Genomic DNA, 57,671 nt, shown 5'->3' on the forward strand with positions numbered 1-57,671 from the left:
CTCATCAGAGAAGGCATCACCGTTAATGCTTTTTGCATATAAGCCTTCTTCTTTGGCAGCCTTGTCAAAACCAGCTGAGTTATACCAACCGGCTGAACCTGTTTTGCTCTCACTACCTGGCTTTTCAAAAAATACGCCGATAGTTGCCGCACCGCTGCCAAAAGCAGCATTGATACGAGAAGCTAGACCGTAACCGGTGGATGCACCAATAACCAGAACCTTTTTAGGTCCATTTTTTAATTCGCCACGAGATTTAACATAGGCGATTTGCTCACGAACATTGGCTTCACAACCAGCTGGATGAGCTGTAGTGCAGATAAAACCACGAATTTTAGGTTTGATAATCATAGTCATTCTTTCTTGGTAGCTAACAATCAGCGTCTAATATACCTGATATTCTCCATTTACTTAAGACTGGTGGAAAATAAACATAGTGAACAGACCAGTTTTGTCTATTTTAAGTCCTTTAATGCTTCAATGACACGCCTTAAAGATTCTAATTCCCTTTCTAATTCACTCGTTTTTCCACGTGGATAGTTATCATAAATACGTGTTGCACCTGAACGGCTGTCATAACATTTATCTTCAATTTCATGAATTTTTTGCTTTATTTTGGCAATTTTGTGCCTATTTTCATAATGAGATATATGGCGCAGCTGTTTTTCCAACTTTATGATTTTCTTTTCACAACGAGAATAATGAGACCCTGCTTGTGAAGATAATGGAATGATCATTAACAATAGTGCCAATGCCAGCGTCTTTTTCATGTTTTTTCTCAATATTCATAAAATAATGATATCGAGTTCATCATCATTCCCTTATTCCATCTACGGGAATTTTCTTAGTTAAGATTTAGTTATAACCAGATGAAAGAATTACGCATTTTTAATCAAATTAAGTATTTTTACTCAGATTCATTTTTTGTCGTCATTTCTTGGGGCTTATCTGGAATTAAGTTATAGATAGTCATGACTGAATAAATGATATCTTTTTTGTTATGGATTTTTTTGAAATGTGAATTACTGACGATCCCCACCATTATTTGCATCCCATTTTGCTCATATACCCGCTTAAATGGCGTCGTTTCGTCATCAGATATTTTATCTAGGAAAAAAGAGTCGCGTTTATACCGCTCGATTGTTTTCTTTGGAATACCATATTTTTCATACATTTTTTGATTAATTTCATCATACTCTGCTAGGATAACCCCTTGATCACGGCTATCTTTTCCTTGAGCAGAAATAAGCATCAAGGTGTTTTCTTCTCGTGAAAACATCAATAAAAACATTCGTCCTTTTACGGTTGGCGTATTTGGTGTGGAGCACAACGCCCCGTTTTCTTGAAACTCAGTGCACTGTAACCCAACTAAATTCAGCCGTTTCACATCAGCAGGCGTTTGCCCCCATTTAAAGCCATAAGGGGCATCCAGTTTATTTGTGCTACAGCCTGCTAATACAAGAACAAAGAAGGTAATTAAAATTCCTTTTATCATTACTTAACACATCCCAATTAAGTCATCTAATTGGATACTATCAAAAACGGATGATTAATCAAAAAACAACATCGCTTTTATCAAATTAAATGACCTAACTGAATAACGTGTTTTTACTTCACAGTCTAACGTTCCTTTTTTTCTTGTTCTTTCGCTTCGGCCATTGCGATTTCTTTCAGCCAATCCGCTAATAATGGTTTTGTTTTTACTGCATCTAATAAAGCGCGTTCATGCTTTGTTAAACGCACAACCACAACTTCTGTTTTCATATGTGACATAGCCAGTCTCTTTCTTAAAAATTGAATAATGACATAAAAACCTGGCAGAACGGTCTGACTTACGGATTTTTACACGAGTTTCGTGTTAATTTACACAGGAGAAGCTTTATTAGAAATCAATCGTTTGAATGATGGAGGAAGAAAAAATAGATACAAAAAAACCACCTATTGGTGGTTAATTGTCAATCTTAACTTTGTTAAGTTTGATGGTGCCCAGGGCGGGACTTGAACCCGCACAGCCTAAAGGCCGAGGGATTTTAAATCCCTTGTGTCTACCGATTTCACCACCTGGGCCAAATTGTATTTTCTCTTTCGAGAGGGATAAGGTAACTCACCCGTTAATCAATATACTGGAGTAGACGCTCGTATAAAGATCCTATTTACTTAAAATAAAATGAATCAAATGATTCTCTTACTTCAAGATGGTGCCCAGAGCGGGACTTGAACCCGCACAGCCTAAAGGCCGAGGGATTTTAAATCCCTTGTGTCTACCGATTTCACCACCTGGGCTAAATTATGGAGGCGCGTCCCGGAGTCGAACCGAGCTACACGGATTTGCAATCCGGTGCATAACCGCTTTGCTAACGCGCCTTATCCGAATTTCTTGCGAAATTTGGAGCGGGAAACGAGACTCGAACTCGCGACCCCGACCTTGGCAAGGTCGTGCTCTACCAACTGAGCTATTCCCGCGTTAAGCTTAACTTTCAGCTTATGCTATCAAACTGGCTGATTTACTTATTTATTTTCATAAACCATGTTGCCGTTCGATGCGTTGCATTCTACTGATTTCACCTATCGAGTCAATACAATTATTGAAATAATTGGATCGTTCGCTGTTTTTTCAATCATTTCGATCACGCTTCGCTCAAATCGCCCCACGCTGCTTTTAAATATTGGAACATTGACCAAAATGTTAAGATAGCAGCGACATACATTAGCGCAATAGAAAGGTTTTCAATTAAAGGTGTCGGGCGCCATAATAGCCCTACGAGTGACATCATTTGTGCCGTTGTTTTAAATTTACCAATCCAAGATACGGCAACACTGCTACGCTTACCAATCTCCGCCATCCATTCACGTAATGAAGAAATAATAATCTCACGTGCAATCATGGTTGCGGCAGGTAATGTTACATACCAGACATCATAACTTTCAGTGACTAAAACAAGCGCGGTTGCGACCATTACTTTATCCGCAACAGGGTCTAAAAATGCCCCGAACTTCGTGGTTTGCTTCCAAAGTCGAGCTAAAAAACCGTCAAACCAATCCGTCACGGCGGCGACAACAAAAATCAACGCACAGGCGAACGGCCCCCAAGTCACAGGGAGGTAAAATGCCAAGACAAAAAATGGTATTAGGATGACGCGAAATAATGTCAGCCACGTTGGTATGTTTAATTTCATCACGCTCACTAACTTTTTGACCAAGTTGGATATTATGAATATGTTGCCCTAAGACACTTACTGTTTCAATGCATTATAAATCTTTTCTGCAAGCGCGTATGAGATCGAGGGCACTTTTGCGATTTCTTCTATGCTGGCATTACGCAATGGCTGCAATCCCCCCATATATTTTAATAACATTTGACGACGCTTAGGCCCAACGCCTTCAATCGATTCCAACGCACTCGTATTTTTTACTTTTGCTCTGCGTTGGCGATGCCCTGTAATCGCATGGTTATGGGACTCATCCCGAATATGTTGTATTACATGCAATGCAGGTGAATCAGGGGGTAAGGCAAAACCTTCTCCTTCAGGTTTCAAGAAAAGCGTTTCAAGCCCTGCTTTACGATCACTGCCCTTTGCCACGCCAATTAATAAAGGATGATTTTTATCCCAATCAACCTCAAGAGAGTCAAATACATCCCTAGCTTGCCCTAGTTGCCCTTTTCCACCATCAATAAAGATAATATCAGGCACTTTTCCTTCATCGAGGTGCTTACCATATCGACGAGTCAATACTTGGTGCATGGCTGCATAATCATCACCAGGAGTGATACCTGAAATGTTATAACGGCGATATTCTGATTTCACTGGGCCCGTTTTATCAAAAACAACGCAAGAAGCGACTGTTTGCTCCCCCATAGTATGAGAAATATCAAAGCACTCCATACGTGATATATTTTCTAAATGAACCACCTTCGCTAACGCAGCCATACGCTGTTGGACTGTCGAGTTCTGCGCTATTTTAGTGGATAACGCAATCGAGGCATTCGTGCGGGCTAATTTCAAATAGCGTGCTCTCGCTCCTCTTGGCTGGCTTTGAATGTTAATCTTACGCCCCGCCAACTCAGATAATGACTGAGCAAGTAACTCTTTTTCTGTCAGGGCAAAATCCAGCAATATTTCCCCTGGTAATGTACGATTTTCGCTACCCTGTAAATAAAATTGCCCCAAAAAAGTTTGAACAACTTCATCTTGTTGGGTATCTGCTGGGATTTTAGGGAAATAACTGCGGCTGCCAAGCACTTTACCTTGACGTATAAACAATACGTGCACACAAGCAAGACCTGATTCAAAAGAGACTCCGATGACATCGAGGTCATCTCCCTCACCAGAAACATATTGCTCTTCAGTCACCGTCCGTACAGCTTGAATTTGATCGCGAAAACGCGCAGCGTCTTCAAAGCGCAACTCTTGGCTAGCCTTCTCCATTCGCTCCACAAGGCCAGTTAATACTTGCTTGTCTTTCCCTGTCAAAAATAACCGCACATACTCCACTTGCTGATCATAGTCTTCATCAGAAACTAGACCTTTAACACAAGGCCCTAAACAGCGCCCTATTTGGTATTGTAAACAAGGTCTTGAGCGATTTTTATAAACACTATCCTCACATTGACGTATAGGGAATAGTTTCTGCATTAAGGTTAGGGTTTCACGTACGGCATAAGAACTTGGAAATGGGCCAAAATACTCACCTTTGGCATGTTTAGCACCGCGGTGCATCGAGATCCGTGGGTGCGTTTCCTGACTTAAAAATAGATATGGATAGGATTTATCATCACGCAACAACACATTATAACGGGGCTGGTACAACTTAATATAATTATGTTCAAGTAATAATGCTTCAGTTTCAGTGTGTGTCACGGTGACATCAATAGCAGCAATTTGTTTGACGAGCTGCTCTGTTTTTCGGCTACTGACATTTTCACGAAAGTAACTGGAAAGCCTTTTTTTCAAGTCTTTCGCCTTACCAACGTATATAACCGTTCCGCCCGCATCGTACATTCGATATACGCCAGGCTGATTTGTCACTGTTTTTAAGAAAGCTTTTGATTCGAACTGTTCTGCCACTCGGATAAACCCTGTACTGTAATTAAACCATATCTAATGGCTATATGAGTTAATTCTACATCACTACAGATATTAAGTTTACCAAACATTCGATATCGATAAGTATTTACTGTTTTAGGACTCAAGGATAGCGTCTGTGCAACCTGCTTAATAGGTACACCTTGGGTTATCATCAACATTATTTCCAGTTCACGACCCGACAAAAGCTCGTATAAATCTTGCTGATTATTATGAACAGCACGATACAAAGCGAGATCTTGAGCAATATCAGGAGAAATAATTCGCCTTTTTACATTGACCACCTTTATCGCTTCTATCAGATCGTCTTCAGTAATGTGGACACTTAACAACCCAAAAATACCAATATCTAATGCTTTGAGAAAAAAAGAATAATTACTACGAACGTTATAAATAATAATTCCCACATCAGGCTGCGTGCGCCGCAATGTTTGAATCATTTTTAAGGAATCAAAGTGACAGTGGTCACTACTGATTAAAATAACACTGGCTCTTTGATGACGGTTCCAAACCACCGCTTGGTCAATCGAGGAAAATGAAGCTATCAATTTGCAGCGTGAATGACGACTAAATATAAACTCAAATCCATGCAGAGTAATATTATTGTCATCAATAATTATTATATTTATTCCCATATTATATTATTTATCAATGAATTAAATAGAAATGAATGAGGATTTTATATTGCAAGTCGCTGGGATACAACCTCTTTATCATTACACAAACACTAGGTAATTCATTTAATAATAATTAAAACCTTCAAACAATAAAAAGGAGATATAGACTCCCTTTTACTATTTAAAGAATAAATATTTTATTACTCACGTTTTAGTTTTTCTGTATTCGCGATGTAAAGAGCGACAACCAGTACTAAAATTGCCCCTGCATGCAATAACGTTGTCATTGGGTCACTATGATCGACAATAATCAAACGAATGATTGCAGTAATGCCAATATAAATAAAATATCTTAAAGGGAAATGATAACCTGACATAAAATATTTAATGATCAATGCAATAAACTCAAAGTAGAGGAAATAAATAACAATCCCCTCTAAGAGCTCATAAGCTGTTGCTCCCTTTGAGCTACCAAACATTAAAGATGCCATCGTAAAGGTTTCTTTTGCTAAAAAAAACACCAAAACAGCGGCTAAGGTAATTAAACCAATATTCAGAATCCATTGTAGTACCCATGCAATGTTACTCGCATGACGCATTCCTTTCATACTATTCATTTGTTATTCCCCAAAGAAATACAAAACATGAGTACAATGACAGCTATTACGCGTTGTTACCCATATTATTCAATGCATATTGTCTTAATTGTAAATCAAATTTTTGTCGTTAGCATGACAAACAGAAAGGAAATTTGCAGTTTTGCGGTAAGGTGAGCACGCTTCCCGCCTTACCATAACCTTTTATTCAGCAATTAATTTGAAGGGGCTCCCATCATTTTTAATATATCTTGCTCAGTCAGCATCGCTGTTTGCTCAACAAAATTATAATATTTTGGTTTGCTATCAATATAAATTTGCATCGCCAATTGCGCTTGTTTGCTGTCTTCAAACAGGGTTGCCGATACATAATATGTTGATGGATTAATTAAATGGTAAAAAAGATGTGTACCACACTGCTTACAAAATGCGCGCTCCCCCCACTGTGAGGATACAAACGTAGTGACCGAGTCTTGGCCTTCAATGTGTAAATCGCTACCGCAATCTACACTAAAACCTGGACCGCCATTCCATTTTTGGCACATGCTACAATGACAAACACTTAGCTTATCAACTGCTTTACCCGTTGATACCTTAACTGCACCACATAAACATTGACCTTTATGCATCTTACTTTCCTTTGCTATGCCTATTAATGGGTTTCTTACCTATTAATGGCTATTTTCCCTCAAATTACAACTTACTTTTCTTTTTATTTAGGTTAAATTGGCGGTCAGTAAAACGTCGATCGTTGGTTGCGTCTTGCAGTAAAATACTCTCAAGCTCCTTAGCTTCTCGTTCGGACTCAATATCCCCTTCATTCTGCTGATTTTGATGTAACTGCACATACTCATACGTAATTGCATGGGGAGTAATCCCAGTTAATAACGTATTATCTGTGGCTTGGGCAAATAAAGTTGCTCCCGTAAATAACGCTATGCCGATAAATAAACGAGTAAATAAAATATTTTTCATCATGTTCTCCTTTCACTAAAATATGTTTTAGCGCGAAAGGCTGTCAAAAAAAACACAGAGTACGTAATTGTTTTAATGATTCAGTAAAATCATGTAGATATTTGTCTGAATGAACTATTTAGATATTTGAAACGTAAAAAGAGAGCAATCCGCTCTCTTTTATGCTGTTTCTATTCAAATAATGAAACGGTTTTATAATTCACCTTTCTCATTTTTGTTTCCAGAATTCACTTCCTTTAGCAAATACCAACAGAAATAGAGTAAAACAACAATCCCGATAAATAATAAAATCCATAATGAGATTGTTAACCAATTTGGGCCTTCATCGACAAGATCGGTCGCCGTTAGTCGCTCAATCCCCCCTAACGGCACGATTTCAGCGTCGGGATAAGTAACGGGATAACTCGACATTAGCTCTGCAACTGTATAAGTTTTCCCAACTAATTGGTTATACGTTAAATTTTCTTGTACAGCTTGTTTGTTTCCCCACACTAATAGGTAAGGAGCAGCCCCTTGCACATTAAATATCAAGCTGAGTGCATCTCGTTTACCCACAATACGTGGGGGTTGATCCTCCCAGCTCCCTTTTAATGCAGAAACTCTTAATGAGCGGATCATTTCACCGTGTAAAACAATATTTGTATTACTAACCGTTTCACCGTTTGCATGCTGGTTATATGCCACAATATTCGTTAGTGGTAACCAGCTTTCCCCTCTATCTGATGAGTATTCTACTTTTAAAGGGATAACACGATTAGATTGCTGTAATTGTATTTGCAGTTCATCTAAAGGCTGCATTGAGGGTAATTGATAAATAACATGTTCCCGTGAAACCCCATCATTGGTCATTTCAAAATGGAATGACTCTTGACGACGAGTTGCTTTTAACACATCCGCATCAGCGCTTACTTTTAGTAAGTTAGGGATAACAACATCAGGGGAACTCGCAATAATGGCCAAAAGATAAGGTGCTTTCAAGGCTTGAGTATTACCATTTAATAATTCAATTTGATTACTTGCAACAGTTTGATCATCCAACGTTAAATTCATAATAGGTTGATTTGTCGCCACATTAACCCAGTCTTCTTTATTATTGCTGGTAAAAATAAAGGCTTTTGCTTGCCAATCTTTTTCATGTTTAGCCCAATCCAGTGTTAGAGTTTTAATCACTGCATTTTGTTCTTGCTCTTCATTTCGAGTCAACAAATAAGCTTGATAAGATGCTTTATCTTTTGCTTGTGTATTTGGTAGCTCAAGGCGATTAACTTTACCAGGTATAGATTCGACAAGAAGATATTGCCTATCTTTACGCATATCTTCATCAGTATTCACATTATCAATACGCGTAACTAAATGTTGAGGCGTAAATGACACTTTTGCATTAGAAATAGATTTTTCAGCATCATAAAAAAGTACTGATGGAACTTCATCCCCTATTCCATTAAAGACACGAACATCTTGTAATGTATTTGGATAGGCAGAATTAAAGTAAGCATTCGCAGGCAGCTCAAGCCAATAAAAAGGCTCGTTTGTGTCTGAAATATTTATTTCTGCTCCCTGATAAAAATTATAAGGTGAATTATCTTTAACATCCTCGCCATATAAATGGCTCGAAAATAATAATGATAATGAAAAGACAGCAAGTAGCCCTCTGTATTTACTTAGACTCATGATTGCGTTTCCTGTTCGGATTTTCCTTTTGACTCTTTTGGTGGCAAAGGAGAAAAATACCCCACAATTAATATTACCAATGCCACACCAATAAAGGAGACAGCACGCGTAATTCCACCTTGTCCGTTAATATCAATTAAGAATAATTTTGCAATAACACAAGCAAAAATACCTGCACCGAAGAACCACCAGATCCGATTTTTCTTGATTGCCGAAATCACTGCGCACATTAGTGCTGCAAGAGCCCAGCTAATCGACAGAACGGTTTGTACTAAGCGCGAATCAAACAAGGTTTCATAATGCCAATTAAGCCCTGCAAAGTCAGCCGTTGCTCGAATGAGGATGCCATTAAACCACAAGGCTACAAGAGCGATGATTGCAACCAGTAACACTCGAAAAATCCAGAAGTCTATCTCAGTGACTTTACGTATTTTTTGCATAAAGCCTTTACGCACTAAAATAATCGCGGCAATGCTAAACAACCCTGCTTCATCTAATGGATTTATCAGTGGAATGTAATTCCAGAACGTTAATTTACCATCTTCTAAATTAGCATATCCCGATAAGACAACTAACCCAACAACAACGGGCAACAAACTATACCAGTAAATCAGTCCATTACGTTTCATTGGGGGCATTCTATTTTGCTGCAACCAATACAACACTAAAATTATTAATGTTATCGCCATAACATAAATAAAATAGCCCATTTCATGTTGCATTCCCCAAGGAAGAATAGAAACGAACCAATTTACTTGTGTTACAATAAATGCAAGGATTAACCATAAATTCGCGCCATGTAATACTCTTTGCATCCATGGGTTGCGAAGCTTATAAGCGTGGATCACAAATAATATAGAGCTGCCTAATACGACTGGCCAAATTAAGGAACCTTCACCTCGGCCCATCGGATTTTCATCATTTAAGAAATCGATACCGAGATAGTAATAACCCGCAATCCATAAGAAAGATTGGCAAAGAAGTAAAGGAACCCAATTAATACGAATCGCAAATAACCGCCAGAACCATGCCGATATCACGACTAAGACCAGCATAATAAAGGATTCAGATTCACGGCTCCAGGAAAGTATATTAGTGAACATTGGCAACCAGCAATACCATGCCACTATTCCCATCACTAAAAAACCATAGCTAAATAATGAATAATTACTATCTTCATTTCGGCGAATGTGGAATAAACCACCCGCACCAAAGCAAGCAACAAGTAATACTGGCACCATATAAGTGCTGCTACGACTCCAATATAAGAATGGATAATCACTTAATAAAGTCACTACACTTACTAAAATCAGTAATGACCCTACCGCAGCTAATTTCCTTTGGTTTTGCTGTAAGCCAAACCACAGAAGTAATAACCCTTCCAATGACCAGATAATAGAAGTCCACTCAAATGTCAGCGCTAATGGTATGGCAAGGGTGACGAACCCAGCACCAATGATAATATTGCCTAGCGCCATGTTTTTGCCAATTTCTTTATAACGTTTATGAACTTGTAACCCTGCCACGAGGTACAATAAGCCAATCAATAGCGAGATAAATGCAGGTAATAATCCTACGCCTTCAGAAATAAAGAATTGCAACACAATACTAATGAAAGGTGGTACAAATAATAAAGTATTATCAACAAGAAGTTGTTTAGTGTGTTCGAAGCGTAATGAAAAGAGTTGTGTTAATGCATTAAAAATGATCAGGTTAGCGATAATAAATAATTGGCAAGATAGATAATAGTCAGATTGATAATTATCTAGCCCCCATAAAAGCGCCACCCCATAGGTCATAACCAGTCCAACGAGGTTCAATGGTCGCCATGCTTGCCACACACTAATAATTAAAATACCTGTTGATAACATCAGATAGTATGAGAAGAGCACGATGTGGCTGCCACCACCTGTAGATAATAGGATAGGAGCTAAATAGCCACCTAATGACGCTAAAACAGCTAAACTAATAGTACGTTGTAATAATGCAAGAGCGATACTGGCGGCACAAATTAACAACATAAACGCAAAGGCCATTCCATATGGCAACATGGTGTATAACTTAAAAGCAGCGAAAATAGTAATATATAAACAACCTATTCCCCCGCCTTGTAAAATTAAACCAAAAAGTGTTTTTTTATTACGTAACCACCAGCCCACACCTAATAGTATTAAACACCCTACCGCACTGAATACTAAACGCATTTGTACAGAAATAATTTCGTTTTGTACGCTGTAGTTTAATAAGTAAGCAACACCAAGGAATAATAATAAAATCCCAATTTTAGCAACAGGATTACCTTTTAATAACCAAGTAAAGAAGTGACCAAATATTGATTTATCATTACTTGGCATATTTTGATTTGCATCCCAACCCTGTACATTTTTTGTTGTATTTTCTTTGGTGCTATTAAATCGGTTTGGGTTTACCTTAGATGACAAATTGCTATTAAACCGGTTTGGATCAACATCAATATTATTTGAAGGCGTTGAAGGTGGTAGCGTCGTTATAAGCGCGTCTTTCACCCGTTCAATATTATCCCTAGGTTCTGCCTGTTGGTAAGCAACTGAGTTTTCAGCGACTATATCTTGTTCGCTTTCTGTTGAAGGCACTGAGTTTTGTAGTATTGATTGTTCAATATCATCAGTTTGCTCTGGGATGAGTTGTGTAATCTCTTGATGCGTTTGTTCTGCAATTGGGGATTCTGATAAGATACTCTGCGATTTTTTAAACTGTGCAACTTGTGTCTCTAATGAACGAACCTTCTGATTTAACTCAGAAATTTGATATTGCATTCGCCCGGTACGACTCAGCGAAACTATCGCTAAAATCGGCGCTAGTATAACAAGAATCACTAATATGAACCCTACTAGTATCCAAGTATCCACAAATAGGTTTCCTCATAATAAAATCCACAGTTTTAGATATGGCAAAGTGGCGTTTTGTGATTATCGCTAGTGTAGATATCATTGATTCTCTTGCCAACCAAATGTAATAAACTGTTACAAAATACTTCGTTTTAGTTTTGGTAAAAGCGCTCTTATCACACAAAAATGATAACCATTATTAATACGTGGTTTAAAAGCTAATGTAACTAAGAAAACCCTTAATCATCATTTAGTCATATTCAAAATAAGCAATAATTTGAATTTATTTTAATTTCCCGATAGTCTATTTAAGATGATTACCCCAATAAATTTAAAAATATAAATTTAAATAGTGTTTTTAAATTTATTTATATATACACTTATCAATTAACACCTAAAAAACAAGCAATCACTATCATTTAATGATGACAACAATTTGAATTTTACATCATCATTGTTATGTCAATTAATAATTGAAATACCAACAGAGACTGAAAATAAAGATTATTCCAAAAGGCAAATACATATCGTTAGTACATTTGTAAAGATTGTCGAAATAAGAAGAATAGTATAAGGAGAATTCTTCATGCTACTCCATATCATCCTCGCTGCACTTGGTCCAATCGTTCTTGGTTTAGCTGTTGGTTGGCTATCTGGGAAATATGGTTTTATTAAAAGAGAATATTCGCAGGCTTTTGCTGACTTTGTTGTCAAAATTGCCTTACCATTCGCATTATTTCTTGCAGCCGCTCAAGCACCACCATCTGTATTGCTCAATATCGATTACTTATTAGCGTTGGCTGTCGGATTAATTGCAACTTATGTTATCGGGTTTGTTTTCGGTAAATTTATTTTTCGTCACAACAAAAAAGATGCTGCCATGCAGGCATTATCGGTATCATTCCCTGATATGGCCTACTGTGGGCCACCTGTCTTATTAGCTACTGTCGGATCATCTGGATTGATTGCAATGGTATTAGGTAACCTTATTTATACTGTTATCATCATTCCATTCACCTTACTGATGATTAGTGGCTCTCAACAAGGCCATAGCGTTTTAAAATCGATTGGTAAAGCGGTTGCCCAACCTTTAGTATTTTTGCCAATCCTAGGTGCATTACTGGCTATTTTTGGCGTGAAGTTACCTGAAATCTTACAAAACTCCGTCAATGAACTAGGAAAAACAGCGGGAGGGGTTGCTCTCTTTTTCCTTGGTCTGTTACTTTCAGGTATTAAGTTAACTATTAGCAAAGAAATTATTTTTAACGTCTTTATTAAAAACTTTGTTCAAGCAGCCTTGATTTTAGGGACGGGTCTTGCATTAGGCCTACAAGATGACTTATTAAAAGCAGCCTTTATTATTGGCGTATTACCGACTGCGACAGCTGTGCCTGCTTTAGCCATTAGTAACCAAGCTTATACGGAAACATCCGCAGGGACAGTGTTACTCAGTACCCTCGCCGCTCTGATTTCTATTATTGGTGGTATTGCCATTGTCGAAATGCTGTAACCCCCTGAATTAAAGCAGGTCAACTTTTGGCCTGCTCTCTCTTTCATCCCACTTAGCTGGTTTTATCACCAATTATTTGCAAGATAGATCACAAAAAACGTATCATAGCGCTAAGTATTTTTTCTTTTAAGCATCTGGGATATTAATAAATAATGAAAATCAGTGATGAGTTAGCCTCCGCTATCGCTTCCGTCACCGAAGTTGCTGCCATTGCAGCCTTCGACTGGGTAGGTAAACAAGATAAAAATGCTGCGGATAAAGCGGCTGTTGAAGCCATGAGAAATCGCCTTAATGAAATTGATTTCTATGGAAAAATTGTGATTGGTGAAGGTGAAATTGATGAAGCGCCAATGCTTTATATCGGTGAGCAAGTGGGTAAAAAATCGGGTGTCGAAGGGCTTGATATTGCGGTTGACCCAATAGATGGCACCCGAATGGTTGCCTGTAATGAGCAAAATGCAATTACTGTTCTGGCCGCCGCACCAACAGGCTCATTACTTCAGGCTCCTGATATGTATATGGAAAAACTCGTTGTTGGAGCGGCGGCAAAAGGTGCCGTTCATTTAAGCCACCCGCTTGAAAAAAACCTTGAGTTTCTTTCATCTGCATTGAATAAACCCATTTCGCATCTTTCCATTGCTGTTTTAGATAAACCGCGCCATGAACACATTATCAAAACCATTCGTAATTTTGGCGCTAATGTAATTACCATTCCTGACGGTGATGTTCTAGCCTCATTACTAACAATACTTCCAGAACATCCAATTGATATGATGTATGGTACAGGTGGAGCACCAGAAGGTATCATCAGCGCAGCAATTGCACGAGCGTTAGGTGGCGATATGCAAGCTAGGTTGATCGCTCGAGATAAAGCAAAAGGTGATAGCGATGAAAATAAACTGCTCGCCATACAAGAAGCGATACGTTGCCAACAAATGGGCATCGAAATTGGTGAGATTTTATCGTTAGAGCAAATGGTTAATACGGACGATGTCATTTTTGCTGCTACTGCAATTACACCAACAGTTTTAATGGGAGGTATTTCAACAGATGCCTATAGTCGTATTTCGAATACCCTTCTGGTTAATGGACGTTCTCGTTCGTTAAAGATAATCAATAACCGCTATTTTAACTAACTTTTTGATGGTATTAAAAAAGGGCCTCGTGGCCCTTTTTTAATTGATTACTCAGCGCGGTCTAGCGTCATACGATTTAACATTGGTGCGGTTAACACCATAATAATCGCAATCGCCCCAGTCACTAAGCCTATCTTCAAGAATACATCACTGTATACAGCTAATGATTCGACTTTACTGGTCAGTTCGCCTTCTGGCGCTGCGGCCATCGAGGCAACATACCCTGCAATAAAGGCAGCCGCAGAGTTCGTTAAGAACCAAGCACCCATAATGAAGCCCATTAAACGCTGTGGTACTAATTGAGCTACCATCGCTAAGCCCAGACCAGAAATCATCAGCTCACCAATACTTTGGAAACCGTAACAAATCACCAGCCATTGGACAGACACAATACCCGCTTCGTTAGCAAATTTAGCACCTAGTGGCAGTACTAAGAATGCCGCAGAACACAGAACCATCCCAATCGCAAATTTATGAGGCATCGGCAAATTATCACCCATTTTGTTATAAATTGCCGCTAAAATTGGGCTACCAATCATAATCCATAATGGGTTCAATGCTTGGTACTGTGCAGGTTCAATTGAAAAACCGAAAACTTCGTGCTCAACATTATGCAATGCAAAGAAGTTTAATGAGGTCGGCATTTGACTATATAAAACGAAGAAAACTATTGCTTCTAACATCAGAATTAATGCAACAATCATCCGGCGACGCGCAGTACCTTTTAAAGCGAGCGTTTCTTTAATGAAGATAACTAAAATCCCTAAAGAAATGATTGCTAAAGCTGTACGTGCAACACCTAAGTTATGCAGCAACCATGTAGAAATGGCAATTAATGCCACTACACCAATCACAGTTGCCACTAAGCGAGAAATCACTACTGGCGCAAAGTCAGGTTTCGAACCATGCTGAGAAACCCATTTCTTGCACATATAGAAGTTAATCAATGTAATGATAAGACCAACGACACTCAGAGAGAACGCAACGTCCCAACCGTAGTGTTTGGCTAACCAAGGCGTTGCAATCATAGAGAAGAATGAACCGATGTTTACGGACATGTAATACATGGTAAACGCGCCGTCCAAACGTGGGTCATCTTTTTCATAACAGGTTGATAATAAAGAAGACGGATTTGCCTTAAATAAACCATTACCCACTGCTATAGTTGCAAGCCCTACATACACCATTGACACATCATGCCCTGAGAAAGCGACAAATGCATACCCTGCAATTAAGGTCAGTGTCCCTAAAACGATAACGCGTTTTGTGCCTAAGATTTTATCCCCTAACCAACCACCTATTGCAACAAAGCCATAAACTAATGCTGCAAATGCAGAGAATAAGGTGATGGATTCGGTTTCTGACATGCCGAGAACTTGGCTCAGGTATATAGGCAGGATACCTTGTAAACCGTAGTAACCAAAACGTTCCCAGAGTTCGATAGAAAAGATGAGATAGAACGAGCGAGGTTGCTTAAACGCGTTAAGACTGACTTCCTCTTTATTATTTGTTGTGGACACAAGTTACCTCTAGTACAACCTGTACATATGCAAAAAAACCACGGAGCGCTCGTTGCGCTCTCGCATTGTTATGATCTCAAGAATTAACGTTGGAAGGGCTCACTACAAATTAGAAGAGCGTCATTCCCTGACCTCAAAACAAACAAAACCGTGTGTAAACTTGTTTATGGATCTCAAACATAAAATTCAATGAGTTAAAGCATATTTGATTATTTATTCAACATTAACCGGTAGATATCCCGCCAAGAACTAGATAATCAATTAAGCCATATACGTTATTTATGCACCAAAACTATAGAATTAGCCAGTATTAATTACTACATCAATGAATTATTATCGTGATTAACTTCAATTTTTTACAAAATACCAATATTATTATCGACTACTAATTAATCAGTTGTTTCTCTAATGTTAAGGATATTATTCCATATTTTAATTATATTCATGGAATATGTCATACCACATTAACTCTGTATCCTCACGTTAACTTGGGGATAATCTCAATGGGAAAAAGGCATTTTATAAATTGGAAAGTGGCGATATCGTCATGAAAGGATGTTGCTCAGGAATTTTAGACAAAAAAAAGCCCAGTAAATAAACTGGGCATAATGCATTCTACTCAAGGATCTTTTTGCTAAATTCAAACTATCACTACGTAGGTGCATTATTACATTACTTCGTGTAAAGAAATGAATGATGAGGGTAAATATATGAATGTTTACGCAAGCAAACAGAAATATAGTTACTATTAAGACCTATGTACTTCAAAAAAAGTTCATCTTTTTTTTATTTTTTCTGCATCTTTTTTGATGGCAATAATTAACCATTTGATTTATTGATAATAATGTACAATCAACCAAATGATTGCACTGAACTCAGCAACACGATAATTTACCTTAAATGATTTTTTAAGAAATATAGCTCGAAGGAAATCCCTGTGAAAAAAAATTTTTTACCCTTATTTTTGATAAGCTGTTTATTCATTCCTTCGGCTTTCGCGGAAAAAGTTAGCACACCGCTGGATGAAAAATCACTGATTGAACTTGCCACTCAAGGGCAAGCTGAAGCTCAATTCAATTTAGCGATGTTTTACCAATCTCATGGACAGCTTAGCGATGCCTTAAAGTGGTATCTTCTTTCTGCTAATCAAGGCTTTAGTAAAGCTCAAATTAACTTGGCACTGATATACCAGGAAGGTTCTGGTGTCCCTAAAGATGAAAAATTAATGCTGCATTGGATGAAATTAGCGGCTGAGAATGGCGACCCTATTGGTCAAATGAATATGGCTGAGTACACACTACATGGCATTGACAATATTTTAGATAAAAACCCAAAAATTGCAGAGCAATGGCTACAAAAAGCCGCTGCACAGCACTTCCCCGCCGCGATGTTGACCCTTGCTTATTGGTATGAAGAAGGCAAAGCTGAGACAAAAGACCCGAAAAAAGCACAAAAAATTTACCAAACGCTCGCTAAAGAAAACCACCCGCAAGCACTCTATTTGCTCGGGTATCAAGCCGCTACGGGTATGTATGATAAAATCGATTATCCATTAGCGTTTGATTATTTCACGCGAGCGGCTGAACTTGATTTTTCTCCTGCACAAAATAGCCTCGGTATGTTGTACCTTACGGGTCAAGGAATCCCAAAAAATACGCAATTAGCGATTAAATGGTTAACACTCGCCGCCAAACAAGGGGAAGTGTCTGCGCAATTTAATTTAGCATTAATTTATGCACGAGGTGACGGTATCAAGGCCGACCAAGCTAAAGCCTGCCACTGGTTTATTAAAGCCGCTCAACAAAATAGTGCCGATGCACAGTACGCAAGCGGCGCCTGCTATCAATATGGCATGGGTGTTGAGCAAGATGATATTAAAGCGTTACGCTGGTACAAATTGGCTGCGGCAAAAGGCAATGAGCGCGCTGAGAAAAAAGTACTGATTTTGGAAAATAATCTGAAGAATAAAAAATAACGCAGTGGCGTGTGGCTCTCAAAGAGAGCCACACGTTGTTTAGTACTGTTGTTTAGTACCGTCGCTTAGGATCTAGCATATAAATATTGGTAAATATCTTGGTTGTTAGAATAAACAATACCTGAGCTTAAAATATCAACAACCAACAATGCTTCTGTAATTCTATTCTCATCAACGCCATTTTTGTGAGCTAACGTTAATAGGTGATCAGCGAGAGCTCTATTGCCCTTATATTTGGCAATACCAAATAGCGCTAATATTTTAATTTCTCTTGCTACAAAAATAGCATCAAGCTGTTGATTGACATAAGTAAGAGCTTTGGGAGAAATATAATATTTAGATATTCCGCTTTTATCTTCATCTAAATATAGATTTGCATCTAATGCCAAAAGGCTATCACCGGCAATATTATACGCACCTGTTAAATAGGAGATTTCAGCGATTTCATCAAAAGAAGCACCATCTTGCTGCGCCGCTTTGGCATGGTGCAATAAACAATGCTGGCAATTTGTCGCTTGAGCAATTGCAACCGCAATTAAATGCTTATTTTTTGCGCTTATTGTTTCATTATTCCAACTTCCCGTCGATAATTCACGAAAATTACGCGTCTGTATTTGGGTTTTATCCAGCTCAGCGATGTTAAAGGTAGATTTTGCCATGATATTTCCTATTCGTTTAAATTATAATGAAACCGCTTCTTGTTTTGTTAAATCTGGCGTCTTACCTTTTGGTTGCTTCGCAATAGGGTCATTTGCCTTATATGCTGCAATCAAACTAATAAAACATAACGCTGAAATATATAAAGAAACTAAATAAGGGCTCTGATTATTATATTGTAATAATGCAGTCGCAATAAATGGCGTTAATCCACCTGATAACAAAGTACCAACTTGATAGCCCACGGAGACACCACTGTACCGAACTTCAACAGGAAATTGTTCAGCAAACCAAGCGGCACCAATGCTATAAATCGCAGCATCAAATAATGCCAAGAAAATAGTCATGACTAAAGGTAAATAAAATAAATTACCATTATCTAAGAAATAGAAGAATGGCCATACTGCAATGCCAATACTAATTAATGCAAAGAATGCGGGGATCCTTCTGCCTATTTTATCTGACAAAAGTGCCCAAAAAGGGGTTGTTAATACTGAAACCGCTGATGCAATAATAATTGATGTTAATACAATACTGGTATCTTGGTTCTTTAATTTTAAATAACTTAAAATAAATGTCGTTAATATTGCATACATTGCAGGTTGCGCTAATCGTAAACCTATCGTAATAAAAACTGATCTTTTATGATTTTTAATTAATTCAATTAATGGGTATTTTTGTATTTTCCCTGACTTTTTAAGCGCGAGAAACTCATCTGATTCCGTTGTTTTTAGCCTAATAATCAGCCCGATGACGACAAGAATAATGCTAACGAAAAATGGAATACGCCAACCCCAAGTTAAAAAGCTCTCTTCTGACATTGTTGATTTTACAACTAAAAATGCAGCTGAGGCCAGTAACATACCTGTTGCTGAGCCAATCTGAGTAAATGAACCAATAAACCCTCTACGCTGCGGTTTCGTATGTTCAACCGCTAATAACGCCGCGCCACCCCACTCAGCACCGCTAGCTAAACCTTGAAGCAGGCGAATAATCACAAGCAAAACAATGGCATAAATACCTATTGAATCAAAACTCGGGATCAACCCAGTAATAAATGTCGCCACGCCCATTAAAAGTAATGAGTAAACAAGTACTTTTTTTCGCCCAATTTTATCGCCAACATGCCCCGCAATAAAACCGCCTAATGGCCGGGCAAAAAAGCCCACACCATATGCCGCAAATGAGGAAAGTAATGCAACAGATGGGTCCGTGCTTTTTGAAAAAAATAATGTTGAAAAAATTAATGCGGATGCAGTGCTATAAATATAAAAGTCATACCACTCGATAGCTGTACCAATAAATGATGCTAATGCATACTTCCTTTCTTTTGGTGTTATTTTATTTTCTTTAGTTGTTATAGACATATAAATAATGACCCTGTGTTTAAATGGTCATCACATCCTATAATCAAAATTAAATAAGGATTAATATTGATTTAGTCTAAAATATAATTTTTTAGTGTTAAATTATTTTCATCTAACTCATGAAAATTTAATTAAAAACATAAAATACTACCCTAACTATTAGAAATAATAAAAATGGCTTTAAATTAATGATTTTGTAGTTTTTTATATTAAGCGATATTTTATTGAATATAAGAACATCATCTAGATAGTTCAAATTACAGGTAGGCAGTCAATAAGGGGAACTCGGGGAGCACACAGAAGTATGTGACCCGAGTCATCGCATGCAGCCAACACCCCTACAACGTGGAATATGAAGAAGATTAGGGGCGACCGCGGTAGATCCTTTGAGGGCGTCCCACCTTCCCATACTCTATCTCAGCTTCAATCTTATTTTTTGCTAAGCAGAACTCTAAGTAGCGTCTTGCCGTTGTGCGGCTAAGTTTAATCGTTTCTGCAATGCTTTCTGCGGTATATTCCGCTTCAAGATCGGCAAACAATGCTAAAACCTTTTCCAACGTGATCACATCAATACCTGTCGGCAGTTCCTCTTTGGATTCACCGCGTGCATAAGTATTAAACATATCATCGATTTTACTCTGGTTCGTTTTACTGTTGGTTTGTAAAACAGATTTACGCTGGATATATCTATCCAATGTTTGGCCTAAACGTTCATACGCTATTGGCTTAACCAAATAATCAAAAACGCCAAGACGAATGGCTTCAGTCACCGTTTCCATATCACTCGCTGCTGTCGTAAATACGATATCAGCACTATTTCGTTCTTGAATTAATTCATGAACGAGATCGATTCCTTTGCCGTCAGGTAAATAGTTGTCCAGTAAGATCAAATCTGGCTTCATGTATTCAATCATTTTTCTGGCTTCAGCTAAATTACCTGCCAACCAAACCTTGTCACAAGCTGGATATGCTTTAATGTACTCGCCGTGCATCTCTGCTAAAAGCAGCTCATCTTCCACAATGAGGATTTTTATCTTAATCATTTTTATATCTTCACTTTCGGAATAAAAATTGAGAATACTGTACCATGCGGCTGATTTTCTTCAATAATTACCGCGCCATTACAGCGTTTAATATAAGAAGCAACAAGATATAACCCTATACCATGACCTTCCGTCATTTCGGTTTTCGTTGTCACTCCGCGCTCAAACCATTTGTCTTGAATTTCTGCAGGGAAACCGCATCCTTGATCTGCAACCTCAATGACAATCTCCCTTCCTTCATCGGAAAGGTATAACTCCACTTGTTTATTACCCTGGTTATTTTTCAAACTGGCTTCAAATGCGTTATCGAGCAAATTACCTAATATGGCACAAAATTCTGTACTATTTAAGGACTCAGGCAATACATGAAGCTGGCTGCCTGGTGTAAAAACCAACTGTAAGCCCAATTCTTTTGCACGGTGATACTTACCAAACAATAACCCAGCAACTTGCTTATCAAAGAACTGTTCACGTAACGAATCTATAAGTTGTTGCTGAGATTCAGACTCACCTTTAATTAATGCAAGCGCTTGATCATATTCTTTCATTTGCAATAAACCACTCAACGTAGACATCCAATTTAGATGCTCATGCCGCAGAGTACGCAAATTTTCTACGTATTGGCGTACTTGTGTCAATTGGGAATTTAATGATTCAATATCATTTTGACTGCGGAAACTAATTACTGCGCCAATTAGGTGATTTTCGTCCCAAATTGCAACTCGATTAGCTATCACATTTAATCCATTAAATTCGCACAATACATCATGTTGAATCGTAGCAATATCTACGGTAAAAAAATCAGCAGGCGAAATATGCTCTGAGATTGATTTACCAATAAGTTGCCCTGTTGGTTTACTTAAAGACAACATCTTTCGTGCATTGGAATTAATATTAATAATTTGCCCATGCTGGTTTACCGCGATGATCCCTTCAAAAACAGCATCAAATATTCCCTTTTGCACAAGAACTAGCTGCGTAATTTCTTCAGGTTCCATCCCCAGCATTTGCCGTTGAATTAATCGCGTAAATCCCCAGGAAAGAAATAATAAAATGACCAGAACGCCAAGAAAAGTTGCTCCCGTTTGGACAAACAGCTCGCTACGAGAAGTGTCTATCTTATTGGTTAGATAACCGATGGATACAACACCAATAATTTTTCCATCTTCATCAAATATTGGCGTTTTTGCTCGCATGGCATTACCAATGGACCCTTCCCCACCAATAAAATAACTTTCACCACTTTCAAGCGCCCCTGGCTTATTCCATTGCATTTTATAGCCGACTTTTTCACTGTTCGGATGATAAAGCCGCATGGAATTTTCATCGCCAATCACGACATAGTCGTAATCAGAATCTTGGTTTAGTTTATCTGCAATAATTTTCAGTTGTTGAATATCACGGTGTTTAACGGATTCAATCACGCCATCCATTGATGCAATCAGCTTTGCTTGGCTCATGGCTAACGAGCGAATATTCGCCATCATCCTATTTTCAGCCGTATCCGTAAAATATTTACCTAGCCCTAACGTCAAAAATAACGAGACAACCAATAGAAGAAAGAAAACTCGCACTGAAAAGGAAATTGAGTTTACTTTTGTCAATGTAGAGAAAGCATGCTCTTTTTTCATATAGGCTCTTGTTACCAACTGAAAAGTAAAAAACTTGTTACAGTAGAAATCACAGAATAATTGATATTAGAAATATAAGCTAGAGACATAATACACATATTATTAATTAAACACATTAAAACCAAGTAATAAAGCACATATCGAATAATTAAAAACATTAAAACCATTAAACAAATACAAACTCATTTTAGAAACATGAAATAGGTCAAATATATTAAATATAGGACCTTTAATATTAATCTTGAAAAAGGTAATTAAATAAGAGTTTATATTTTTAAGAATAAGAAAAACCAAAAAACACTTATTTAATTAATTTTAACATTAGCAACATTTTAAAAACATCTCTAAAAGAGATGCAGGATACTATTATGTTCGAAAACATAACGTTTAATCAGGTAAAACGTCATGAGAACAGGAAACTTGCTGAAATAACTCAGTTTTTAAAGGAAAATGATTTAGAGCTTGATGCAAGCATTGACGTTTTCATTACGATAACCCGTAATGAGGAATTAATCGCGTGTGGTGGGCTGGCAAAAAACGTTATTAAATGCGTAGCAATTAGCGATGACGTTCGTGGTGAAGGTCTCGCGTTAAAATTAGCAACCGAGCTTGTTAATCTTGCTTACGAAAATAATACAACTCATTTGTTTATTTATACTAAATTTCAAAATGAAAACCTATTCCAGCAATGCGGTTTTCATACTATAGCGACTGTGCCTGATGTGATGGTATTGATGGAAAATAGTTGCTGTTATCTAAAACGTTATATTCAAAGTTTAAAAGCACAGCGTGTCGACGGTAAAAAAATTGGGGCCATCGTAATGAATGCCAACCCATTTACCTTAGGCCACCGTTATTTAATCGAACAAGCAGCTAAAGCCTGTGATTGGCTCCACTTATTTGTTGTTAAAGAGGATACCTCTCGCTTCCCTTATAAAGTCAGACTGAACTTAATTGAAGCAGGTACAAAAGGTATTGAGAACCTCACCATTCACCGTGGTTCTGAATATATTATTTCTCGGGCAACGTTCCCTTGTTACTTTATTAAAGACAAAACGGTAGCCAATAACTGTTATACCGAAATCGATATTAAGATTTTTCGCCAATATATTGCCCCTGCATTGGGGATAACCCATAGATTCGTCGGATCAGAGCCATTTTGCCAAGTCACCAACCAATATAACCAAGACATGCGCTATTGGCTTGAAACGGATGCGATGAATTTTCCTCCTATAGAACTCGTTGAATTTCCGCGAACAGTCATCAACGGAACGGCGGTCTCCGCCTCACAAGTTAGAAGACTACTCGCTAAAAAAGATCTTGCGGCTATTAAGGCGATTGTGCCTGACGCGACATATCAATATTTACAAGAGATGCTCGCTAATCAAGCAACATCAACGACAAACCGCATCGAAAGTTCTGAATTAGCTATAGGTGAAATATGAAGATTAAACATGCAGCCGTTGCTGGCACACTTGAATCAAGTGATGTCATGGTTCGAATAGAACCGCTAGAAGATACTCAAGAAGTTTCCGTGCAAATAACCAGCAGTGTTGAAAAACAATTTGGTGATGCTATCGCCAGTATCGTTCAGGAAATGATAGTTCAGCATGATATTCAAGGTGCTCAAATCATCGTCGATGATAAAGGTGCATTAGAGTGTGTACTAAAAGCGCGTTTGGAAGCCCTACTCGCTCGTGCTTGTGATATCGATTATTTGCCATGGGAGAATAAATAATGACACCAGAACAAAAATCACGTACACGCAGAAGCATGCTTTTCGTTCCTGGTTCAAATGCGGCGATGTTAAGCAACTCGTTTATTTATAAAGCAGATGCGCTGATGTTTGACTTAGAAGACTCCGTGACATTACGCGAAAAAGATACCGCACGTCGCTTGGTTTATCATGCATTACAGCACCCTTTGTATGCCGATATTGAAACTATTGTTCGTGTGAATGCTTTAGATTCTGCCTTTGGTGTTGCTGACCTTGAAGCTGTTGTTCGTGGCGGCGCAAAAATTGTGCGTTTACCAAAAACAGATACTGCTCAAGATGTCACCGATATCGAAACTGAAATATTACGTATTGAAAAAAGTTGTGGTCGTGAAGAAGGTAGCACAGGTTTATTAGCAGCGATTGAATCACCGATGGGGATCACAGAAGCGGTGAATATCGCCCACGCATCACCAAGACTTATTGGCATCGCATTAGGTGCCGAGGACTATGTCCGCAATTTGCGCACCGAGCGGTCTCCTGACGGCGTTGAACTCCTCTATGCTCGGTGCGCCATTTTACAAGCCGCACGCTCAGCAGGTATCCAAGCCTTTGATACCGTTTATTCTGATGCAAATAATGAAGAAGGTTTCCTACGCGAAGCCGCACACATTAAACAACTCGGCTTTGATGGCAAATCATTAATTAACCCAAGACAAATTGAGTTACTCCATAACTTGTATGCGCCAACTCAAAAAGAAGTCGACCATGCTCAACGTGTTGTTGATGCCGCAGATTCCGCAGCCCTTGAGGGTAAAGGCGTGGTGTCATTAAACGGAAAAATGGTTGATGGCCCAGTCATTGACAGAGCCCGCTTAGTATTATCTCGCGCGGCATTATCTGGAATTCGGGAAGAGTGAGGCAAAAAATGACAACAAATACTCAACGTCAAACACGCGTAAGTGCTTACCTACAACCTAAAAGCGATGAAGCATTACGTGAATTTAAAGATATTGGTAAAGTCCAACAACAAGTTCAAAAACCAAGAAACCGCAAGCTATGTGATGACTTACAAGTGGCTATTCGCCGCTCAGGTTTGCAAGATGGCATGACAATTTCGTTTCACCATGCGTTTCGTGGCGGCGATCTGACGGTCAATATGGTCATGCAAGTGATTGCCGAAATGGGCTTTCGTAATCTGACATTAGCGTCCAGTTCCTTAAGTGCATGCCATTCACCGCTGGTCGAACATATTCGTCACGGTGTCATTCGTAAGATTTATACCTCAGGTATTCGTGGTCCACTGGCTGAAGCGATTTCTCGTGGCGAACTTGAAGAGCCAGTGCAAATTCATTCTCATGGTGGCCGTGCAAACCTTGTGCACAATGGCGAGCTGCGTATTGATGTCGCCTTCATTGGTGTGCCATCTTGCGACGAATACGGTAATGCTAACGGATATACAGGTACCGCCAGCTGTGGCTCGTTAGGCTACGCTAAAATTGATGCCGAAACGGCGAATAAAGTCGTCATGCTAACCGAAGAGATATTGGATTATCCACACAACCCGTCCAGCATCAAGCAAGATGAGGTCGACTATATCGTTAAGGTTAAACGTGTCGGTGATGCAGAAAAAATCGGTGCTGATGCCACCCGTATGACCTCAAACCCAAGAGAACTACTGATTGCGCGTACTGCCGCTGATGTTATTGAAAAATCAGGCTTCTTCAAAGAAGGGTTTTCATTACAAACGGGTACTGGGGGCGCATCCCTTGCCGTGACTCGCTTCCTTGAGGACAAAATGCGCCGCCACAATATCACCGCAGGCTTTGCCCTTGGCGGTATCACATCAACCATCGTTGATTTGCATGAAAAAGGCTTAATTCGCAAATTATTAGACGTACAAAGTTTTGATAAAGCGGCAGCAGAGTCTCTTGCTCGTAACCCAAATCATATTGAAATCAGTGCCAATCAATACGCGTGCTTTGACTCTAAAGGTGCTTCTGTCGACATGCTCGATGTTGTCGTACTCAGTGCTCTGGAAATTGATACACGCTTTAATGTCAATGTGTTAACAGGTTCTGATGGTGTTATCCGCGGTGCATCGGGTGGTCACAGTGATACCGCAGTCGCTGCGAAATTATCCATTATCGTTGCGCCATTAGTGCGCGGTCGTATCCCAACGTTAGTTGATGAAGTCCTGACTTGCGTTACCCCAGGGTCAAGCGTCGATATTTTAGTGACCGACCATGGTATTGCCGTAAACCCTGCACGACCTGAATTGAAGCAGCAATTAGAAAGCCAAGGTATCAAAACGGTTTCAATTGGCTGGTTAAGAGAACGCGCTCAGTTACTCACGGGAACACCTAACCCTATTGAATTTACAGATAAAGTCGTTGCCGTCGTGCGTTACCGTGATGGCTCTGTGATTGATGTTGTTCATCAAGTGAAGGAGTAACTATGTTTTGCCCACTGCCTGATACTCAAGAGCAATTTGAAATTTCCTTACCTGAGCTGTTGGCAAGCCGTGATGCCCGTCAGGCACGCCAGCAACAATGGATTGGTCTCCATCAGGTAACCTTGATTTCATTTACTGTCGTTTTCCCAGGGGCTGTCAAAGACAACTCCCTTGTTAGACATGTGTTTAATCAGGGCCTAAATGCGCTTAAACAAGTTGCTTTACGCAGGCAGTGGGTACTTTTATCTCAACAATCATGGGCATTAAGCACGGGGCCTGAATGTTTAGTCGCCGTTGATGCTGATGCCATTGAAGTCAAAAAGACATTAATTGAGGCCGAAGAACGCTCCCCAGTGGGACGTTTATGGGATTTTGATGTCTTTGATGCACAAGGAAAACAATATTCACGTGGTCAATTAAATCTACCTGCAAGGCGTTGTTTAATTTGTGAAAAAGAAGCCAAAATCTGTGCTCGTCATCGCGCTCATCCCTTGGCAGATATTCTTTCTCGCATAGCGGAGCTAGCCCATGAAACTTGTTAACTACTCACAAACCCTAAGTGACCAGCTTACTCACTATTACAGCCAGTTAGCTTGGCAAGCCATGCTCGCTGAAGTGAACTTAACCCCAAAACCAGGTTTAGTAGACAAACACAATACAGGCGCTCATAAAGATATGGCGCTAACGGATTTTCATTTAAGTGCCAATGCCATCGCCAAATTTTTTCCACTATTTATTCAGGCTGGCACACAATATAAAAATCTACCGATTAAACAGGTTTTAAGCAAAATTAGAACTATCGGGATGGCGTGTGAAACCGCCATGTTCCAAGCTACTCAAGGTGTAAATACCCATAAAGGCAGCATTTTTTCATTAGGTTTAGTATTAACCGCAATTGGTCGCTTAGCCGCATTACAGCAAACCGTGACACCAGTTGCGATTAGCCAATTAGTTGCAGGGATGTGCCAAGGAATTTGCGCTGAATTGATGCAACCTACGGATACTCCAACAGCTGGCCAACGTTTATATCAACAATTTGGTTTTACTGGAGCACGAGGGGAAGCTGAAGGTGGCTACTCGCTAGTTATCAACCATTCATTGCCCTTTTATTTACAGCAACTAGCGGCGCAACAGGATGCTGAAATAGCTTTAATAAATACGTTAATTCTATTAATGAAAATTAATGATGACACCAATATTGCAAATCGTGGCGGCTTAAATGGTTTAATTTGGGTAAAACAGCAAGCAACCAAATTATTGCAAGAGGGGATTAATCATCCTGATGATTTAGTCAAAGTAAAACAATTTGACCAGCACTGTATTGAAAAGAATCTAAGCCCAGGTGGTAGCGCAGATTTATTAATTTTAACGTGGTTTTTTGCCCGTCTGCCTAGACAAGGCTTCGGTATTTAGCATTAAAAATTAAAACAACTTATATGTTCACCAACACAGGAACCCATTCAATAATTTAATTAATAAAGATTAATAAAAATATATTTAATTAAGTAATAGTTATTGATTTAAAGAATTTATAACATATTGGAAATAGCTAAATAATGACAATGAATATCAAAATCATTATTCCTATTAAGGCATTGCTATACCTCCAATATGACGAAAAACCGAATTCATAATATTCAAGTTTTAATTTCGTTAAGGATCAAGCCTATGCCAAAAGACAAAATCTGGAAACTGCTACTTCTGATAGCAATTCCAATCATTATCGCCTTAATACCGACTCCTGCGGGGTTACCGCATATCGCGTGGTTATTATTTGGTCTTTACCTCGCAGCTATTGTTGGACTGGTATTAAAACCTTATTCAGAACCTGTTATTTTGTTAGCCACTATTGCCGCAAGCGCCGTCATAATTGGTGTAACAGGTACGAAAGATGTTAAAGCCAGTGAAGTCTTAAGTGGTTATGCATCAGGGACAACATGGCTGGTATTTGCGGCATTTACGCTGAGTGCTGCATTTGTTATTACAGGTTTGGGTAAACGCCTTTCGTACATTTTGATTGGTAAATTGGGCGGCACTACATTAGGCCTTGGTTATGTCACTGCGATCCTTGATTTAATTATTGCCCCAGCAACGCCATCGAATACCGCTCGTGCGGGTGGGATTGTTTTCCCAATCATAAACAGCGTGGCAGTAGCATTAGGTTCTGATCCTGAAAAAAGCCCTCGCAAAGCAGGCCACTACTTGTTAGTCAACGTATACATGGTGACCAAAACGACCAGCTATATGTTCTTAACAGCAATGGCACCAAACGCTTTAGCATTAGCCATGATGAGTGACATTATGGGCATTCATTTAAGTTGGGGTGGATGGGCACTCGCGGCATCGGTTCCTGGCTTAATTATGCTGATTTTGACACCACTGATGATTTATAAGCTGTATCCACCTGAACTCAAAAAGGTGAATAACAAAGAGATCGCAGCAAAAGGCTTAGCAGACTTAGGCCCAATGACGATGCGTGAAAAACTGTTGGCTATCATCTTCGTTATCGCACTGTGTGGCTGGATTTTCTCTGACCTTATCGGTGTGAGTGCATCCAGTGTCGCTATCGCTGTCATGGCATTAACCTTAATTTTAGGTGTTGTCACATGGGATGATGTGCTGAAAAACAAAGGGGGTTGGAACACCCTGATTTGGTACGGCGGTATCATCAGTATGTCAGGCGTTCTCACTAAAGCGGGCTTCTTTAAATGGTTAGCCGACACCATGAGTCAGTACCTCTCTTTCGGTGACCAAGCCATGTTAGCTTTCTTTGTTATCATGTTTATCAGTGTCGCCATTCGTTACCTGTTCGCATCAGGTGGTGCTTATGTTGCCGCGATGGTGCCTGTATTTGCCACTGTAGGTATGGTCGCAGGTGCACCTCCAATGTTACTGGCATTAGGCTTACTGTTCTCTAACGCATACGGCGGAAGCGTAACGCACTACGGTGGTGCCGCAGCACCAATCGTATTCGGTGCAGGCTACAACGATATTCGTTCTTGGTGGATCATCGGTGGATTAGTCGCATTCGTTAGCTTATTCGTCCACATGACTATCGGTTTAGGTTGGTGGGAAATCTTGATTAGCATGGGTCTGATTTAATGCGCTCTATTCTAATCAATCACTAAATTATTCAATGGGGTACAATATCAATTGTGCCCCTTTTTTAAATCTGACAATGACTATTTCGCGTTAACGATGGTGCGTAAAACAGAATGAAGGCTTTCTAAATATCCCAAGGAACACACACCAGTATACGAATAAGCGTAGTCAGCAACGCTGCGGCTTGAATAACATGTGACTTGGGTTGTCGATTGCAGCCAACACCGCTACAGACCGAAATATGACGAGAATCCAAAGTAATCCTCTAAATAGTTCGGACTGTGGCTAGGCGGCAAATGAGACTATCCCAAGGAGCATACATAAGTATGTGACTTGGGTTGTCGATTGCAGCCAACACCGCTACAGACCGAAATATGACGAGGATATAAGCTTATGAAAAAAATCCCATGCACCCTTATGCGCGGCGGCACATCAAAAGGTGTATTTTTATTGGCGGACTCATTGCCAACTGATATCAAAGAACGTGATGAATTAATTTTAGATATTATGGGTTCGGGTCATCCTTTGCAGATTGATGGCATTGGTGGAGGAAGCCCACAGACCAGTAAGGTCGCCATTATCAGTCACTCTGAGCATCCTGATGCGGATGTCGATTATTTATTTGCCCAAGTTGCTATTACTGAGCGTATTGTCGATACTGCCCCAAATTGTGGCAACATGTTGTGTGCCGTTGGCCCTTTTGCCCTCGAAAAAGGGTTAGTCCCTATCACTGATAACGTGACTACCGTCCGCGTTCGTAATGTCAACACTGAAACCTTTGTCAATTCCACCGTACAGACCCCTGATGGTCAAGTACAATATGAAGGAAATACCCAAATTGCAGGTGTGCCAGGCAGTGCGGCGCCTATCGCCCTCACCTTTTTAAATGCTAGCGGTGCCAAAACGGGGAAATTATTACCAACGGGTAATGCCATCGATACCATTGATGGCATTGAAGTCAGCTGCATTGATATGGCGGTTCCCATCGTCTTAATCGATGCGCCACAATTAAATAAAACAGGTTATGAAAGTGCCGCAGAATTAGAATCCGACAACGCATTTATGCAACAACTCGAGTCAATTCGCATTAAAGCAGGTGCCATGATGGGGTTAGGTGATGTCACAAAAAAAGTGATCCCAAAACCCATTTTAATTTCGCCCGCTACCCAAGGCGGCACCATAAGCGTCCGTTATTTTATGCCGCAAAAATGCCACGGCGCACTGGCGGTAACAGGGGCAATTGCTATCGCCACCAGCACGATTTTGCCAGATAACATTGCACAGCGTTATGTTCAATCTGTGGATATGAAAAACATTGCGATTGAGCATTTAAGTGGCAAATTTGAAGTTACCCTGAACCAACAGGGGGATTCTCCTGAAGGGCTACAAGCATCAATAATTCGCACCGCACGTAAGCTTTTTGAAGGGGATGTGTTTGTGCTGTAATTGGGTTAACCTGCCCTGTTAATTGGGCAGGTTATTCAATGTTATCAATCGAATAAATCGACAAACTTCCCATTAATATAATAAGACACACGATATGCCTCATCGGGGGTAGGTAACTCTAACTTACCTGCCATACGCTCCATCACCTGTTCTGGTACGGCAAATTTCCGCTGTTGGTTTTGTTGACGCCACTGCTTATCAGGCACTTCTAAATACACAATGTGCACTTTCGCTTGGTAGCGAGCAAACAAGCTCACCATACTTTCGCGCAAAGACGCGCTGAGGGAGGTCGCATTCCAAATAAAATCCGTTTTTGTACGTAAAAACTGTTTGGCCTGCTCTTTGCCTTGCTGCGCCACCCAACCTTGCGCATTTCTGTCCGCAGGGCTAATTTTGTGCTCACGACGAATTTCATCAAGGCATACCATCTGAGTTTGTGGGTAAAATTGTTTCACAAAATGATCTTTACCCATGCCTGGTAAACCACACAACATGATGACTTCACTGCCTTCTTCCTCAAAAGGTTGATAGTCTGGCATCCCCCTTTGGTGATGGAAGTAATGAAAACGCCCCGCCAAAGAAGCAAACTCTTTCGGCTTATCCCAACACCCTTGTTCGCGGCAAAACAACTCGAACAACTCAATACGTGCTAATAATTCTGCTTTGTCTTCACAAATGCGACCTATCGCATCCGCCTTTGCTAACATGCACAATAATGACATCTCGACACGTAGCGAAGCGGCAAAGAGAGTGCGTTCTGGATCAGGTTTTTCCATCAACCATAAAGGTAAGCCGTGAAAACGGACAAGTGCCGCAATTTTTTCACGCACTGCAAATGGAGTATCTACTTGGCGAAACAAGATATTTCGTGCGGATAACTCCCCTTTTTTAGCATGCCCCGGTGAATGAATACGCCCTTCTTCGTCCTCCCGCGTTGTACTGCGTTTTTCCACATCGTGCAATAACGCTGCCGCCCAGACGATATTTTGTTTGGATTCAGAAAGCTGCTGATACTCTGGCAGACTTTCCAGTGCAGCAAGCACCATTTGGGTGTGAGTAGCCACATTGCCTTCAGCATGGTGCAACACGTCTTGCGGGACATTTTTCATATCCCGAACAAAATCAAACTGAGCTTCAAGTTGTGCCCAATCGCGGTTTTTAGTGAATTGCCAACTCATGATTGCTCTCCTTGCCGCTCAAATGCTAACTTTGCCCTTTGCCAATTGCGCTTCCAATGAATATCTGTTTTTACGTGGTTTTTGCGCACATATTTAAATACGTGAGAGATAAAATCATCCACATGAAAACCTTGGCTATCACGGCTAACAATTCCCTCCATACTACAGGCTTGACCTGTATGAGTATCATGGGCAATAAATTGGCTATCTAATGATGCTGCTGCTATTAATGAGCGTGCATACTCTTGCTCAGTCATCTGTTTATTTACTGGCAATACAAGCTGTGGCACCGTAGGAAAATCAAACAGTGCTGCATAAAACTGCACTTCTTCCCAACTTAGCCAATACTCCCCTTGGCGCACTGCAAACACATAAAAATAATCTTCAATATGTTGATATTCAATGGAATGCACCGCATAGAGGTTTTCACCAAATAGCTCAATATTCCCTAAATCATCTTTAATCAATTGCCACCGCTGGCGAATTTGTTGGCTCCACGCAGATTGTGTTGGTGCGCCATGGGAGCGCGCAAAAACACCATGACGATTCAAACAATTGTTTTCGCCATCGAGTTTTTCTGTGTGAATTAGCGTATCGATATTTTGGATATGAGACCACCAATCACTGTTGATACGATCGTCGCTCGTCGTACCAGGTGAGAACGGATAATGATACGTTCTACCATACTTTCTTGATTGCATATTCATCATGCTTTCTCTAAAGAAATAGAAATCATCACAAACCTTTGCCAGATTTGCGTCTTTAAATATTGAGAAATCAAGTGTTGGTATTACATATCTATTCCGAGTGACGGCCTCATTTTTTGGATGCTAATAATGCCCTATTAGCCAATTAGAATTCAATTCAGGGGGATTTTAGTTCAACAGTCAAGATAAAGGCTATCAATATATTCCTAATATCAACCGAAATTGGCATTATGACGCCATTATTTGGCTATCATCAATGGCATATTTCACCACAACTTTATTACGATACAAGCAATTATCTTGTAATGTTACGGGTTCTTGGCCTTTAGTTGTCACTTTCTGCCAAATTTCATTGTGACGATAAACGATATTTTTTTCTCGAGTAAATTTATGATTTTTTTGGTAAATATGGTATTTCACATCACGAGGCTCGCTACATAATAACTCCCCTTCTAACTGGTGCTCCGCGATATTAAATACCAATTGAAAAGCGCTTTGTGTTGGGTTGTAAAATACCAAATCAATGTAGTTATAAAAGATGGCCGCACCTGAACCAAACGGTAATACACGGCCTTCATCTGGAAAAGGATCAAAACTGTGATTGGCTCTCTCAACGACTTGCAATGGCGAATGCAATATCATCCAGTGGATTAAATTGCTCAGTTGGCAGATCCCCCCGCCAATCCCAGAGCGAGCCTCACCAAAAGACAGTTCCATTCCTTCGACAAAACCACGGCGAGCCGTCGGCTTTCCAACTAAGCGGCAAAAAGAGAAATATTCCCCTGGATAAATGGTTATGCCATTCATGGCTTGCACCGCAATTCGTAAATTAATCACTTTGTTATGTTGCAGACGCAAATCTGAGTCACCCAATTTACGGATCAATTTAGAGGTGTGTTTGTTATAGCGATATTCAAGGCGTTCACTAGATTTCGCCTTCGAATAGTATTTAGAGGAAAATGCCCAGTGCAATCTTCGAGCCAGACGTTTTTGAGTCACACGCAGCCAGTAAAGAATAGGATGATATGAGGAAAACGGCCGACGCATAACAAAACCTTATTGATATAATTAACCAATAAATGATGTCACACCCGTTAATTTTCCAACATAGTAACTATCTGATAATTAGCAAGCCAATAATTCAATTGGCTACTTTGTATATTCTGGCAATTCAAGTTTCGATCTAGGGATTTACTTTTGATGCCAACAACGCCGCCACATTGAGATTATGCTTTAGCTAATGCACGCGGGTTATTCAATAGATTTTGCGTCTGTCGCTAGGCGGCAAAGAAAGCCAATCCCGAGGAGCATACATAAGTATGTGACTCGGGTTGACTTTTGAAACCAACAACGCGACAGACCAAAAGATGAAGAATAATCAGTAGAGACCGAGTACTGCACCAATAGCAAGTAAAAAGAAGCTAAACAACCAAATCCAGCCAAATGAGTAGCGCAAATGGCGTCCCATATCAATACCTGCTAACCCCATCGCTAGCCATGCTGCTGGTGAGAACGGGCTAACGAATGTTCCTGCATTATTGCCTATTGCCATCGCGTAGACTACTGAAGATGGGTCAACACCTACAGTACCCGCAATTTGTTGAATTATTGGCAACAGCGCAAAATAATAAGCATCTGTACTGGTGAAAATATCCATTGGTACACCGATAATCCCAACAAAAATATGAACTTTCGATACCCATTCCATTGGCAAGATAGCGGTTAAGTCCATCGCTATCGATTTCAACATACCACCTTCGGATAAAATGCCTAAAAATGCACCTGCGGCTAGAATAATAGCCACCATGCCTAGAGCCTGCGGCGCATGTTGTGACAGTACTTTCATTTGATCTTTCGGATTTGGAAAATTGACCATCAATGCTAGCGAAAGCGCTATCATGAAGACATAGGGGGCTGACAATAATCCAAATGCTAAACAGATAACTGACGCGATAATCAACCCACCGTTAATTAACGGTTTTTTAGGTTTATGAATTGTGTCCGTCACATCTGCCATATCATCACTAACGGGTAGCAAAGAATCCATTTCATACGGCGTGGTACCATTAAGTTTTGCAGCAGCAATACGACGTTTCTCACGCATTCCCATAATAACCGCAAATACAACGGCGCCGCCCATACCGATTAATTGAACAGGGATCAAATGCTGCCATAAAATAGAGGCATCTATACCCGTCACAGCTGAAGCTCGACCTAATGGGCCTCCCCAAGGAACCATATTCATAATCCCCATACTGGCACACATTAATAACAGCATTAAATATGGGCTCATACCAAGCTGACGATATAAAGGGAGTAGTGCAGGAATAATAATAAGGAATGTTGCTGCTCCTGAGCCATCTAAGTGCACAATACCCGCAATAAGTGTCGTCATAATACAGACAACAATAATGTTTCCCCGAGTCATTTTGACCATGATCCGAATTAACGGGTCAAAAATGTGCAAATCTTTCATCAAACTAAAGAACAAGATGGCGAATAAGAACATCGCGGCAACTTTGGAAACTTTATTAATACCACTTTCAAAAAAAACAGATATTTCTGCGATAGAATATCCTGCTAATAAAGCGCCGAGAAAGGGAATACACGACATTGCAATAATGGGGCTCACTTTCCCCATCATTAATAAGGTGACTATCGATACAATGATTAAAATACCAATAATTGTTAACACATGAGCTTCCTTCTTAGAATTATATTTTTCAGGTGAATGATTTTTATGTAATTAATTTGATAACCTTCAATATTCAACATTAATTATATTGAAGAATGAATTTACTCATTTCATTACGTATCAGTACCTTGCTTATATAAATCCTTTAGCCTACCCGCAAGTCTCATTGGCTATTTTTGCGGTAATAACAACTCATTTACACTTATTAAAATCACTATTTAAAATAAAAAAATAGCCAAACTCACTATTAGAACCATTAAAACCATAGTCGCCCATTAATGCCAAAGAGAATTGGTTATTAATTAGTTAATTAATAACATGTGGAATTATCGATATATATAATTTCTCACCACTATTTTATTTTAATTTTTCTATTATTTTTTTAAAAAAATTGTTGTTTTTTATGCAGGTTAGAAAGGAAAATCTGCTTTTTATCTCTTTGCTCAAATATGAATTAAATGACTTGATTTTTTTCTTTATCTCTCCTCTAAAAAAATACTGTTTTCAAATCAATACCACACCATCTCACAAAAATCGCTTATTGATTCAGGTATAATATTAGGATAACTAAAGGCTACAAATAGGGAATTCGCTAATGAGTCACCTTTTTTCTTCTGCAGCAATGGGTCTGGTTTCACTAAAAAATAGAATTATTATTCCACCGATGTGCCAGTATTCAGCTAATAATGGCTTACCAACAGCTTGGCATAGCGCACACTATATGAATCTGGCCTTATCTGGGGCGTCATTGGTGATCGTCGAGGCAAGTGCTATCGTGCCTGAAGGGCGGATTACCTATAAAGATCTTGGGCTATGGAATGACGAGCAAGCAACAGCCATGCAACAAATGCTCACTGATATTCGACAATATTCTGATGCTCGATTAGGTGTACAAATTGCCCATGCAGGCAGAAAAGCATCCTGTGATCTTCCATGGTTAGGGGGAAAAAGCCTCAGTAAAACGGATGCCCATGGTTGGCAAACTGTCGCGCCTTCCCCTCTCGCTTTTGGTAATAATCCCTTGCCACGGGAACTAACTACTGATGATATCCAAGAAATTAAACACCAATTTATTAATGCGGCAAAACGGGCCGAACAAGCTGGTTTTGACGTTATAGAGATCCACGCAGCTCATGGTTATTTATTGCATGAATTCTTATCTCCCATTTCAAACCAACGCCAAGACGAATATGGTGGAAGTTTCGAAAATCGCAGCCGCTTGCTAATTAATGTATTTCATGAGGTGCGTAAAGCTATCAGCCCTAATATTGCTGTTGGTGTACGTATTTCCGCAACGGATTGGTTAGATAATGGCTGGGATGTTCCCGAATCTATCGAACTGTGTGAACAATTAGAGGAACTCGGCTGTGATTATATTCACGTTTCTTCAGGAGGGCTTGCACCAGAACAACAAATCCCGCTAAGTCCTAATTATCAAGTGCCTTTAGCGCAAGCTATCCATGAACATAGCATGATGCCGGTTATTGCGGTTGGACTAATAACAGAACCGCTACAAGCAGAAGCGATTATTGCAACGCATCAGGCGGATTTTGTGGCCATTGGTCGTAGGATTTTATTTGAGCCCCGTTGGCCTTGGCGTGCGGCAACTGAGTTGAACGAGCAAATTAATGTAGCGCCGCAATATTTACGCAGTGCTCCCCACCAATTTAAAAATTTATTTAAATGATATAAGTACCCGCAGTGTTGGATAATTCACTGCGGGTTAGGCAATATTAACGCGCGTTTTGTGAACACTGTTGAACGAATTCAATCATTGTTTTTTGGAACTCAGGCTCTGCATTCCCTGATTTTTCCAATTCACCGTCCATACGTTTAAATTCACTTAAACCATATTTTTCAATCGTTTTATCGTATGCACAACCACAAATGGCGCTAATTGCTTTTGCAGTTTCGCCTTGTGGGTTACCTGAAGCCACCACACAAGTATTCACAAAATTTTCTTTGTATTCTGCAATTTCTGATTTTTCATCGGAGCATGCTGATAACACGCTCATCACACCCGCCATACCCAATATTAATACTAATTTTTTCATTTTTTGCCTATTCCCCATTCAGCTTTCAATGCATAAACAAATGACAATGCATGCTCTTGTTCAGTATTTTGCTATTTTGGGTAATTATTGTCTACTTTCAACACTATTAATCTTAATTTACAGAATAAGAATGTCTTATTAAGATTAATACCCTATCGATAAATCTTGCTATTAATCATAGTCGTTTTCTTTAAAAAAATCCGCAATCATTAATGTTTTTTTATCTATCAGTCTTATTTAGATAATGAGTTTGAACAACGCCAGCGGTAATAAAATAAAGAAAATAAAATCAGTATGCAGCCCACGATTTGAATTAGCGGCATACGTTCGTGATACCAGATGGCAGCAACAAAGACTGTCATTACAGGCTCTAAGATCATAATAATCGCTGCATTGGCTGCGGTGGTATTTTTTTGACCAACAAGTTGCAATACAAAGCGTAAGCTTGTCGCGATAACCACACTTGCCCCTAACCACATCACGGTTGGTGTGGTTAAACTTGTCGGCCATTCTTCTAAAAAGAATGAAAGCACCAAGGCCACAATCCCTGTTGTGGCTAACTGTATCGTTGTTAAAGGTAAAAGAGGCACCATTCGGGTATACAAACTGGTATAACAAAAATAAATCGCTTGAACGATAGCGGCACCTAAAAACCACAACTGGCTTGCTTTAAATTCAAGCTGCGCTTTAAATAGAGTTAAACAAGCTAGCCCAATAATCGCTACTGGCAACGCTTCCCAAAAATATCGGCTTGGTCGATTTTTCAAGATAACCCATGCGACTAAGGGAACAAATAACATCGCAAGGCTCATAATAAAAGCCCCTTCCCCAATAGAGTCAGTTATCGCAACCGCATGGATCCACAAAACTAAATTCAGTGCCATCCAACCGCCTGTCATTAATATTTTAGGGAGTTGCTTCAGTGGAATTCGATTTCTTTTTCCTTTGCAAAAAGGAAGCAATATAATAGCGGCAAGTAAAAAACGCGTTCCCAGAAAAGCGAAAACAGGCATACCTTGAACGGCTTCACGCGAAAAAACCCACCCCCAAGCGGCAATCATCGTGGTTAATACCAAGAAGAATTCAGCTTTCCTTTGTGAATACATGTTTCCCTCTACATAAATTTGATCGCGAGTTTATATATCATACTGGCTTTTACAACCAAACCAATTACATTTATGGTCTTTACCTACTTAACTTTAAATTAAAAATATCCCACCAAAAAATGTAAATATGACCTTTAAATTCCCCTTATTTCCCCTTAATGACGTTATTTCTATTTTTATCTACTCTTTTTTCTGGCAAAAACTCTAAGAACAAATGTTTCTCCGCCTAAATGGGGAAATAGGTAAAAAAACTCGACAATTTTTATTCACTTTTTATCTGCGATAATCATTTCATCGTAACAATTTCTTATATTACTTAACGCATTGCTGTTACTTATTACAACCAAGGTAAATTGCCATGATCATGAAAAATACTGTCTCAACGGACAACGATATGGTCAAAAAAGTTAAACTCGCTATTAAAACACGAAAATATGCTCATGCAGATGAAATCAATTTGTTATGGCAACATGCTCTGAATACCAAGGCCGTGATCAGCTGGAAAAAAATAATGTTAGTTTCGATTATCGTTAGCACAATTATCCTGATAATCAGTGCATTATAGCATTCAACGGACATAAAAAATCGGGCAATTATGCCCGACTTTTATTTATCCTCATGTTAGCCGCGTATTATTACCAGTAACCTAAGAATTTCCACCAGACACTACCAATAAAGAACCAAATAGCGAGGTTAACAACACTCATCACAAAACCTGTTTTCCACCATTCACCTAACGTTGCATACCCCGACCCGAAGATAATGGGTGCAGTACCTGTTCCATAATGGGTCAACGACATCATTAACGATGATGAGAATGCGAGTGTCAGTGCTAATAGCATTGGAGGCGCACCTAATGCTAAACCTGCAGAGAAAAACGCCGCATACATAGCGGTAATATGCGCAGTAGTACTCGCAAAGAAATAATGGGAGTAGACATAGATTAAAACAAGGATGAGCATACCCCATACCCAGCTAATCCCCATACTATCAATTGTGCTTCCGACAGTTAATGACATCCATTTAATTAGGCCTAATTTACCTAAGAAGCTCGCCATCATAACTAAAGCGGAGAACCAAACGACAGTGTCCCAAGCCCCTTTATTTTTCAATACGTCATCCCAATTAATCACGCCTGTTGCCAATAGAATACTGAGTCCAATAAAGGCAGCCGTTGTCGCATTAATACTATAAGCAGGCCCAAAGATCATCGCAGGTACACCAGCCCACATTAATAGCAGTAAGCCAAATACCCCTAAAGTGATCTTTTCAGGCAATGATACTGGCCCTAATTGTTGTAAACGTTCTTTTGCAAAATTAGGCGCATCAGGCGTTGAGGTGATTTCAGGTTTATACATAAAGTAAATAACGAGAGGCATTAAAATAAGCGAGACAATAGCAGGAACAAATGCCGCAATCGCCCACATTCCCCAAGTCAGCTCATTACTTTGGCTGGTTTCACTAATAATCAAACTGACGATTAACGGGTTTGGCGCTGTTGCCGTAATAAACATTGCCGATGTAATCGGATTAATATTATAGTTTACTAAAGAAAGATAGCGTCCTATTTTACCTGCCGTTCCATCTTCTGCTTTTGACCCAAAACTGTCAGATATTGAACGCATAATCGGGTGAATAATTCCCCCTCCTCGCGCAGTATTACTTGGTGTCACTGGGGCAAGAATTGTTTCTGCTATCGCAAGTGAATATGCAATTCCAATCGTTTTTTTACCAAACAATGAAATAACATAATAACCAATCCTTGCGCCTAAGCCTGTTTTATTCAAGCTCATAGAAACCATAATCGAGATACCGATTAACCAAATTAAATCATTTGAAAAACCACTTAATGCATCAGCAATAGCGCCTTTCGTTGATTCAGGGTTGGTGACTCCTGTTGCTGCAACTAGTGAAATAGCCACAATAGAAACCCCGCCAATAGGCAAAGCTTTGCCAATAATAGCGGCGATTGTGCCGACAAACAGTGCCAAAAGATGCCAAGCATTGGGATTAACCCCCTCAGGTACTGGAATTAAAAACCAAATGACAAGTGTGATTGCAACTGCGATTAATGTTGGTACAGGTTTTAAAGGTGTGAGTTTATTCATAGAGTTATCCATACATGCCTAAAGATGGAAATACAGAGTATATTCAGATAATTATTTTGATTTACATCATCATGTTAACAATGTAGAACCTAAAAACTTTGATCGTTATCAGTTAGTTACTTTATTTCAGGAATAAAGTAACTTTTTTTTGTAAAATTTGGTTATTACTAACTTTCCAATAATGCTAATGCCATTATTGAATGTAAAAGATCCTTACTTGCTTTTAATAACACAAGAAAAATATTTACTCGCTAAATTGGTATTTTACATATTTATAATGTATTTAGGTCTATCACATATAATAGCTCAATTTATTATCTTAATTTTCTTAATATACTAAAATTTCAATTTTTTTTATAATTTAACCTTGTTTTTTGTAGGCTGAATCGAATTAGTTACACTTTAGATATAAAAGAACACATTCTTTAGATATATACACATAATATTTCAATTGCATTTACAGGTAAAAAAACACATGAGATGAATAAACAATCAATTTTAGATTAAAAAACAAGTAATGCGACTTATTATTTGATATACAATTATTACTTGAAATAATAATTTTTTTGTGCATTAAAAAATGTCCTTTTAGATATTCATATCTCATTCCATATTATTGTCTCTAATCTACCATTAATTACAGCACGCTTCTTAATATAACCATCGAGGAAATAAAATGACTACCAATAGCCAATACAGTAATAATTCTCAACCATCTTGCATTGTATTATGCACAACCAATAGTCAAGAGAGTGCAATTAAAATCGCACAATACCTTTTAGATAACCAGTTAGCTACTTGTGTTTCTTTATTGCCTGAAATAATATCTTTATACCTTTGGCAAGGTAATATCACAAAAGATAAAGAAGTTTTACTACTAATTAAAACAACACAATCTAATCAACTCAGCATTTTTGAGGCGATAAAAAAAATACATCCCTATGAAACACCTGAATTAATAAGGCTTGACCCAAGTCAGGTTGAGGATAACTATTTACAATGGCTAATTAATTCCGTCAAATAATACTCTACTCAAATGATTTTTAAAAATTTTTTCCATTATTAATCAACATTTGATGTATTTTTGGAAAATAATTCATCTGGTCGGGTATGGTTTACATTCAATCAGTGATATATAAGTAGACTCGCTTTATATTTATTTTCCCTCCTTATCTTTTTTGGGAGGTTTTTTTTGCCCATTTTTAGTGTTTTCTCCCCCCCCCCCAGTAATTGAAATAAAAAACCATACTAAATTAACTTTTTAAAATTTTGAATTTTAAATTAATTTTGATTGATAATATACAAAAAAACACTATATTATTTTACATAATATAAATTCATTAAATAAAAGTGAGAAAAAAATGTCTAAATACAATGACGTTACCCAACATATCAGTAAACACCTTCCGGAATTAGGTAAACATATTCCTGACGTTATGAAACACTTTTCGGGACTTGTGAGTACTGGCGTACAAGATGGTGCCCTTGATAAAAAAACCAAAGAGCTTATCGCTATTGGGATCGCAGTTGCAAACCGCTGCGATGGCTGCATTGGTTTTCACACCAAAACATTAGTTGAACTAGGCGTAACAGAACAAGAGTTAGCTGAAGCACTCGGCGTTGCTATCTTCATGGGTGGTGGCCCATCTGCCATGTATGCAGCTGAAACTATTAGTGCATACAAAGAGTTTTCAGCCAAATAAATAATGACTGTGATATTGCCTTAAATTTCATAATCTAAGGCAATTGAATTGGCCACTTAGAAAGTCGCCTCAAGTCCCAGTCTGAACGTCCTTCCTGGAATTGGCATATAAATAACAGTACCTGGGTCAAACGCATAGCGATTGGTTAGGTTATCAATATTGAAATTCACATGAAGATTTTTTTGAATAGAATACTTCCCTAATAAATCAAAAGTCGTGGTTGCATGTAACTTAGTGACAGGGGCAGCGGCTGTTCCCGCTAACCATTTCTGTGGGTATTCCTTGCCTGCATTATAACGCACACGTAAGCCTGTTTGTAATTTCTGATCAAACATTTTCACCCCCACGATTCCAGAGACGACCTTTTTCGGTGGGAGACGCGATGGTGATAATCCCCATGCAAACCCAACTGAGTTACAAGCAGCGGGTAAGTTGCCTAATTCCATTTCATCACGAGAACAAAGCTCTGAATTGTTATAGAAAGTCGCATCTAACGAGCCGAAAGCATAATTAGAGTCATATTTCGCTTCAATTTCATAACCTGAAAGCTTGAAACTATCGTAGTTTTTCATGACAACATAAGGTGAATAGACCCCCGTTGGGTTTACCCCTTGGGAAAGATAGCCTTTAATATCATTATTAAAGTACCCCACCCGTAAGCCAGCAGTATCTTCATCAAAAATCAGGTTATTTTTTTCAAAATCAATTCCAACCTCAAATGATTTTGCATGCTCTGGTTTAAGTGGCACATCGGGTGTATAAGAATACGTTTGCCCAGAAACTGTGGTTTCAAATAGGCTTGGCTCACGGTAACTGTCTGAATGCTTAGTATAGACATCCAACTCATCAGTCACATGAAAACGCACTTCACCTAAAAAATCATTTTTCGGGCCATAACTAATGCTTTTCCCTAACACATGGTCATCGACATCAAAAGAATGAATACGCCAACCTGCCAATGTACTAATCCACTCACCTTTATATTCCATATTGGTAAATGCCGACGTATTTTTTCCTTTTGCATTGCGTGTTACTGGCGTTAACTCCTCACCAGGGATCGTACCTTCTGGAGTCCATATCGGTTGGTATGTTTTGGTTAACGGCTTCGTTTTTTGTTCCATAAATTCCACGCCGTAAGTCACATTAATAGGGTAATTTGCAAACTCAGAAGTATTTTCTAAGTTAAAGCCCATGCGTTCATCGGTATAACGATGCTGATATTGGTTGCCATAATGTGCAGTAACATCATCGGTCGTGCCATTACGTTGCTTAAATTTACCTTTTGTCCACCACAAACCTAAATTCATATCCACCCACAATGAATCAGGTTTATAGGAATAATTCAATGATGCGGTATCGATATCTGCCGTTCCGAGTGACCACTGTGGCATTTTCCCGTCAGATTGATACCAATATGCAGCTAAAACTTCCCCTGCTTTTTGTTCATGACGGCGGTAATTTAATTCGATACTTGAATAAGGGTTAATATAGATATTGGTTTTTAACAGCGTTGATTGACTTTCATAACTGGTATTGACCACCTCTTGCCCAGGTTTTATGGGGGCATCTGTAGTTGAATATTTATGGTAGCCATTCTTCCCTGCCAAAAAGTTGCCTTGCTTTCTATCACTGTGAGCAATCAGTACATCGAATTTCTCATTTCGATACGCCATTCCCACTGTCACTGAACCATTATTAAAGTGAGAATTTTTAATCCCATTCGATAAGCGGTACTGTGATTCGTTTTTTTCATCTGATGCCACTGATGGACGGCGATTATTATTGTAAATATTCCCTTTAAATAAAAAACCGAATTGGTCACCTTGGGGGATAATACTATTCGCCGATAAGGTTTTTAATTTCACCGTTCCCCCGATAGCACCACCAGAGAATTTACTCATCGACGCCCCCTTTTCAATATTGATAGTATCGACCAAATCCATATCAATATAGGTTCTGTCCGTACTGCCTTGGTAGCCTCGCCATGTATTGGTAGATTGCAAGCTGCCATCAATAATAATCGGCACTCGCCCATTACCTTGCAAACCACGAATACCGATATCCAATGCACCCGCTTCATTTCGAGCATTATTAACCTGTAATGAACTTTCATTCGCAAATATATCGGAATTGGTTGTTCCTCGAACCGTTGAAACATCTTTGGTATCGATTTGTTTGCTATTCGACTTTATTTTACTGGCAGTGACCGTCAGTTTATCTTTCTGAGGTGTAGTTTGAGTTTCATCCGCAAATGCCGCACTTGATGAACAAATAACAAGTAAGCTAATTATTTTTTTATTTTGAAATATCATTTAAGTAATGCCTTCATTAATTAATGATTATTTTATTGAGACAATAAAACCCCGTACGGGCAGAGTTATATATCCCTACTGCCATACTGGAATTCATGAATTTTATTGTAGGTTTATATGTTACGCTTTAAATGAAGCCAACAGAAAAACCTTATTTATTGAATGGTTACGTGCCCATTCCCCCTATGAATGCAATAACCATTGAAATATACACCAATGATAATAATGATCAAGATAATAATGAATATCATTTGTATTATTATTATCATTAAGTTGTTTATTAATAAAATCTTTATTCAAACGTAAAAAAAGCGACAATACTCAACGTATCGTCGCTTAAGGGAATTAAATGACCGCTAGTAGCTTAATATAATGTGTTATTTCTGAGGCTCCCTCCGAACAGGAGCGCCATCCGCTACATAATATTCTGCATCACTTGCTGCTAATGGAGAGCGATGACGAATTTTATCTGCAATTTTTTCGGCAATCATAATGGTCGTTGCATTCAAATTTCCCGTAATAATAAGCGGCATAATCGACGCATCGACTACTCGTAAGCCACTAAGCCCATGTACACGCCCTGAACCATCCACCACTGCCATATCATCATTGCCCATTTTACAGGTTCCGCAGGGATGAAATGCCGTTTCGGCTCGTTCCCGAACGAATGCGTCGAGTTCTTCATCCGTTTGAATGTGCTTACCAGGGCTAATTTCCTCTCCCCGATAAGGGTCAAGTGCTGGCTGCGCCATGATTTCTCGCGTGATACGTATTGCTGCGCGGAACTCTTCCCAATCCTGCTTTGATGACATGTAATTAAATAAAATGCTTGGGTGTTGACGCGGGTCTAATGAGGCTAAACGGACTCGGCCGCGACTTGGTGAGCGCATTGAACCCACATGAGCTTGAAAACCATGTAAATTTACCGCATTACTGCCGTTATAATTTATTGCTACAGGCAAAAAATGGAACTGAATATTCGGCCATGCAAATTTATCGCTGGTGCGTATAAAACCCCCAGCTTCGAATTGATTACTCGCGCCAATCCCTGTGCCTTTAAATAACCACTGTGCACCAATCATCGGTTGGTTATACCATTTTAATGCGGGGTATAAAGAGACAGGCTGTTTGCATTCATATTGCAAATACATCTCAAGGTGATCTTGCAAGTTTTGCCCAACACCTTCTAATACATGCACTTTTTCAATATTAAATTCATCTAATACCTCTTCGGGGCCAACGCCTGAGCGCTGCAAAATTTGCGGGGAAGCTATTGCACCTGCACATAAAAGCACTTCCTTTTGCGCTTTTACCGTTATTGCCGTCGTGCTGTCACCTTGGTAATATTTGGCCCCTATCGCCTTTTTCCCTTCAAACTCAATGATATCTGTTGTTGCATGCGTCACGATTGTCAGGTTTTTTCGCCCTTTAGCTTGGTCTAAATAACCACGGCCTGTACTCGCACGTCGCCCTTGTGGTGTAACAGTGCGATCCATTGGGCCAAAACCTTCCTGTTGGTAACCATTTAAATCGTCAGTTCTTGGATAACCCGCTTGTACGCCAGCCTCCACCATCGCTTTAAACAGCACATTATTACCCGTTTTTGGTGTTGCGACACTCACAGGGCCATCTCCGCCGTGATAATCATTTGGCCCAATATCGCGGCTTTCTGCTTTACGAAAATAGGGTAAGCAATCAAGATAGCGCCAATCTTCAAGGCCTGGTGCTTGGGCCCACCCATCAAAATCCATCGCATTTCCACGGATATAGCACATGCCATTAATTAACGAAGAGCCACCAAGCCCCTTTCCGCGGCCACATTCCATACGACGATGATTCATATGAGGTTCTGGGTCAGTTTCGTACGCCCAGTTGTAACGACGCCCTTGCAACGGATACGCCAATGCGGCTGGCATTTGTGTGCGAAAGTCGAGCCGATAATCTGGCCCTCCTGCTTCTAGGAGCAGCACAGTAACTTCAGGATCTTCTGTCAGGCGTGTAGCAAGAACGTTACCGGCTGAACCAGCACCGATAATAATATAGTCATAGACCATTGTTATCTCCTCTGTTTCAGTCAAATTAAAATGATGTGATTAGAAAACGGATGAAAACTCCCCAAGTTCAATTTGAATGGATTTGATTTGTGTGTAGTTTTGCAGCGTTATGATGCCATTTTCGCGACCAACACCTGAGTGCTTATAGCCCCCCACTGGCATTTCTGCTGGGGATTCCCCCCATGTATTGACCCAACAAATACCTGCTTCTAACTGATGGATAACACGATGAGCACGTGTTAAGTCCTGCGTGACAATGCCCGCGGCTAGCCCATAGACGGAATGATTTGCACGCGCAATAACTTCATCTTCAGTTTGGTAACTTAAAATACTCATCACTGGGCCAAAGATCTCTTCTTGTGTAATTTGCATTTCATCACGGCAATCCGTAAAGACAGTCGGTGCCACATAGGCGCCCTTAGCAAAATCCCCTTCAACAAGACGCTCACCGCCACACAATAACCGTGCCCCTTGTTGCTTACCTAATTCAATGTAACGTAATACATTTTCCATATGAGGAAAGCTAACTAATGGCCCAAAATTGGTTTCTTCTACAATCGGTGAACCAATCTTAATTCGTGCAACCCGCTCTACAATTTTCGCTTCAAATTGCGTTTTGAGGAATTCAGGGATAAACACGCGGGTTCCATTGGTGCAAACTTGACCTGAGCTGTAAAAGTTGGCCATCATGGCAATATCCGCTGCTTTATCTAAGTCTGCATCATCAAAGATAATTAACGGGGATTTGCCACCCAACTCCATGGTGACCTCTTTTAAGGAAGAGGCAGAAGCGTTGGCCATCACTTTTTTCCCTGTCGCTATCCCGCCCGTGAATGACACTTTTGCAATTTCTGGGTGTTCCGTGAGCCACTGCCCGACTTCCCCTCCCTTACCCGTTACCACGTTAAATACCCCCGCAGGGACACCCGCTTGCGTATAAATCTCAGCAAGTTTAAGCGCAGTTAACGACGTCACTTCACTGGGTTTAAAAATCATCGCATTGCCCGCCGCAAGTGCAGGGGCTGATTTCCACAACGCAATTTGAATCGGGTAATTCCACGCGCCAATCCCAGCGACGACCCCCAAAGGTTCACGGCGTGTATAGGCGAATGAACTTTCCCGCAATGGAATTTGTTGTCCTTCAAGAGCTGGAATAAGGCCTGCATAATATTCAAGGACATCAGCTCCCGTCACAATGTCCACATATCGAGTTTCAGAAAGTGGCTTTCCTGTATCAAGGGTTTCAAGGTAGGCGAGTTCATCATTGCGTTCTCGTAAAATATCGACCGCACGACGTAAAATTCGCGAACGTTCCATTGCCGTCATTGCCGCCCACACTTTTTGCCCTTGTTTGGCACTTTCCACTGCCCACTGAATATCTTCTTGGCTAGCCGATTGGAGATTGGCAATCACCTCACCATTGGCAGGGTTGATCGCGGGAAATTGGTCGCACTGTGGTTGCGAGCTATCAATATAACCACCATGAATGTATAGCTGATGTAGTGGTGGGTTCTTCATACTATCTCCTGTAAAATTATTTTAGGTTTGAGCTTCGTATACCTCGCCGAGTTTCATTTCGATATACTCATTCGTTATTGTTAACGCATCGGAAACAGGGAAGGTTTCGTTACTTAACGCACTACGCAACCACAGTCCATCAATAAGTGCCGCAAGGCCTTTAGCTGCCATTCGCGCCTCATTTTTTGCCAGCACGCGCCCAAATTCATAACTTAAATTTGAATATAAACGTCGGTCATTGACCTGCTGTAAACGATTTAAACTTGGCTGATGCATGCTACTTGCCCAAAACGCGAGCCACGTTTTCATTGCCGCCTCGCTCGTCTGTGTTGGGTCAAAGTTACCCTCCACAATGGCTTGAATACGCGATTTAGCGTCTGCACCCGTTAACATTCTCAAACGCATCGCAACGGCAAAGCCCAATTGATATTGAATATGTCGCATAGTCGCTTCGAGTAGACCGTTTTTATCACGAAAATAATGGCTAATAATTCCCGTGGAAACACCCGCTTTACGTGCAATTAATACAAAGCTGGCCTCTTGCATTCCAACCTCATTAATTACCGCTAACGTTGCCTGAATTAATTGCTGTTTACGTATCGATTGAATACCTATTTTCGGCATGAGCTCTTAACCTAAAAACACATTGTCTCCATTTATTAAACGTTTTTTTAATTGAATGTTCAATCAATATTAACTACCATTTGTCACAATTAATTCACAATTTCACGGAGGGGAATAGGATAAAATAGGGTTAACTTGCTTAAATTTCAATTAATTAGCAAGAATAATAATTTTTCACCTGTTAAATAAATAAAAATGTGGAACTGCCGATGACAACTCTCAATAGTTCGAAAAATCAGCAGAAAGACAAATTAAATTCTGTGGTTTTTTTCACTTCCGCGGGTCTAATACTCGCGTTTTCTTTTTTCACCATCTTAATGACCGAAACAGCAAACCAATGGATCGTCGCTACCCTTGGTTGGGTATCAAAAACCTTTGGTTGGTATTACCTGTTAGCTGCAACGTTATACATAGTGTTCGTCATTTTTGTCGCAACATCTCGTTTCGGAAATATCAAACTTGGGCCAGAACAATCCAAACCTGAATTTAGCATGCTAAGTTGGTCAGCCATGTTATTTGCTGCAGGGATAGGGATTGATTTAATGTTTTTCTCCGTGGCAGAGCCTGTCACACAATATATGCTACCGCCAACAGGCGAAGGCCAAACATTAGAAGCAGCTCGTCAGTCGATGGTGTGGACACTGTTCCACTATGGCCTAACGGGCTGGTCAATGTATGCTTTAATGGGAATTGCATTAGGCTACTTTAGTTACCGCTATAATTTACCCCTAACGATCCGTTCCGCTCTTTATCCAATATTTGGCAAACGTATTGATGGCCCAATCGGCCATACTGTCGATATCGCCGCCGTTTTGGGGACTATTTTCGGAATTGCCACCACCCTGGGGATCGGCGTCGTCCAGCTAAATTATGGCTTAAAAGTCCTATTTGATTTACCACAAGGGTTAACCGTACAAAGTGGCTTAATTTTCCTTTCCGTTGTGATGGCCGTGATATCCGCCACATCAGGGGTCAATAAAGGCATACGGGTATTGTCCGAACTTAATGTCCTACTCGCTTTAGGGCTGATTTTATTTATATTATTTGTTGGTGATACCGAATTCTTACTCAATGCACTCGTGTTAAATGTCGGAGACTACGTTAACCGCTTTATGGGGATGACACTCAACAGCTTCGCATTTGACCGCCCAACGGATTGGATGAATAGCTGGACCCTGTTTTTCTGGGCATGGTGGGTAGCATGGTCTCCATTTGTCGGGTTATTCCTCGCGCGTATTTCACGGGGGCGAACAATCCGCCAGTTTGTGATTGGCACCTTAATTATTCCGTTTGTTTTCACTCTATTATGGCTATCCATTTTTGGTAATAGTGCTTTGTATGAAATTATTCACGGAAATAGCGAACTCGCAAAAACGGTCTTGGAAGCCCCTGAAAAAGGGTTCTATTCCCTCCTTGAACTTTATCCTGGATTTGGCCTAACCGCTTCACTTGCCACGATCACTGGGTTGCTTTTCTACGTCACCTCCGCAGATTCTGGCTCACTGGTACTGGGGAATTTCACGTCAAAACTCAGTGACATCAATAATGATGCCCCTAATTGGTTACGTATTTTTTGGTCAGTCGCCATTGGCTTACTCACATTAGGTATGCTGATGACCGATGGTGTTGCTGCGTTACAAAACACCACCGTCATTATGGGGCTCCCCTTTAGCTTTGTGATTTTCTTTATTATGGCAGGCTTGTATAAATCATTAAAAGTGGAGGATTTTAGACGAGTCAGTTCCTTAAATACCAATGCGCCCGCGCCACTGTATGGCAACGGCACATTAAACTGGAAGCAGCGTTTAGGCCGTGTCATGAACTTCCCAGGAACCTCTTATACGCAAAGAATGTTGGACTTAGTATGCATCCCTGCGATGCAAGACGTGGCGAAAGAGCTGAGTTTAAGGGGAGCGAAGGTCGAATTTAGCATTCTTCCCCCCATTTCCGATGAACGGTTAGACCATCTAGAGCTCACTGTTGACTTGGGTGAAGAGCAAAGCTTTATTTACCAAGTGTGGCCACAACGTTATTCCGTTCCTGGTTTTACCTATCGTGCCCGTTCAGGGAAATCCCATTATTTCCGTTTAGAAACCTTTTTATGGGAAGGTTCGCAAGGAAACGATTTAATGGATTACACTAAAGAGCAGGTTATTAGTGATATTCTCGATCAATATGAAAAACATATGAATTTCATTCATTTGAGTCGAGAATCTCCCGGGGCAACTCTCACATTTCCTGAATCTGTATAACCCCAAATAAACAAGGGAGCTTATTGCTCCCTCATAATTTAATAATTAATGGTTCAACAATTAATTATACCGACCCGCTTGTTCCAACATCTTTTTCATTTGCTGGCGATCGTTCATCCATGGCGTTGCACTCGGGCATCCAGCTCCCGTTGGGTTAACATCACAAACATTGAAATGCCTAAACAAGGCATTTTCGTCGGCGTCACGCTGCTCAAGTAAAGCTTGATAACTTTGTTCTTCTGGCGAAAGTTTCTTTTTGGGATCAAAGACAAACTTCTGTTCTGCCTGTAATTTTTTAACCCCTTGGTAGTCTTTATCAAACTGGCGATCAACGGGTGATTTCTCTTTAAAGGTAAAGTCGCTGGCAAAGCCGCAAGAAGTGAAACTAAGAAAGATAATAAAAATAGCCTTTTTAAACATAAAGATACCCTACTGTTTCGATAAGTTTACATTATACGCACAACAGTAGTACCGTATAAAAAATAATTAAATACTAATTTATAATAATATTATTATTCAAATAGATAATTCACATTAGCTATAAAATCAATTGATTGATATAAATTTTATTAAGAATATAGAATTTACGCAGCATTAATCTTCAATCACTTATTAAAGTCTGTTATTACAATCTATTAGGTCCCTGCAATTTTTTAATCTTGCTAGAAATCGTCCGAGCCGAAAATAGGCGGTAAGTAAAAACAGACCGATGAGCTGATTCTGCTGTCTGAGACTGTAACCTAGTAGATTACTAACAATTTTTAATCTTGTTCCATTCGCTATTTTTTATAAAAGTAACCTTACCCTCTCAATTGACTGATTAACTTATTGAGGGCGAAATTTCACTTTATATCACTTAACCTGCGAAAGGATAGACAATGAATAAAACGTATTTTGGTCCGTATATCGATGTCAGCGTAGATGCAACTTGGAACGATTGGCAAAACTACCCGAATGGCAGGCCTAATGCGAAATACAGCCAAGCGGCTATCAAATATGGCGTTGATATTCTTTATCTTGGTTTTTTAACCGCAACTCGTGATAAACAAGCAGCATGGTCAGCCCAACCTACGATGCCAATTAGCTGGGCAAAACCGTTAACGGATGAACTTATTACAGCTGGCGTCAACGTTGCCGTTTCATTTGGGGGAGCAGCAAACCAAGATGTTTCCCTCGTACAACCACTGGAACAACTCATTGAAACCTACCAAGAGGTGATAGATGTACTTGGCGCATCACATATCGATTTAGACTTTGAGAACGGCCTCTATGATGCAGACAAGGCGTTTGCTGCGTTAAAAGTGATTATCGAAAATAACCCTGAGATCACCCTAAGCCTAACCTTACCCACCCTGCCTACAGGACTCACAGGGACAGGGCTAGATTTAGTCAAAAAATCAGTGGATGCTGGTTTAGTCATGAAAGTGAATGGCATGGCAATGGACTACTATGACCCGAATATCAGCAGCCTTGGCGATGCTGCCATCAAAGCGGCCATCAGTATTAAAAACCAATTAAAACCGTTCTACCCAACCGTTGGTGATAAAGAAATGTATGATTATGTTCAAATCACACCGATGATTGGTTTAAACGATGACCTGACTATGTTTAGTTTCCATGATGCGGATATCTTAAGCGAGTTTGCTAAGAAAATAGGGTTAAACCTTGTTTCGATGTGGAGCCTAACTCGCGATTTCCCGGGAAATAAACCTTACCCTGAAGCCACAAGTTCAGGTAATCCAGAGCAGACTCATGAATTTGAATACACTGCGTTATTTACCCAAAAACTGAATTCATAAATAACCCGATATCATCAATATCATGGATAATGGTGATATCCCATTTTTTCTGAAATACGGCGACCTGACGCTTTTAGCAATTGTACATAGTGGTCAAGTTGCTGCTCATCAAAACGAATGGTTGGGAACGAAATCGATAATCCCGCCACCACATGCCCTAAGCGGTCATAAACAGGCACCGCAACACAACGCAAACCGAGTTCTTGCTCTTCTCTATCCTGCGCATAATGGCACTCCCGCACTGCAGCTAATTCCACCAGCAAACTTTCGATGCTTAAAATGGTTGTATCCGTTTTTTGGGTAAACGTCTCATCTTTTAAAGCTAAACGAATGGCTTCTTCATCTTGCCAAGCCAGTAAAATTTTGCCAATTGCTGTGCAATACAGTGGGTTACGGCGGCCTACCCGCGAATACATGCGCAAGTTATAACTGGAATCAATTTTATGAATGTAAATAATGGCATCTTCATCCAATGCCCCTAAATGCACGGCTTCATGGGTTATTTGCCCAATATGGCGCATTTCTTTATCCGCGATTTCAATTAAGTCCACATATTCAAGGGACTTTGCGCCTAATTCAAAGAGCTTTAATGTCAGTGAGTACTTATCTGCCTCACCTTCTTGTTCCACATAGCCCAATTGTTTCATGGTTTGCAAAAAACGAAAGGTGGTGGCCTTTGACATTAATAAACGCTGGGATAGCTCAGAAACACCAATCTCTTTTTGCTCCCCTAACGCACTGAGAATACTAAATACTTTCACCACTGCAGATACGGCATCAGTCTGAGTCGTCTTATCCATGTTATTTTCTTCATCCTATTAGATTGGCCGCGATAATTAATATCATAAAGCCAATTAAAACCACGCGATACGCCATAGCATAATTGTCGAACCTCATAAAAACAAGAACAGCGATTCATTATTTTTAAAACGGCGTTTCATTTTCATTGAGTTTCTGTACCAAATGCGTTTTAATAGCCTCATCAGGTCAGTAATCGATAACACAGTCGTAATCGCGCAGGTGATAAAAATGAGTACACATCCGCAAGTTGCCGTCATTGGCGAGTGCATGGTTGAATTGCAAAAGTCGGGGGAGCTGTATAAGCAAGCCTTCGGTGGGGACACGCTAAACACTGCGCTGTATTTGTCTCGCTTAACTCAAAAACAGGGTGTGACAACACGCTATATCACTGGTTTAGGAAAAGACCCATTCAGCCAACAAATGCTGGATAGCTGGCAGCAAGAAGGTATTAATACTGAAGCTGTCTCAATTTCACAAAAGCATTTACCAGGGATGTACCTAATTGAAACCTCCGCTGATGGCGAACGCCGTTTCTTTTATTGGCGCGATAACGCAGCCGCCAAATTTTGGTTGGATGAAAACAGCAAAGCACACACACAGCAACTTCTTAATTCACAACAATTTATTTATTTAAGTGGCATCAGCTTAGCGATTTTACCTGACTCAGCTCGCCAACTTTTAATGGAAATACTGCAACAAGCTAAACAGCACGGTGCGAAAATTGTGTTTGATAATAACTATCGCCCTGCTCTTTGGCCATCAAAAGAAGCCGCACAACAGGCTTACCAACAAATATTAAAATTAACCGATATCGCGTTTCTGACCTTTGATGACGAGCAACTTCTGTATGGGGATTGCCACGAAATCGAAGCCATTTCGCGTACGCAACTGTATGGGGTGAATGAGATTGTGATCAAACGTGGTGCGGAGGCCTGCTACGTGATCATTGATAATGAGCGCTATGAAGTGCCAGCAAATAAAGTCAGTCACGTTATTGATACCACCGCCGCAGGGGATTCGTTCAGTGCAGGTTATCTTGCCTGCCGCATTTTGGGCGGCACACCGTGCGACGCGGCAAAAACTGGCCACTTACTGGCAGGAACTGTTATCCAACACCGGGGAGCAATTATTCCTGCCGAGGCCATGCCAACCACCGATTTAGGAAAATGTTAAGGGGCTTTAGCCATGAATCAACTGATTGAAAGAATTAAAAAACTGAACGTTGTTCCCGTGATCACCATTAATCATGCAGAACATGGCGCACCACTTGCTAAAGCCTTGGTGGAAAACGGCCTGCCGTGTGCGGAAGTGACTTTTCGTACCCCTGCCGCCGTGCAAGCCATTAAAAATATGCGTGCCGCCTACCCTGAATTGCTGATTGCTGCTGGCACCGTGTTAACCACTGAACAAGTTGACCAAGCTATTGATGCAGGCGTGGACTTCATTGTTAGCCCAGGTTTTAACCCCAAAATCGTCGCTTATTGCCAACAAAAGAAAGTGATTATTATTCCTGGAGTGAATAACCCAAGCCTCGTCGAACAGGCCCTTGAGTTTAACCTGACCACCTTAAAATTCTTCCCCGCGGAAGCCTCTGGCGGCGTTGCTATGCTAAAAGCCCTGAGCGCTGTTTATCCAGTGAAATTTATGCCAACGGGCGGTATCGGTGTAAAAAACATTAAGGAATACACCGCGTTACCATCGGTGTTAGTCTGCGGTGGCTCGTGGATGGTGCCAAATGACTTAATTGACAAAGAAGACTGGCAAGCGCTCGGTAAATTAATTGCCCAAGCGGCAGCCATTTAATTAACAATAAAAAAATCTCGTTGTCGTCATTATGCCCTTATTCCCATGATAAGGGCTTTTTTATGAGAAATTAGCCTGCATTTTTTGCTCAATACTCACTAATCCCAACAGCTGTGACTTGATTAATTATTGGTATTATTCATCAATAAAACGTTTGAGCTGTAACCGCAGCATCTCATTTTCACGCCGCAGTCTATCATTTTGATCCATCAAGCTCATGGCCATTGCAATCCCTGGCCAATCAATCTCTAGCTCATGGTAAAGACGCACCGCCCTTCTCACAATAATCACGGCTTGGTCGTCAAATAACCATTCATGAGTTGTTTCAATCGGTTGGATTATCCCCAGCCCGACAATTTCCTGTAATTCATCTTCAGCGATACCTGTATGAATACAGAAATCAATAACGGTTAGTGTTGTTAACTGTTCCATTATTTTCCTCCCCAATTCTTACGCGGGTCAAAACTCTGTTGTGCCTCCGCCAACTTCTGCCACAGTGCGTTGGATTGTGCATCACTGCTCTCTGGCATCACCACTTTTATAATCACGTATAAATCACCGGCATGCCCCTTGTGTACCAGTCCTTTTCCTTTAATCCGTAATTTTTGCCCCACTTGGCTATTTGCAGGAACCGTAATAACGATAGGGTCTTTGAGCGTCGGAATAGTGATTTTGGTGCCTAGCGCAGCTTCCCAAGGTGCTAAAGGCGCCACGATTTCCAAATCATGCCCTTTAATATCGAATAATGGGTGTGGTGCAATGCGGATGGTAATCCATAAATCACCGTTTTCACCGCCATTTTCCCCTGCGGTACCTTGCCCTTTTAAGCGAATGCGTTGCCCATCGATAACCCCCGCAGGGATTGTCACATTTAATGTTTTGGGGATTTCATTATCGATAAAGCCATAGGCATTATAAACTGGTAAATTGTAGCTTATGGTGCGTTTGTGTGATTCTTGGCTCTCTTCGAGGAAAATAGCCAATTCAACTTCGAGGTCTTGACCGCGGTGGCTACGTGGCTGCCTTGTACTACCACTGCGTGCACGTTGAGAAAACATCGATGAGAAAATATCATCGAAATTCCCTGAATCAAAACCTTGCTGGGAGTATGAATGACTTTGCTGGCCTTGAGCCCCTTGGTTAAAATAAGGGTCATTTCGGTGTTCCCACATCTCATCGTATTCTGCACGCTTTTCTTTATCACTTAGTACTGCCCACGCTTCGGCGATTTCTTTAAAACGCGCTTCCGCATCGGGCTCTTTGCTAACATCAGGGTGATATTTGCGCGCTAAGCGGCGATATGCGGTTTTTATGGTCTTCAAATCATCAGTGCGATTTACACCCATGATGCTGTAATAATCCTTTAGTTCCATAGTCATATCTCGTTCATTTATTTGTTGAATAGAATTCTTATGGTGCTTTACCTTGCCGCGTATATTTTGAAAATATAATGGCAGCATTGAATTTAACTTAAGATATTTAAGCAATAATTGGAATAGCCGAATGAGGCTAAAAATTAAATATATTAATTAATCAGCCCATTCAATAGATAACGATATTGTTGATTTCACGCGAACTACCATTCCATAAACAC

The 57,671-nt window shown here is 40.0% G+C and carries 51 protein-coding genes and 4 tRNA genes (1 of these 55 only partly in view); 19 read left to right on the plus strand and 36 right to left on the minus strand.

The window, feature by feature from the left end:
• The 16 genes from fabV to AABS66_RS02920 all read right to left on the minus strand — a co-directional run.
• Positions 1–348, minus strand: the 5' end (the start) of a protein-coding gene (gene fabV / locus AABS66_RS02845; RefSeq protein WP_206083938.1) for an enoyl-ACP reductase FabV. It extends 852 nt beyond the left edge of the window; only the first 348 of its 1,200 coding nucleotides appear in the window; its start codon is at positions 346–348; its stop codon lies beyond the left edge, outside the window.
• A 104-nt stretch (positions 349–452) separates the two neighbouring features.
• Positions 453–767, minus strand: a complete 315-nt coding sequence (locus AABS66_RS02850; protein ID WP_206083937.1) for a DUF1090 family protein — start codon at positions 765–767, stop codon at positions 453–455.
• 137 nt (positions 768–904) lie between these two features.
• A complete protein-coding gene (locus AABS66_RS02855) occupies positions 905–1,492 on the minus strand; it encodes a hypothetical protein (RefSeq protein WP_353167284.1) in 588 nt (195 codons plus the stop codon).
• 125 nt (positions 1,493–1,617) lie between these two features.
• Positions 1,618–1,770 carry an MbeCy gene (locus tag AABS66_RS02860; protein ID WP_206083935.1) on the minus strand — a complete coding sequence of 51 codons (153 nt, stop codon included), beginning with the start codon at positions 1,768–1,770 and terminating at the stop codon, positions 1,618–1,620.
• Between the two features lie 207 nt (positions 1,771–1,977).
• A tRNA-Leu gene (locus tag AABS66_RS02865) sits at positions 1,978–2,064 on the minus strand.
• A gap of 129 nt (positions 2,065–2,193) precedes the next feature.
• Positions 2,194–2,280, minus strand: a tRNA-Leu gene (locus AABS66_RS02870).
• 7 nt (positions 2,281–2,287) lie between these two features.
• Positions 2,288–2,361 (minus strand) — tRNA-Cys (locus tag AABS66_RS02875).
• A 23-nt stretch (positions 2,362–2,384) separates the two neighbouring features.
• Positions 2,385–2,460, minus strand: a tRNA-Gly gene (locus tag AABS66_RS02880).
• Positions 2,461–2,624: 164 nt separating this feature from the next.
• Entirely contained in the window at positions 2,625–3,173 is a 549-nt protein-coding gene (pgsA, locus tag AABS66_RS02885; RefSeq protein WP_206083934.1) for a CDP-diacylglycerol--glycerol-3-phosphate 3-phosphatidyltransferase, read from the minus strand.
• A gap of 57 nt (positions 3,174–3,230) precedes the next feature.
• Positions 3,231–5,063, minus strand: a complete 1,833-nt coding sequence (gene uvrC / locus AABS66_RS02890; protein WP_206088370.1) for an excinuclease ABC subunit UvrC — start codon at positions 5,061–5,063, stop codon at positions 3,231–3,233.
• Positions 5,030–5,716, minus strand: coding sequence for a LuxR C-terminal-related transcriptional regulator (locus AABS66_RS02895; RefSeq protein WP_206083932.1), 687 nt, complete (start codon positions 5,714–5,716; stop codon positions 5,030–5,032). The genes uvrC and AABS66_RS02895 overlap by 34 nt, the downstream gene beginning before the upstream one ends.
• A 182-nt stretch (positions 5,717–5,898) precedes the next feature.
• Positions 5,899–6,306, minus strand: a complete 408-nt coding sequence (gene psiE / locus AABS66_RS02900) for a phosphate-starvation-inducible protein PsiE (RefSeq protein ID WP_206084381.1) — start codon at positions 6,304–6,306, stop codon at positions 5,899–5,901.
• A gap of 203 nt (positions 6,307–6,509) precedes the next feature.
• Positions 6,510–6,923, minus strand: coding sequence for a GFA family protein (locus AABS66_RS02905; protein WP_206083931.1), 414 nt, complete (start codon positions 6,921–6,923; stop codon positions 6,510–6,512).
• 64 nt (positions 6,924–6,987) lie between these two features.
• A complete protein-coding gene (locus tag AABS66_RS02910) occupies positions 6,988–7,272 on the minus strand; it encodes a hypothetical protein (protein ID WP_272538644.1) in 285 nt (94 codons plus the stop codon).
• A gap of 189 nt (positions 7,273–7,461) precedes the next feature.
• Positions 7,462–8,940, minus strand: coding sequence for a DUF3999 family protein (locus AABS66_RS02915; RefSeq protein ID WP_430224551.1), 1,479 nt, complete (start codon positions 8,938–8,940; stop codon positions 7,462–7,464).
• Positions 8,937–11,795, minus strand: a complete 2,859-nt coding sequence (locus AABS66_RS02920) for a DUF2339 domain-containing protein (RefSeq protein WP_349415236.1) — start codon at positions 11,793–11,795, stop codon at positions 8,937–8,939. Before AABS66_RS02920 ends, AABS66_RS02915 begins: the two co-directional genes overlap by 4 nt.
• A gap of 598 nt (positions 11,796–12,393) precedes the next feature.
• On the opposite strand from AABS66_RS02920, the gene AABS66_RS02925 reads away from it, so the two are divergent.
• Together AABS66_RS02925 and glpX are read left to right on the plus strand one after the other, a co-directional pair.
• Complete coding sequence (locus AABS66_RS02925) at positions 12,394–13,317, plus strand: AEC family transporter (RefSeq protein WP_206083927.1); 924 nt, start codon at positions 12,394–12,396, stop codon at positions 13,315–13,317.
• 152 nt (positions 13,318–13,469) lie between these two features.
• Positions 13,470–14,453, plus strand: coding sequence for a class II fructose-bisphosphatase (glpX, locus tag AABS66_RS02930; protein WP_272680813.1), 984 nt, complete (start codon positions 13,470–13,472; stop codon positions 14,451–14,453).
• A 47-nt stretch (positions 14,454–14,500) separates the two neighbouring features.
• Here the strand turns inward: glpX and dtpA are convergent, their stop codons facing one another.
• Complete coding sequence (gene dtpA / locus AABS66_RS02935; RefSeq protein ID WP_206083925.1) at positions 14,501–15,973, minus strand: dipeptide/tripeptide permease DtpA; 1,473 nt, start codon at positions 15,971–15,973, stop codon at positions 14,501–14,503.
• A gap of 937 nt (positions 15,974–16,910) precedes the next feature.
• Between dtpA and AABS66_RS02940 the strand changes: the two genes are divergently transcribed.
• Positions 16,911–17,948, plus strand: a complete 1,038-nt coding sequence (locus AABS66_RS02940) for an SEL1-like repeat protein (protein ID WP_430224552.1) — start codon at positions 16,911–16,913, stop codon at positions 17,946–17,948.
• Positions 17,949–18,013: 65 nt separating this feature from the next.
• On the opposite strand, the gene AABS66_RS02945 is transcribed toward AABS66_RS02940, so the two are convergent.
• From AABS66_RS02945 to dpiB, 4 genes are all read right to left on the minus strand, one after another.
• The gene (locus AABS66_RS02945) at positions 18,014–18,607 is read right to left on the minus strand and encodes a carboxymuconolactone decarboxylase family protein (protein WP_272538648.1); all 594 of its coding nucleotides are present in this window, start codon (positions 18,605–18,607) and stop codon (positions 18,014–18,016) included.
• Positions 18,608–18,628: 21 nt separating this feature from the next.
• Positions 18,629–19,972, minus strand: coding sequence for an MFS transporter (locus AABS66_RS02950; protein ID WP_206083922.1), 1,344 nt, complete (start codon positions 19,970–19,972; stop codon positions 18,629–18,631).
• Between the two features lie 362 nt (positions 19,973–20,334).
• Complete coding sequence (gene dpiA / locus AABS66_RS02955; RefSeq protein ID WP_272573350.1) at positions 20,335–21,015, minus strand: two-component response regulator DpiA; 681 nt, start codon at positions 21,013–21,015, stop codon at positions 20,335–20,337.
• A gap of 2 nt (positions 21,016–21,017) precedes the next feature.
• Positions 21,018–22,646: a sensor histidine kinase DpiB gene (gene dpiB / locus AABS66_RS02960; protein WP_206083920.1), complete on the minus strand. Its 1,629-nt coding sequence runs from the start codon at positions 22,644–22,646 to the stop codon at positions 21,018–21,020.
• A 368-nt stretch (positions 22,647–23,014) separates the two neighbouring features.
• On the opposite strand from dpiB, the gene citC reads away from it, so the two are divergent.
• From citC to AABS66_RS03000, 8 genes are all read left to right on the plus strand, one after another.
• Positions 23,015–24,091 carry a [citrate (pro-3S)-lyase] ligase gene (citC, locus tag AABS66_RS02965; RefSeq protein ID WP_206083919.1) on the plus strand — a complete coding sequence of 359 codons (1,077 nt, stop codon included), beginning with the start codon at positions 23,015–23,017 and terminating at the stop codon, positions 24,089–24,091.
• Positions 24,088–24,384, plus strand: a complete 297-nt coding sequence (gene citD, locus AABS66_RS02970) for a citrate lyase acyl carrier protein (RefSeq protein ID WP_206083918.1) — start codon at positions 24,088–24,090, stop codon at positions 24,382–24,384. Before citC ends, citD begins: the two co-directional genes overlap by 4 nt.
• The gene (gene citE / locus AABS66_RS02975; RefSeq protein ID WP_430224553.1) at positions 24,384–25,280 is read left to right on the plus strand and encodes a citrate (pro-3S)-lyase subunit beta; all 897 of its coding nucleotides are present in this window, start codon (positions 24,384–24,386) and stop codon (positions 25,278–25,280) included. Before citD ends, citE begins: the two co-directional genes overlap by 1 nt.
• A gap of 8 nt (positions 25,281–25,288) precedes the next feature.
• Positions 25,289–26,815 (plus strand): citrate lyase subunit alpha, encoded by a 1,527-nt coding sequence (gene citF, locus AABS66_RS02980; protein ID WP_430224554.1) that lies wholly within the window; start codon positions 25,289–25,291, stop codon positions 26,813–26,815.
• Positions 26,816–26,817: 2 nt separating this feature from the next.
• A complete protein-coding gene (citX, locus tag AABS66_RS02985) occupies positions 26,818–27,357 on the plus strand; it encodes a citrate lyase holo-[acyl-carrier protein] synthase (protein WP_206083915.1) in 540 nt (179 codons plus the stop codon).
• Entirely contained in the window at positions 27,344–28,228 is an 885-nt protein-coding gene (citG, locus tag AABS66_RS02990; protein ID WP_206083914.1) for a triphosphoribosyl-dephospho-CoA synthase CitG, read from the plus strand. The genes citX and citG overlap by 14 nt, the downstream gene beginning before the upstream one ends.
• A 255-nt stretch (positions 28,229–28,483) precedes the next feature.
• Entirely contained in the window at positions 28,484–29,917 is a 1,434-nt protein-coding gene (locus AABS66_RS02995) for an anion permease (protein ID WP_206083913.1), read from the plus strand.
• A gap of 393 nt (positions 29,918–30,310) precedes the next feature.
• On the plus strand, positions 30,311–31,363 hold the full coding sequence (locus AABS66_RS03000) for a 4-oxalomesaconate tautomerase (RefSeq protein WP_430224555.1): 1,053 nt from the start codon (positions 30,311–30,313) through the stop codon (positions 31,361–31,363).
• Positions 31,364–31,407: 44 nt separating this feature from the next.
• On the opposite strand, the gene AABS66_RS03005 is transcribed toward AABS66_RS03000, so the two are convergent.
• The 4 genes from AABS66_RS03005 to AABS66_RS03020 all read right to left on the minus strand — a co-directional run bounded on the left by AABS66_RS03005 (position 31,408) and on the right by AABS66_RS03020 (position 35,943).
• Positions 31,408–32,541 (minus strand): AAA family ATPase, encoded by a 1,134-nt coding sequence (locus tag AABS66_RS03005; RefSeq protein ID WP_206083911.1) that lies wholly within the window; start codon positions 32,539–32,541, stop codon positions 31,408–31,410.
• Positions 32,538–33,248: an RNA ligase family protein gene (locus AABS66_RS03010; protein ID WP_206083910.1), complete on the minus strand. Its 711-nt coding sequence runs from the start codon at positions 33,246–33,248 to the stop codon at positions 32,538–32,540. Before AABS66_RS03010 ends, AABS66_RS03005 begins: the two co-directional genes overlap by 4 nt.
• A 228-nt stretch (positions 33,249–33,476) precedes the next feature.
• Entirely contained in the window at positions 33,477–34,295 is an 819-nt protein-coding gene (locus AABS66_RS03015; protein ID WP_272538658.1) for a VanW family protein, read from the minus strand.
• Between the two features lie 331 nt (positions 34,296–34,626).
• The gene (locus tag AABS66_RS03020; RefSeq protein ID WP_206083908.1) at positions 34,627–35,943 is read right to left on the minus strand and encodes a CitMHS family transporter; all 1,317 of its coding nucleotides are present in this window, start codon (positions 35,941–35,943) and stop codon (positions 34,627–34,629) included.
• Between the two features lie 595 nt (positions 35,944–36,538).
• Between AABS66_RS03020 and AABS66_RS03025 the strand changes: the two genes are divergently transcribed.
• Positions 36,539–37,630, plus strand: coding sequence for an NADH:flavin oxidoreductase/NADH oxidase (locus AABS66_RS03025; protein ID WP_206083907.1), 1,092 nt, complete (start codon positions 36,539–36,541; stop codon positions 37,628–37,630).
• Between the two features lie 46 nt (positions 37,631–37,676).
• Here AABS66_RS03025 and AABS66_RS03030 read toward each other — a convergent pair whose 3' ends face one another.
• Together AABS66_RS03030 and AABS66_RS03035 are read right to left on the minus strand one after the other, a co-directional pair.
• Positions 37,677–37,997: a hypothetical protein gene (locus AABS66_RS03030; protein ID WP_206083906.1), complete on the minus strand. Its 321-nt coding sequence runs from the start codon at positions 37,995–37,997 to the stop codon at positions 37,677–37,679.
• A 233-nt stretch (positions 37,998–38,230) separates the two neighbouring features.
• Entirely contained in the window at positions 38,231–39,103 is an 873-nt protein-coding gene (locus AABS66_RS03035; RefSeq protein WP_206083905.1) for a DMT family transporter, read from the minus strand.
• A gap of 358 nt (positions 39,104–39,461) precedes the next feature.
• Here AABS66_RS03035 and AABS66_RS03040 point away from each other — a divergent pair, with 358 nt between their 5' ends.
• A complete protein-coding gene (locus AABS66_RS03040) occupies positions 39,462–39,668 on the plus strand; it encodes a 3-oxoacyl-ACP synthase (protein WP_206083904.1) in 207 nt (68 codons plus the stop codon).
• Between the two features lie 70 nt (positions 39,669–39,738).
• Here AABS66_RS03040 and AABS66_RS03045 read toward each other — a convergent pair whose 3' ends face one another.
• Positions 39,739–41,211 carry an anion permease gene (locus AABS66_RS03045; protein ID WP_349415243.1) on the minus strand — a complete coding sequence of 491 codons (1,473 nt, stop codon included), beginning with the start codon at positions 41,209–41,211 and terminating at the stop codon, positions 39,739–39,741.
• 676 nt (positions 41,212–41,887) lie between these two features.
• On the opposite strand from AABS66_RS03045, the gene cutA reads away from it, so the two are divergent.
• On the plus strand, positions 41,888–42,235 hold the full coding sequence (gene cutA / locus AABS66_RS03050) for a divalent-cation tolerance protein CutA (protein WP_206083902.1): 348 nt from the start codon (positions 41,888–41,890) through the stop codon (positions 42,233–42,235).
• Positions 42,236–42,572: 337 nt separating this feature from the next.
• Positions 42,573–42,914: a carboxymuconolactone decarboxylase family protein gene (locus tag AABS66_RS03055; RefSeq protein ID WP_206083901.1), complete on the plus strand. Its 342-nt coding sequence runs from the start codon at positions 42,573–42,575 to the stop codon at positions 42,912–42,914.
• Between the two features lie 56 nt (positions 42,915–42,970).
• On the opposite strand, the gene AABS66_RS03060 is transcribed toward AABS66_RS03055, so the two are convergent.
• The 4 genes from AABS66_RS03060 to betI form a co-directional block, all read right to left on the minus strand.
• On the minus strand, positions 42,971–45,226 hold the full coding sequence (locus AABS66_RS03060; protein ID WP_430224556.1) for a TonB-dependent receptor domain-containing protein: 2,256 nt from the start codon (positions 45,224–45,226) through the stop codon (positions 42,971–42,973).
• A 377-nt stretch (positions 45,227–45,603) separates the two neighbouring features.
• The gene (gene betA / locus AABS66_RS03065) at positions 45,604–47,280 is read right to left on the minus strand and encodes a choline dehydrogenase (RefSeq protein WP_206083899.1); all 1,677 of its coding nucleotides are present in this window, start codon (positions 47,278–47,280) and stop codon (positions 45,604–45,606) included.
• Positions 47,281–47,319: 39 nt separating this feature from the next.
• On the minus strand, positions 47,320–48,798 hold the full coding sequence (gene betB / locus AABS66_RS03070; protein WP_272538661.1) for a betaine-aldehyde dehydrogenase: 1,479 nt from the start codon (positions 48,796–48,798) through the stop codon (positions 47,320–47,322).
• A 21-nt stretch (positions 48,799–48,819) separates the two neighbouring features.
• A complete protein-coding gene (gene betI / locus AABS66_RS03075; RefSeq protein WP_272680797.1) occupies positions 48,820–49,422 on the minus strand; it encodes a transcriptional regulator BetI in 603 nt (200 codons plus the stop codon).
• A 209-nt stretch (positions 49,423–49,631) separates the two neighbouring features.
• Between betI and AABS66_RS03080 the strand changes: the two genes are divergently transcribed.
• Positions 49,632–51,674 (plus strand): choline transporter, encoded by a 2,043-nt coding sequence (locus AABS66_RS03080; RefSeq protein ID WP_206083896.1) that lies wholly within the window; start codon positions 49,632–49,634, stop codon positions 51,672–51,674.
• A 60-nt stretch (positions 51,675–51,734) separates the two neighbouring features.
• Here AABS66_RS03080 and AABS66_RS03085 read toward each other — a convergent pair whose 3' ends face one another.
• Positions 51,735–52,094 carry a hypothetical protein gene (locus AABS66_RS03085; protein WP_206083895.1) on the minus strand — a complete coding sequence of 120 codons (360 nt, stop codon included), beginning with the start codon at positions 52,092–52,094 and terminating at the stop codon, positions 51,735–51,737.
• Between the two features lie 458 nt (positions 52,095–52,552).
• Here AABS66_RS03085 and AABS66_RS03090 point away from each other — a divergent pair, with 458 nt between their 5' ends.
• Entirely contained in the window at positions 52,553–53,473 is a 921-nt protein-coding gene (locus AABS66_RS03090; protein WP_206083894.1) for a chitinase, read from the plus strand.
• A gap of 20 nt (positions 53,474–53,493) precedes the next feature.
• On the opposite strand, the gene kdgR is transcribed toward AABS66_RS03090, so the two are convergent.
• Complete coding sequence (gene kdgR, locus AABS66_RS03095; protein WP_206083893.1) at positions 53,494–54,273, minus strand: DNA-binding transcriptional regulator KdgR; 780 nt, start codon at positions 54,271–54,273, stop codon at positions 53,494–53,496.
• A gap of 229 nt (positions 54,274–54,502) precedes the next feature.
• On the opposite strand from kdgR, the gene AABS66_RS03100 reads away from it, so the two are divergent.
• Together AABS66_RS03100 and AABS66_RS03105 are read left to right on the plus strand one after the other, a co-directional pair.
• On the plus strand, positions 54,503–55,447 hold the full coding sequence (locus tag AABS66_RS03100) for a sugar kinase (RefSeq protein ID WP_206083892.1): 945 nt from the start codon (positions 54,503–54,505) through the stop codon (positions 55,445–55,447).
• A gap of 12 nt (positions 55,448–55,459) precedes the next feature.
• Positions 55,460–56,077, plus strand: coding sequence for a bifunctional 4-hydroxy-2-oxoglutarate aldolase/2-dehydro-3-deoxy-phosphogluconate aldolase (locus tag AABS66_RS03105; protein WP_272538665.1), 618 nt, complete (start codon positions 55,460–55,462; stop codon positions 56,075–56,077).
• Positions 56,078–56,212: 135 nt separating this feature from the next.
• Here the strand turns inward: AABS66_RS03105 and AABS66_RS03110 are convergent, their stop codons facing one another.
• Positions 56,213–56,509: a chaperone modulator CbpM gene (locus AABS66_RS03110; RefSeq protein ID WP_206083890.1), complete on the minus strand. Its 297-nt coding sequence runs from the start codon at positions 56,507–56,509 to the stop codon at positions 56,213–56,215.
• Positions 56,509–57,450: a curved DNA-binding protein gene (cbpA, locus tag AABS66_RS03115; RefSeq protein WP_206084379.1), complete on the minus strand. Its 942-nt coding sequence runs from the start codon at positions 57,448–57,450 to the stop codon at positions 56,509–56,511. The genes AABS66_RS03110 and cbpA overlap by 1 nt, the downstream gene beginning before the upstream one ends.
• Positions 57,451–57,671: the final 221 nt, after the last annotated feature.

The sequence above is a fragment of the Providencia sp. SP181 genome (assembly GCF_050446505.1).
In the GTDB taxonomy this organism is placed as follows: domain Bacteria; phylum Pseudomonadota; class Gammaproteobacteria; order Enterobacterales; family Enterobacteriaceae; genus Providencia; species Providencia vermicola.

Excerpts from the sequence above, each read along its gene's own strand:
- cutA (WP_206083902.1), top strand. The coding sequence starts at position 41,888 with ATGACTACCAATAGCCAATACAGTAATAATTCTCAACCATCTTGCATT.
- AABS66_RS03110 (WP_206083890.1), bottom strand. The coding sequence starts at position 56,509 with ATGGAACAGTTAACAACACTAACCGTTATTGATTTCTGTATTCATACA.
- AABS66_RS02905 (WP_206083931.1), bottom strand. The coding sequence starts at position 6,923 with ATGCATAAAGGTCAATGTTTATGTGGTGCAGTTAAGGTATCAACGGGT.
- AABS66_RS02855 (WP_353167284.1), bottom strand. The coding sequence starts at position 1,492 with ATGATAAAAGGAATTTTAATTACCTTCTTTGTTCTTGTATTAGCAGGC.
- citF (WP_430224554.1), top strand. The coding sequence starts at position 25,289 with ATGACAACAAATACTCAACGTCAAACACGCGTAAGTGCTTACCTACAA.
- AABS66_RS03100 (WP_206083892.1), top strand. The coding sequence starts at position 54,503 with ATGAGTACACATCCGCAAGTTGCCGTCATTGGCGAGTGCATGGTTGAA.
- AABS66_RS03025 (WP_206083907.1), top strand. The coding sequence starts at position 36,539 with ATGAGTCACCTTTTTTCTTCTGCAGCAATGGGTCTGGTTTCACTAAAA.
- AABS66_RS03085 (WP_206083895.1), bottom strand. The coding sequence starts at position 52,094 with ATGTTTAAAAAGGCTATTTTTATTATCTTTCTTAGTTTCACTTCTTGC.
- AABS66_RS03010 (WP_206083910.1), bottom strand. The coding sequence starts at position 33,248 with ATGAATATGCAATCAAGAAAGTATGGTAGAACGTATCATTATCCGTTC.
- AABS66_RS02850 (WP_206083937.1), bottom strand. The coding sequence starts at position 767 with ATGAAAAAGACGCTGGCATTGGCACTATTGTTAATGATCATTCCATTA.
- AABS66_RS03040 (WP_206083904.1), top strand. The coding sequence starts at position 39,462 with ATGATCATGAAAAATACTGTCTCAACGGACAACGATATGGTCAAAAAA.
- pgsA (WP_206083934.1), bottom strand. The coding sequence starts at position 3,173 with ATGAAATTAAACATACCAACGTGGCTGACATTATTTCGCGTCATCCTA.
- betI (WP_272680797.1), bottom strand. The coding sequence starts at position 49,422 with ATGCCGAAAATAGGTATTCAATCGATACGTAAACAGCAATTAATTCAG.
- AABS66_RS02945 (WP_272538648.1), bottom strand. The coding sequence starts at position 18,607 with ATGGCAAAATCTACCTTTAACATCGCTGAGCTGGATAAAACCCAAATA.
- citX (WP_206083915.1), top strand. The coding sequence starts at position 26,818 with ATGTTTTGCCCACTGCCTGATACTCAAGAGCAATTTGAAATTTCCTTA.
- AABS66_RS02925 (WP_206083927.1), top strand. The coding sequence starts at position 12,394 with ATGCTACTCCATATCATCCTCGCTGCACTTGGTCCAATCGTTCTTGGT.
- AABS66_RS03015 (WP_272538658.1), bottom strand. The coding sequence starts at position 34,295 with ATGCGTCGGCCGTTTTCCTCATATCATCCTATTCTTTACTGGCTGCGT.
- AABS66_RS03090 (WP_206083894.1), top strand. The coding sequence starts at position 52,553 with ATGAATAAAACGTATTTTGGTCCGTATATCGATGTCAGCGTAGATGCA.
- citE (WP_430224553.1), top strand. The coding sequence starts at position 24,384 with ATGACACCAGAACAAAAATCACGTACACGCAGAAGCATGCTTTTCGTT.
- betA (WP_206083899.1), bottom strand. The coding sequence starts at position 47,280 with ATGGTCTATGACTATATTATTATCGGTGCTGGTTCAGCCGGTAACGTT.
- AABS66_RS03030 (WP_206083906.1), bottom strand. The coding sequence starts at position 37,997 with ATGAAAAAATTAGTATTAATATTGGGTATGGCGGGTGTGATGAGCGTG.
- AABS66_RS02860 (WP_206083935.1), bottom strand. The coding sequence starts at position 1,770 with ATGTCACATATGAAAACAGAAGTTGTGGTTGTGCGTTTAACAAAGCAT.
- kdgR (WP_206083893.1), bottom strand. The coding sequence starts at position 54,273 with ATGGATAAGACGACTCAGACTGATGCCGTATCTGCAGTGGTGAAAGTA.
- AABS66_RS03080 (WP_206083896.1), top strand. The coding sequence starts at position 49,632 with ATGACAACTCTCAATAGTTCGAAAAATCAGCAGAAAGACAAATTAAAT.
- psiE (WP_206084381.1), bottom strand. The coding sequence starts at position 6,306 with ATGAAAGGAATGCGTCATGCGAGTAACATTGCATGGGTACTACAATGG.
- betB (WP_272538661.1), bottom strand. The coding sequence starts at position 48,798 with ATGAAGAACCCACCACTACATCAGCTATACATTCATGGTGGTTATATT.
- citG (WP_206083914.1), top strand. The coding sequence starts at position 27,344 with ATGAAACTTGTTAACTACTCACAAACCCTAAGTGACCAGCTTACTCAC.
- citC (WP_206083919.1), top strand. The coding sequence starts at position 23,015 with ATGTTCGAAAACATAACGTTTAATCAGGTAAAACGTCATGAGAACAGG.
- AABS66_RS02995 (WP_206083913.1), top strand. The coding sequence starts at position 28,484 with ATGCCAAAAGACAAAATCTGGAAACTGCTACTTCTGATAGCAATTCCA.
- AABS66_RS02915 (WP_430224551.1), bottom strand. The coding sequence starts at position 8,940 with ATGAGTCTAAGTAAATACAGAGGGCTACTTGCTGTCTTTTCATTATCA.
- AABS66_RS03105 (WP_272538665.1), top strand. The coding sequence starts at position 55,460 with ATGAATCAACTGATTGAAAGAATTAAAAAACTGAACGTTGTTCCCGTG.
- AABS66_RS03045 (WP_349415243.1), bottom strand. The coding sequence starts at position 41,211 with ATGAATAAACTCACACCTTTAAAACCTGTACCAACATTAATCGCAGTT.
- AABS66_RS02895 (WP_206083932.1), bottom strand. The coding sequence starts at position 5,716 with ATGGGAATAAATATAATAATTATTGATGACAATAATATTACTCTGCAT.
- AABS66_RS03055 (WP_206083901.1), top strand. The coding sequence starts at position 42,573 with ATGTCTAAATACAATGACGTTACCCAACATATCAGTAAACACCTTCCG.
- AABS66_RS03035 (WP_206083905.1), bottom strand. The coding sequence starts at position 39,103 with ATGTATTCACAAAGGAAAGCTGAATTCTTCTTGGTATTAACCACGATG.
- cbpA (WP_206084379.1), bottom strand. The coding sequence starts at position 57,450 with ATGGAACTAAAGGATTATTACAGCATCATGGGTGTAAATCGCACTGAT.
- AABS66_RS03005 (WP_206083911.1), bottom strand. The coding sequence starts at position 32,541 with ATGAGTTGGCAATTCACTAAAAACCGCGATTGGGCACAACTTGAAGCT.
- AABS66_RS03000 (WP_430224555.1), top strand. The coding sequence starts at position 30,311 with ATGAAAAAAATCCCATGCACCCTTATGCGCGGCGGCACATCAAAAGGT.
- AABS66_RS03060 (WP_430224556.1), bottom strand. The coding sequence starts at position 45,226 with ATGATATTTCAAAATAAAAAAATAATTAGCTTACTTGTTATTTGTTCA.
- AABS66_RS02910 (WP_272538644.1), bottom strand. The coding sequence starts at position 7,272 with ATGATGAAAAATATTTTATTTACTCGTTTATTTATCGGCATAGCGTTA.
- glpX (WP_272680813.1), top strand. The coding sequence starts at position 13,470 with ATGAAAATCAGTGATGAGTTAGCCTCCGCTATCGCTTCCGTCACCGAA.
- dpiA (WP_272573350.1), bottom strand. The coding sequence starts at position 21,015 with ATGATTAAGATAAAAATCCTCATTGTGGAAGATGAGCTGCTTTTAGCA.
- dpiB (WP_206083920.1), bottom strand. The coding sequence starts at position 22,646 with ATGAAAAAAGAGCATGCTTTCTCTACATTGACAAAAGTAAACTCAATT.
- AABS66_RS02950 (WP_206083922.1), bottom strand. The coding sequence starts at position 19,972 with ATGTCTATAACAACTAAAGAAAATAAAATAACACCAAAAGAAAGGAAG.
- citD (WP_206083918.1), top strand. The coding sequence starts at position 24,088 with ATGAAGATTAAACATGCAGCCGTTGCTGGCACACTTGAATCAAGTGAT.